Origin of the sequence: Mesorhizobium loti (assembly GCA_014189435.1) — a bacterium.
GTDB classification, from domain to species: domain Bacteria; phylum Pseudomonadota; class Alphaproteobacteria; order Rhizobiales; family Rhizobiaceae; genus Mesorhizobium; species Mesorhizobium loti_G.
In genome coordinates this window covers 1154104-1209529 of the sequence record CP050293.1, presented here as the reverse complement: position 1 = coordinate 1209529, position 55426 = coordinate 1154104, and the positions used below count along the sequence as shown (strand labels likewise).

General features: G+C 63.2%; 59 protein-coding genes and 2 pseudogenes (1 of these 61 cut by a window edge). 29 read left to right on the top strand and 32 right to left on the bottom strand.

What is annotated here, in order from left to right; all coding sequences use genetic code 11:
- Window positions 1-48 precede the first annotated feature (48 nt).
- On the top strand, window positions 49-702 hold the full coding sequence (locus HB777_05905) for a glutathione S-transferase family protein (protein QND63485.1): 654 nt from the start codon (window positions 49-51) through the stop codon (window positions 700-702).
- A 63-nt stretch (window positions 703-765) separates the two neighbouring features.
- Here HB777_05905 and HB777_05900 read toward each other — a convergent pair whose 3' ends face one another.
- A complete protein-coding gene (locus HB777_05900; GenBank protein QND63484.1) occupies window positions 766-1119 on the bottom strand; it encodes a hypothetical protein in 354 nt (117 codons plus the stop codon).
- 87 nt (window positions 1120-1206) lie between these two features.
- The gene (locus HB777_05895) at window positions 1207-2829 is read right to left on the bottom strand and encodes an ABC-F family ATP-binding cassette domain-containing protein (GenBank protein QND63483.1); all 1623 of its coding nucleotides are present in this window, start codon (window positions 2827-2829) and stop codon (window positions 1207-1209) included.
- A 372-nt stretch (window positions 2830-3201) separates the two neighbouring features.
- Here HB777_05895 and HB777_05890 point away from each other — a divergent pair, with 372 nt between their 5' ends.
- Both HB777_05890 and HB777_05885 read left to right on the top strand, forming a co-directional pair.
- Complete coding sequence (locus tag HB777_05890) at window positions 3202-3513, top strand: hypothetical protein (GenBank protein QND68675.1); 312 nt, start codon at window positions 3202-3204, stop codon at window positions 3511-3513.
- Window positions 3514-3778: 265 nt separating this feature from the next.
- Window positions 3779-4408: a glutathione S-transferase family protein gene (locus tag HB777_05885; GenBank protein ID QND63482.1), complete on the top strand. Its 630-nt coding sequence runs from the start codon at window positions 3779-3781 to the stop codon at window positions 4406-4408.
- Between the two features lie 5 nt (window positions 4409-4413).
- On the opposite strand, the gene HB777_05880 is transcribed toward HB777_05885, so the two are convergent.
- The gene (locus tag HB777_05880) at window positions 4414-5007 is read right to left on the bottom strand and encodes a hypothetical protein (GenBank protein ID QND68674.1); all 594 of its coding nucleotides are present in this window, start codon (window positions 5005-5007) and stop codon (window positions 4414-4416) included.
- Window positions 5008-5279: 272 nt separating this feature from the next.
- Here HB777_05880 and HB777_05875 point away from each other — a divergent pair, with 272 nt between their 5' ends.
- Complete coding sequence (locus HB777_05875; protein ID QND63481.1) at window positions 5280-5891, top strand: hypothetical protein; 612 nt, start codon at window positions 5280-5282, stop codon at window positions 5889-5891.
- A 21-nt stretch (window positions 5892-5912) separates the two neighbouring features.
- On the opposite strand, the gene HB777_05870 is transcribed toward HB777_05875, so the two are convergent.
- The gene (locus HB777_05870; GenBank protein ID QND63480.1) at window positions 5913-6386 is read right to left on the bottom strand and encodes a cupin domain-containing protein; all 474 of its coding nucleotides are present in this window, start codon (window positions 6384-6386) and stop codon (window positions 5913-5915) included.
- 65 nt (window positions 6387-6451) lie between these two features.
- Here HB777_05870 and HB777_05865 point away from each other — a divergent pair, with 65 nt between their 5' ends.
- On the top strand, window positions 6452-6913 hold the full coding sequence (locus HB777_05865; protein ID QND63479.1) for a winged helix-turn-helix transcriptional regulator: 462 nt from the start codon (window positions 6452-6454) through the stop codon (window positions 6911-6913).
- Between the two features lie 13 nt (window positions 6914-6926).
- Here the strand turns inward: HB777_05865 and HB777_05860 are convergent, their stop codons facing one another.
- Window positions 6927-7832 (bottom strand): serine protease, encoded by a 906-nt coding sequence (locus HB777_05860; GenBank protein QND63478.1) that lies wholly within the window; start codon window positions 7830-7832, stop codon window positions 6927-6929.
- A 229-nt stretch (window positions 7833-8061) separates the two neighbouring features.
- Here HB777_05860 and yghU point away from each other — a divergent pair, with 229 nt between their 5' ends.
- Window positions 8062-8928: a glutathione-dependent disulfide-bond oxidoreductase gene (yghU, locus tag HB777_05855; protein QND63477.1), complete on the top strand. Its 867-nt coding sequence runs from the start codon at window positions 8062-8064 to the stop codon at window positions 8926-8928.
- A gap of 153 nt (window positions 8929-9081) precedes the next feature.
- On the opposite strand, the gene HB777_05850 is transcribed toward yghU, so the two are convergent.
- The 3 genes from HB777_05850 to HB777_05840 form a co-directional block, all read right to left on the bottom strand.
- Window positions 9082-9876, bottom strand: a complete 795-nt coding sequence (locus HB777_05850; protein QND63476.1) for a hypothetical protein — start codon at window positions 9874-9876, stop codon at window positions 9082-9084.
- A 286-nt stretch (window positions 9877-10162) separates the two neighbouring features.
- Entirely contained in the window at window positions 10163-10465 is a 303-nt protein-coding gene (locus tag HB777_05845) for a DUF1236 domain-containing protein (GenBank protein ID QND63475.1), read from the bottom strand.
- 650 nt (window positions 10466-11115) lie between these two features.
- Window positions 11116-11361 (bottom strand): hypothetical protein, encoded by a 246-nt coding sequence (locus HB777_05840; GenBank protein ID QND63474.1) that lies wholly within the window; start codon window positions 11359-11361, stop codon window positions 11116-11118.
- A gap of 212 nt (window positions 11362-11573) precedes the next feature.
- Between HB777_05840 and HB777_05835 the strand changes: the two genes are divergently transcribed.
- The 3 genes from HB777_05835 to HB777_05825 all read left to right on the top strand — a co-directional run bounded on the left by HB777_05835 (window position 11574) and on the right by HB777_05825 (window position 14106).
- Window positions 11574-12314 carry a hypothetical protein gene (locus HB777_05835; protein ID QND63473.1) on the top strand — a complete coding sequence of 247 codons (741 nt, stop codon included), beginning with the start codon at window positions 11574-11576 and terminating at the stop codon, window positions 12312-12314.
- A 344-nt stretch (window positions 12315-12658) separates the two neighbouring features.
- Window positions 12659-13588, top strand: a complete 930-nt coding sequence (locus tag HB777_05830) for a DUF535 domain-containing protein (GenBank protein ID QND63472.1) — start codon at window positions 12659-12661, stop codon at window positions 13586-13588.
- Window positions 13589-13899: 311 nt separating this feature from the next.
- On the top strand, window positions 13900-14106 hold the full coding sequence (locus HB777_05825; protein QND63471.1) for a hypothetical protein: 207 nt from the start codon (window positions 13900-13902) through the stop codon (window positions 14104-14106).
- A gap of 205 nt (window positions 14107-14311) precedes the next feature.
- On the opposite strand, the gene HB777_05820 is transcribed toward HB777_05825, so the two are convergent.
- The 10 genes from HB777_05820 to HB777_05775 form a co-directional block, all read right to left on the bottom strand.
- Entirely contained in the window at window positions 14312-15547 is a 1236-nt protein-coding gene (locus HB777_05820; GenBank protein QND63470.1) for an amidohydrolase family protein, read from the bottom strand.
- Window positions 15548-15945: 398 nt separating this feature from the next.
- Window positions 15946-16497, bottom strand: a complete 552-nt coding sequence (locus HB777_05815; GenBank protein ID QND63469.1) for an isochorismatase family protein — start codon at window positions 16495-16497, stop codon at window positions 15946-15948.
- A 42-nt stretch (window positions 16498-16539) separates the two neighbouring features.
- Complete coding sequence (locus HB777_05810; GenBank protein QND63468.1) at window positions 16540-18126, bottom strand: WD40 repeat domain-containing protein; 1587 nt, start codon at window positions 18124-18126, stop codon at window positions 16540-16542.
- A 239-nt stretch (window positions 18127-18365) separates the two neighbouring features.
- The gene (locus tag HB777_05805) at window positions 18366-18530 is read right to left on the bottom strand and encodes a hypothetical protein (protein QND63467.1); all 165 of its coding nucleotides are present in this window, start codon (window positions 18528-18530) and stop codon (window positions 18366-18368) included.
- A 64-nt stretch (window positions 18531-18594) separates the two neighbouring features.
- Window positions 18595-19365: an exodeoxyribonuclease III gene (gene xth, locus HB777_05800; GenBank protein QND63466.1), complete on the bottom strand. Its 771-nt coding sequence runs from the start codon at window positions 19363-19365 to the stop codon at window positions 18595-18597.
- A gap of 7 nt (window positions 19366-19372) precedes the next feature.
- Window positions 19373-20017: an alpha/beta fold hydrolase gene (locus HB777_05795; protein ID QND63465.1), complete on the bottom strand. Its 645-nt coding sequence runs from the start codon at window positions 20015-20017 to the stop codon at window positions 19373-19375.
- A gap of 115 nt (window positions 20018-20132) precedes the next feature.
- A complete protein-coding gene (locus tag HB777_05790; protein ID QND63464.1) occupies window positions 20133-21254 on the bottom strand; it encodes a tetratricopeptide repeat protein in 1122 nt (373 codons plus the stop codon).
- The gene (locus HB777_05785) at window positions 21251-22156 is read right to left on the bottom strand and encodes a Ku protein (protein QND63463.1); all 906 of its coding nucleotides are present in this window, start codon (window positions 22154-22156) and stop codon (window positions 21251-21253) included. The genes HB777_05790 and HB777_05785 overlap by 4 nt, the downstream gene beginning before the upstream one ends.
- Window positions 22157-22532: 376 nt before the next feature.
- A complete protein-coding gene (gene ligD / locus HB777_05780) occupies window positions 22533-25034 on the bottom strand; it encodes a DNA ligase D (protein QND63462.1) in 2502 nt (833 codons plus the stop codon).
- Between the two features lie 256 nt (window positions 25035-25290).
- Window positions 25291-25515 carry a hypothetical protein gene (locus HB777_05775; protein QND68673.1) on the bottom strand — a complete coding sequence of 75 codons (225 nt, stop codon included), beginning with the start codon at window positions 25513-25515 and terminating at the stop codon, window positions 25291-25293.
- Window positions 25516-25767: 252 nt separating this feature from the next.
- Here HB777_05775 and HB777_05770 point away from each other — a divergent pair, with 252 nt between their 5' ends.
- On the top strand, window positions 25768-26082 hold the full coding sequence (locus tag HB777_05770; protein QND63461.1) for an EthD family reductase: 315 nt from the start codon (window positions 25768-25770) through the stop codon (window positions 26080-26082).
- Window positions 26083-26091: 9 nt separating this feature from the next.
- Window positions 26092-26298, top strand: a complete 207-nt coding sequence (locus tag HB777_05765; protein ID QND63460.1) for a hypothetical protein — start codon at window positions 26092-26094, stop codon at window positions 26296-26298.
- Window positions 26299-26421: 123 nt separating this feature from the next.
- Here the strand turns inward: HB777_05765 and HB777_05760 are convergent, their stop codons facing one another.
- The 4 genes from HB777_05760 to HB777_05745 are packed head-to-tail and all read right to left on the bottom strand — an operon-like array spanning window position 26422 to window position 31376.
- The gene (locus HB777_05760) at window positions 26422-27630 is read right to left on the bottom strand and encodes a GNAT family N-acetyltransferase (protein ID QND68672.1); all 1209 of its coding nucleotides are present in this window, start codon (window positions 27628-27630) and stop codon (window positions 26422-26424) included.
- Window positions 27566-28888: a GNAT family N-acetyltransferase gene (locus HB777_05755; protein ID QND63459.1), complete on the bottom strand. Its 1323-nt coding sequence runs from the start codon at window positions 28886-28888 to the stop codon at window positions 27566-27568. Before HB777_05755 ends, HB777_05760 begins: the two co-directional genes overlap by 65 nt.
- A gap of 14 nt (window positions 28889-28902) precedes the next feature.
- Window positions 28903-30165, bottom strand: a complete 1263-nt coding sequence (locus HB777_05750) for a hypothetical protein (protein QND68671.1) — start codon at window positions 30163-30165, stop codon at window positions 28903-28905.
- 41 nt (window positions 30166-30206) lie between these two features.
- Complete coding sequence (locus tag HB777_05745; protein ID QND63458.1) at window positions 30207-31376, bottom strand: glycosyltransferase family 4 protein; 1170 nt, start codon at window positions 31374-31376, stop codon at window positions 30207-30209.
- A 393-nt stretch (window positions 31377-31769) separates the two neighbouring features.
- Between HB777_05745 and HB777_05740 the strand changes: the two genes are divergently transcribed.
- Window positions 31770-32939, top strand: a complete 1170-nt coding sequence (locus tag HB777_05740; protein ID QND63457.1) for a glycosyltransferase family 1 protein — start codon at window positions 31770-31772, stop codon at window positions 32937-32939.
- The gene (locus HB777_05735; GenBank protein QND63456.1) at window positions 32936-34192 is read left to right on the top strand and encodes a glycoside hydrolase family 5 protein; all 1257 of its coding nucleotides are present in this window, start codon (window positions 32936-32938) and stop codon (window positions 34190-34192) included. Before HB777_05740 ends, HB777_05735 begins: the two co-directional genes overlap by 4 nt.
- A gap of 28 nt (window positions 34193-34220) precedes the next feature.
- Here HB777_05735 and HB777_05730 read toward each other — a convergent pair whose 3' ends face one another.
- Complete coding sequence (locus tag HB777_05730; GenBank protein ID QND63455.1) at window positions 34221-35549, bottom strand: hypothetical protein; 1329 nt, start codon at window positions 35547-35549, stop codon at window positions 34221-34223.
- 1 nt (window position 35550) lies between these two features.
- Window positions 35551-37647 (bottom strand): lipopolysaccharide biosynthesis protein, encoded by a 2097-nt coding sequence (locus tag HB777_05725; protein QND63454.1) that lies wholly within the window; start codon window positions 37645-37647, stop codon window positions 35551-35553.
- 240 nt (window positions 37648-37887) lie between these two features.
- Here HB777_05725 and HB777_05720 point away from each other — a divergent pair, with 240 nt between their 5' ends.
- Both HB777_05720 and HB777_05715 read left to right on the top strand, forming a co-directional pair.
- On the top strand, window positions 37888-39387 hold the full coding sequence (locus HB777_05720) for a formyl transferase (GenBank protein QND63453.1): 1500 nt from the start codon (window positions 37888-37890) through the stop codon (window positions 39385-39387).
- A gap of 94 nt (window positions 39388-39481) precedes the next feature.
- A complete protein-coding gene (locus HB777_05715; protein QND68670.1) occupies window positions 39482-40690 on the top strand; it encodes an FAD-dependent monooxygenase in 1209 nt (402 codons plus the stop codon).
- A gap of 33 nt (window positions 40691-40723) precedes the next feature.
- On the opposite strand, the gene HB777_05710 is transcribed toward HB777_05715, so the two are convergent.
- Together HB777_05710 and HB777_05705 are read right to left on the bottom strand one after the other, a co-directional pair.
- A complete protein-coding gene (locus tag HB777_05710) occupies window positions 40724-41578 on the bottom strand; it encodes a sugar phosphate isomerase/epimerase (protein ID QND63452.1) in 855 nt (284 codons plus the stop codon).
- A 106-nt stretch (window positions 41579-41684) separates the two neighbouring features.
- Window positions 41685-42764 (bottom strand): LacI family transcriptional regulator, encoded by a 1080-nt coding sequence (locus tag HB777_05705; protein ID QND63451.1) that lies wholly within the window; start codon window positions 42762-42764, stop codon window positions 41685-41687.
- Window positions 42765-42909: 145 nt separating this feature from the next.
- Between HB777_05705 and HB777_05700 the strand changes: the two are divergent.
- From HB777_05700 to HB777_05675, 6 genes and pseudogenes are all read left to right on the top strand, one after another.
- Window positions 42910-43940: pseudogene (locus HB777_05700) on the top strand (hydroxyacid dehydrogenase).
- A gap of 111 nt (window positions 43941-44051) precedes the next feature.
- Window positions 44052-44156 (top strand): putative RiPP precursor, encoded by a 105-nt coding sequence (locus HB777_05695; protein QND63450.1) that lies wholly within the window; start codon window positions 44052-44054, stop codon window positions 44154-44156.
- Window positions 44157-44630: 474 nt separating this feature from the next.
- The gene (locus tag HB777_05690) at window positions 44631-45221 is read left to right on the top strand and encodes a GNAT family N-acetyltransferase (protein ID QND63449.1); all 591 of its coding nucleotides are present in this window, start codon (window positions 44631-44633) and stop codon (window positions 45219-45221) included.
- 50 nt (window positions 45222-45271) lie between these two features.
- On the top strand, window positions 45272-45859 hold the full coding sequence (locus HB777_05685) for an NAD(P)H-dependent oxidoreductase (protein QND63448.1): 588 nt from the start codon (window positions 45272-45274) through the stop codon (window positions 45857-45859).
- Window positions 45860-46129: 270 nt separating this feature from the next.
- Window positions 46130-46345 carry a CsbD family protein gene (locus HB777_05680; protein ID QND63447.1) on the top strand — a complete coding sequence of 72 codons (216 nt, stop codon included), beginning with the start codon at window positions 46130-46132 and terminating at the stop codon, window positions 46343-46345.
- 165 nt (window positions 46346-46510) lie between these two features.
- Complete coding sequence (locus HB777_05675; protein ID QND63446.1) at window positions 46511-48619, top strand: catalase; 2109 nt, start codon at window positions 46511-46513, stop codon at window positions 48617-48619.
- 61 nt (window positions 48620-48680) lie between these two features.
- On the opposite strand, the gene HB777_05670 is transcribed toward HB777_05675, so the two are convergent.
- Window positions 48681-48890, bottom strand: a complete 210-nt coding sequence (locus tag HB777_05670) for a hypothetical protein (GenBank protein QND63445.1) — start codon at window positions 48888-48890, stop codon at window positions 48681-48683.
- Between the two features lie 330 nt (window positions 48891-49220).
- On the opposite strand from HB777_05670, the pseudogene HB777_05665 reads away from it, so the two are divergent.
- From HB777_05665 to HB777_05645, 5 genes and pseudogenes are all read left to right on the top strand, one after another.
- A pseudogene (locus HB777_05665) lies at window positions 49221-49406 on the top strand (hypothetical protein).
- 429 nt (window positions 49407-49835) lie between these two features.
- The gene (locus tag HB777_05660; protein ID QND68669.1) at window positions 49836-50582 is read left to right on the top strand and encodes a Crp/Fnr family transcriptional regulator; all 747 of its coding nucleotides are present in this window, start codon (window positions 49836-49838) and stop codon (window positions 50580-50582) included.
- Window positions 50583-50775: 193 nt separating this feature from the next.
- Entirely contained in the window at window positions 50776-51036 is a 261-nt protein-coding gene (locus tag HB777_05655) for a DUF982 domain-containing protein (protein QND63444.1), read from the top strand.
- A gap of 8 nt (window positions 51037-51044) precedes the next feature.
- Window positions 51045-51518 (top strand): hypothetical protein, encoded by a 474-nt coding sequence (locus tag HB777_05650; GenBank protein ID QND63443.1) that lies wholly within the window; start codon window positions 51045-51047, stop codon window positions 51516-51518.
- Window positions 51519-51833: 315 nt separating this feature from the next.
- Window positions 51834-52025 (top strand): hypothetical protein, encoded by a 192-nt coding sequence (locus HB777_05645; GenBank protein QND63442.1) that lies wholly within the window; start codon window positions 51834-51836, stop codon window positions 52023-52025.
- A gap of 76 nt (window positions 52026-52101) precedes the next feature.
- Here HB777_05645 and HB777_05640 read toward each other — a convergent pair whose 3' ends face one another.
- Both HB777_05640 and HB777_05635 read right to left on the bottom strand, forming a co-directional pair.
- A complete protein-coding gene (locus tag HB777_05640) occupies window positions 52102-52272 on the bottom strand; it encodes a hypothetical protein (protein ID QND63441.1) in 171 nt (56 codons plus the stop codon).
- Window positions 52269-52460: a hypothetical protein gene (locus HB777_05635; protein QND63440.1), complete on the bottom strand. Its 192-nt coding sequence runs from the start codon at window positions 52458-52460 to the stop codon at window positions 52269-52271. The genes HB777_05640 and HB777_05635 overlap by 4 nt, the downstream gene beginning before the upstream one ends.
- Window positions 52461-52676: 216 nt before the next feature.
- On the opposite strand from HB777_05635, the gene HB777_05630 reads away from it, so the two are divergent.
- Window positions 52677-52892, top strand: coding sequence for a hypothetical protein (locus HB777_05630; protein QND63439.1), 216 nt, complete (start codon window positions 52677-52679; stop codon window positions 52890-52892).
- A 37-nt stretch (window positions 52893-52929) separates the two neighbouring features.
- On the opposite strand, the gene HB777_05625 is transcribed toward HB777_05630, so the two are convergent.
- Together HB777_05625 and HB777_05620 are read right to left on the bottom strand one after the other, a co-directional pair.
- Complete coding sequence (locus tag HB777_05625; protein ID QND63438.1) at window positions 52930-53121, bottom strand: hypothetical protein; 192 nt, start codon at window positions 53119-53121, stop codon at window positions 52930-52932.
- 153 nt (window positions 53122-53274) lie between these two features.
- Window positions 53275-53445: a hypothetical protein gene (locus tag HB777_05620; GenBank protein ID QND63437.1), complete on the bottom strand. Its 171-nt coding sequence runs from the start codon at window positions 53443-53445 to the stop codon at window positions 53275-53277.
- Window positions 53446-53615: 170 nt separating this feature from the next.
- On the opposite strand from HB777_05620, the gene HB777_05615 reads away from it, so the two are divergent.
- Together HB777_05615 and HB777_05610 are read left to right on the top strand one after the other, a co-directional pair.
- Complete coding sequence (locus HB777_05615) at window positions 53616-53846, top strand: hypothetical protein (GenBank protein ID QND63436.1); 231 nt, start codon at window positions 53616-53618, stop codon at window positions 53844-53846.
- A 510-nt stretch (window positions 53847-54356) separates the two neighbouring features.
- Window positions 54357-55082 carry a Crp/Fnr family transcriptional regulator gene (locus HB777_05610; protein QND68668.1) on the top strand — a complete coding sequence of 242 codons (726 nt, stop codon included), beginning with the start codon at window positions 54357-54359 and terminating at the stop codon, window positions 55080-55082.
- Between the two features lie 4 nt (window positions 55083-55086).
- Here the strand turns inward: HB777_05610 and HB777_05605 are convergent, their stop codons facing one another.
- On the bottom strand, window positions 55087-55426 hold the 3' portion of the coding sequence (locus HB777_05605) for a hypothetical protein (protein QND63435.1). It continues 101 nt past the right edge of the window; 340 of the gene's 441 nt are visible here — the last part of the coding sequence; the start codon falls outside the window, past its right edge; the stop codon is at window positions 55087-55089.

Genomic DNA, 55426 nt, shown 5'->3' with positions numbered 1-55426 from the left:
GAGGCAAGAGCGCAAGAACTGGACACCTGACAACCCCGGAGCCTTCCAATGACCCCGACAATCACAGCCTTTGAACAGTCGCCCGATGGCGGCAAGGGACTGGCGCGTGATACGCGGGTTCGCTGGGCGCTGGAAGAAGTGGGCCAACCCTACGAGGTTCGTCTCGTGTCGTTCAGGGCGATGAAGGAACCCGCACATCTGGCGCTTCATCCTTTCGGGCAGATTCCGACCTACGAAGAAGGCGATCTCGGCTTGTTCGAGTCAGGCGCCATCGTGTTCCATATCGCGGAGCGCCATGCGGGCCTGTTGCCGGACGATGCGAATGCAAGGACGCGCGCGATCACATGGATGTTCGCCGCGCTCAGCACGGTGGAGCCGCCGATCCTTGACCTCGCAATCGCCAGGATCCATGAGGGCGACAAGCCCTGGTCCGCGCAACGCATGCCTCTCGTCGAGGATCGCGTCCGCAACCGGCTGGGCCAATTTTCCCATCGCCTTGGCGATGCCGACTGGCTCGATGGCGCGTTCAGCGCCGGCGACCTGATGATGGTGTCGGTGCTGCTCAGGTTGAAAGCGTCGGGTATTCTGGGCGACTATCCGACCCTCTCCGCCTATGTCGCCCGCGGCGAAGCGCGGCCCGCCTACAAGCGTGCCTTTGATGCGCAATTGGCGGTCAACACCGGCGAGCAACCGATCGGCTGATGCGGGCCTTTCTCAGAGCCCTTCGCGGTCGCCTCCGCTTCGTCGCGAAGGGGGCAGTCGTGACTATGGATATTTCTGATTTGCGCTCGCAGGGCTTAAATCGCCCTGTAGCTCCTTCGGCAGTGGAAGGCTCGAGCATTGCAAGTGCACCTCGCGGGCAACCAACTTTCGTTGCTTCTGCTCGTGCTCCTTCACCGCCGCCAGGATCCCCAACCCGTACGGGCCAAGCGCGACGAATGCCCAACCCGGGTGCTGCTTCTCGCGAGCGTCGTAGGCCGAAGCCGCCGCCCTGGCTTGCTGGCATTGCGGCGACGCCCATTTCTGGTCCTGCTGCGAAAGCGACGCCCCATAATCGACCGGAGAGGTCGCGCATCCGGCAACTGTCGCGGCCAATGCGACGGACATGGCAATTCTCATCCCGAAGCCTTTCCTAACCACGGTGGGAGAGTACACAGAACTCTTCTCCCGACAAGCAGATCGCCGCGATGCTTGGACACCGTGTCCCTAGCTCCTCAACCCCGGCGCTTCCTGCCCGGTGCGCTCGACATATTCCGTATAGCCGCCACCATAGGTGTGGATGCCTTCGGGCGTCAGTTCCAGCACGCGGTTGGAAAGGGCCGCCAGAAAATGCCGGTCGTGCGAGACGAACAGCATGGTGCCTTCATACTGCGACAGCGCCGTGATCAGCATCTCCTTGGTGGCGATGTCGAGATGGTTGGTCGGCTCGTCCAGCACCAGCAGATTGGGCGGGTCGAACAGCATCAGCGCCATTACCAGCCGCGCCTTCTCGCCGCCTGACAGCACGCGGCACTTCTTCTCGATCTCGTCGCCGGAAAAGCCGAAGCAGCCGGCAAGTGCCCTGAGCGGCGCCTGACCGGCCTGCGGGAATGCATCCTCCAGCGTCTGGAACACGGTGCGCTCGCCTTCCAGCACTTCCATGGCGTGCTGGGCGAAATAGCCCATCTTCACGCTAGGCCCCCGCGCCACCGTGCCGGTGTCTGGGTCGGAAGCGCCGGCGACCAGCTTCAAAAGCGTCGACTTGCCGGCGCCATTGACACCCATGATGCACCAGCGCTCGCGGCGGCGGACCTGGAAGTCGAGCCCCTCATAGATGGAGCGGCTGCCATAACCCTTGTGGACATTCTTCAGCGTCACCACGTCCTCGCCGCAGCGCGGCGCCGGCTGGAAGTCGAAGGAAACGGTCTGGCGGCGCTTGGGCGGCTCGACGCGGTCGATCTTGTCCAGCTTCTTCACCCGGCTCTGCACCTGGGCGGCATGCGAGGCGCGCGCCTTGAAGCGCTCGATGAAGGCGATCTCCTTGGCCAGCATCGCCTGCTGGCGCTCGAACTGCGCCTGCTGCTGCTTGTCGGCGATCGCCCGCTGCTGCTGGTAGAATTCGTAGTTGCCGGAATAAGCGGTCAGCGAACCGCCATCGATCTCGACCACCTTGTTGACGATGCGGTTCATGAACTCGCGGTCATGCGAGGTCATCAAGAGCGCGCCGTCATAATTCTTCAGGAAGGATTCCAGCCAGATCAGGCTTTCCAGGTCGAGATGGTTCGACGGCTCGTCGAGCAGCATCGCATCCGGGCGCATGAGAAGAATGCGGGCCAGCGCCACGCGCATCTTCCAACCGCCGGAGAGTTTTCCGACATCGCCGTCCATCATCTCCTGGCTGAAACCCAGGCCATCGAGCACCTCACGGGCACGGCCATCGAGCGCATAGCCGTCGAGCTCCTCGAAACGGTGCTGTGCCTCGCCATATTTCTCGATGATCTCGTCCATCTGGTCGGCCTGGTCGGGATCGGCCATGGCCGCCTCGAGCGCAGCCATCTCGGCCGCCACGTCGCTGACCGGCCCGGCGCCGTTCATCACTTCGGCGACAGCGCTGTGGCCCTCCATGTCGCCGACATCCTGGCTGAAATAGCCGATGGTGACGCCGCGATCGACCTGCACCTGACCCTCGTCGGGCTGCTCCTGGCCGGTGATCATGCGAAACAGCGTCGTCTTGCCGGCGCCGTTCGGCCCGACAAGACCAACCTTCTCGCCCTTCTGCAGGGACGCCGACGCTTCGATGAAGACAAGCTGACGGCCGTTTTGCTTGCTGATGCTTTCAAGTCTGATCATGGGGAGTCCGGGGCTACGCCTGCGATGAAAGGATTTGCCCGGCGCCATACGCGAAGGACGGCCGCAAAGGAAGAGGCGCAAGCGCCGCAGCGCTTCACCCTCCCCCTTGTGGGGAGGGTCGGCGCACCGGCGTTGCGAAGCAAGGTCGGTGGGACGGGGTGGGGGCGCGGCGCTGCAAAAGACCCCCACCCCGCTCCGCTGCGCGGAGCGACCCTCCCCACAAGGGGGAGGGTGAAGGAAGACGCCCCCCAGACACACTCCAGAAACAAGATTCAACACTCCGGAAAAACTAGCGAAAACATCGCCTGTCATAAGCATCCTCGCAGCGGCCGAAGCGGGCCGCGGCACAACGCAAAGAAATGGTCCGCAAACATGCAACGACGTTCGACCGGATGGATGGCTGCCCTGACAGGCATTTCGCTCGCCATGCTTGCGGTCGCGCAGCCGGGTGCGCAAGCGGCGGTTACCCGAAGCGAATATTGCAGCCGGCTCGGTCTTCAGCTCGACGGGGCCATTCAAACGAAAGCCGAACCCGGGGCCAATGCAAGTCAGATCGCCGAGGCAACCGCGCTCCAGGACAAGGCGAACCGGTTTTGTGCCGAGCGCAAGCAGGCACAAGGCATCAGGACCTACGCCAACGCCCTGAAGCTTCTTGGAGTGACGCCCGTCGACCTGAACCAGTGAACAACAGCCGTCAACCGTTTGACTCCTGATATCCTCCCGGGAAAAGGCCGCCACTCGCGAAAGCGAGGGCGGCTTTTTTCTTGGCCATGCAGTTCCAGGACGTGCATTGCGGAATTGCATCCGGAGTTGCGTGAAAACAAACACTTACAGCAGTTCGAAGATTCAAGACTTGCGGCCGGCTTCGGTCTTCGCACCGACGCAGGAATCGGGTGTCGGTTGCCGGTATGACATGCGATGGCTGACTTGCCACAGCAGAGGGACGTCCATGCTCACGCTCCACGACTATTTGCCATCGCAAAATGGCTGGAAGGTCCGCGTCCTCCTCGGGCTGCTCGACATCGCCTATGACAGTCGCCTTGTCTCGATTTTCGAGGGCGAGAGCCGCACCAATGTCTTCCTTGCTCTCAATCCGGCCGGTGCGGTTCCCGTGCTTCAGCTCGAAGACGGCAGCGCCATCGCCGAATCCAATGCGATCCTCACCTACCTCGCCGAAGGGACGCCCTTTCTGCCGTCGGACCGCTATCAGTGCGCCAAAATCATGCAGTGGCTGTTCTTCGAACAATACAATGTCGAGCCAGTCATCGGCTCGCTGCGCTTCTGGACCTTGACCGGAAGGCTCGAGCGCAACCAGGGCATGGTTGCGGGCAAGCGCGAAGCCGGAGCCCGCACACTCGCCGCACTCAACCGCAGCCTTGGCGATGTCCCATTTCTCGTCGGAAACGACGTCACGATCGCTGATATCGCCGTCTTTGCCTACGCCCATCGCGCTGAGGATTGCGGCTTCTCGCTGACGGATTACCCGGCTTTCGCCGCGTGGACTGGCCGCGTGCGCGATGCCATCGGTCCCGGCTATCCCGTGCACCCTTACAGCATCGATCCGCACTCCGGCGCCTGAGCGGCTTACTTCTTGCTCTGCGGATGGATCGTCTCGCCGCGCTTGAGCATCGCCACGAAAGTCTCGATCTTCTTCTTGCGCCCAGCCTCGGTCTTCATGTTGTGGGTGCGGAAGGCGAGCGCGAAGCGGTTCTGCGCGCCGAGCTTTGCCAGCATCTCTTTCGCCTGCGGCTCGGCATCGATGGCAGCTTGCAAGTCATCGGGGATTTTCATGTCACTGGCATAGGCGCGTGCCCAGCGACCGTCGGCCTTGGCCGCCTCGACCTGCTTCAGCCCATTCTCGGTCATGCGGCCCTCCTCGACCAGCCGCGCGACATTGTCGATGTTGATCTGGCTCCAGGTGCTCTTCCTGCCGCGCGGCGTGTAGCGCTGCAGGAAACTCTTCTCGTCCAGTCCCTTGCGCACCGCATCGATCCACCCGAAGCACAGCACCACGTCGATGGCTTCCTTGGGCGTGATCGACTTCAGTCCCGAAGCCACCTTGTGCACCTTGATCCAGACTTCGGTCTCCGTGGCGTGGTGCTTGCCGAGCCAGGCGTAGAAGCTGGCAGGATCCGGAAACTCGTGGACCTTGTCGGGATCGACCTTGACCGGCGCCATCAGCCGGCCTGCCCGTTCGGTGCTGTTGTCGCTCGCGACACCACATCCCCTGCCTTCATTGTCTTGCCTCCGCATCGTTCCCATCGTCACTGCTCAGCATCGTGGCACAGATCGTTGTCAGTTTCCGTCAGCAAACTTGTCGGGCGCGTACAGCGTTCCTTCGCGCGCCCTTCTGTCCTGAGCATTTTTCTCCCGGCCCCGCTGTGGAAAATCTCGGAATACCTGCCATGCTCGTGCTTGGGCACGCCATCTCGCTTCCGGGGGAATACACCATGAAATCTCTGCTCCTCGCCCTCGCCTTGTTGCTGCCGACCCCGGCCCTCGCCGAGCCGATCGAAACCCCGAAGATCATCACGGCGGTGACCGGCGACTTCAACGGCGATGGCGCCGTCGACCTTGCCATGGTGGTCGAGACCGAGCCAGGCCACCCTATGGACGTTCACTTCTTCCTCCGGGACAAGGAGCACAATTACCTCAAGCCCGTCGAGATCGTGCACGGGCAGATCCTCGGCGAATGGAACAACTACGACCACCCGGGCAACGAGAACTCCGACACCGAGCCGGAACTGACGATGCTGCCCAACGGCTCGATCAAATTCTACCTGCCGGCGATGCCAGTCGGCAGCAAACGGACCGACATGACCCTGACCATCGCCTGGCGCAACGGTGCCTTCATCGTCGCCGGCTTTGCCTATGACCATTGTGACTATATGGAGGAGAATGCCGAAAGCGCCTGCGAGTACAATGTGCTGACCGGCAAAGGCACCAGCAGCGAAAAGCAGCCGGACGGCAGCACGAAGCACAACACCGTCTCGGTCGAAGGCCAGACCATCGCCTTCAAGGACTGGAACCCGGGCACCACCTTCACCGCTTGCGGCGACTGACCGGCGCCTCTTCGACCGACTTCAGCTTGGTGGCGGCGCTGCCGGCGTCAGCCCGTGGCGGCGCATGATGTCCATCATCCTCGCCTTGTCCGGCGGACCGCCGGCGGCGGCGTTGAGCAAGCCGAAAGCCTCGCGGAAATAGTCCGGGCCGATCGCCGCCGGCGAAATGACGCACAGCGCCTTCGCATCCATGCTGCCATTGTTGTCGAAGCGGTGGACCGCGCCGCGTGGAATGCACAGTGCCTCCCCGGGTCCGACCTCGATCGGCTTGCCGTTGACGGTCCAGGTCAGCACGCCGTCAATGCCATAGATCGTCTCTTCATAGTGGTCGTGGCTGTGCGCCGGCGCCGGTAGCCGCTGCGCGCCGGGCACCATCAGCTCGAAGGCGGCAACGCTGCCGTTCGAATTGTCGCCCGTCACCAGGAAGCGAACTGACAGACCCGTGGTGCCGATGATTTCATTGGCTGGATTGACCTGAAGATTCATGACTGACATTGCGCGAACCCCTCCAGTAAATTACATTTACTAGCTATCAGTAAACTCAATTTACCGGATCGTCAATGGCCACCTCAGCGGAAGTTCTGCAGACCAAGACCGAGAACCTGTTGATCGGCGCCCTGCTGCGCGTGCCGGCACAAGCGATCCAGCGGCGGCTGATCAAGGAGCTCAACGCCGCCGGTTTCGACGAATTGCGCCTGCCGCATATGGCGGTGCTGCAGTTTCCCGGACCGGACGGCGCGCGGCCCGGCACCATCGCCGAGCGTGCCGGCATGAGCAAGCAGGCCATCAACCAACTGCTCAGCAGTCTCGAAGGGTACGGCTATCTCGTCCGCTCCGACATTCCCGGCGAGGGCAGTGCACGCGTGGTGCGGTCCACAGAACGCGGCCATGCCGCCTTCTGGAAAATGGTCGATATCCTGCGCGACATAGAGGAGGAGTGGCGCATCGAGCTTGGACCGGAGCGCTTTGCCCAGCTGAAAGCTTTGCTGTTTGTCGTCTGGGAAAGTCCGCTGGTGCGCTGAGCCCGATGAAGCGCTACTGCAGCTGCGGCTTCTTCAGGAAACTGCCGCGATCGGCGGACTTGACGCGCAGCCAGGTTTCGCGGCCGTCGCGCAACACGCGCATCGGGATCTCTGCACCGGCCGAACCGCTCTCCCACAGCTTGCGATAGAAATCTGCCAGCCCGTCGACCGCGCCGTCGCGGATGTCGGAGATGATGTCGCCCTGGCGCAGGCCGGCCTTGGCTGCCGGGCCGCCTTCGGTCACGCTCATCACCACCACCTTGCCGTCGCTTTCGGCCGACAGGGCGCCGAGCCACGGGCGCGGCGGCTTGGCCACCTGGCCACGTGTCAGGAGATCGTCGAGAATGGGCGGCAACAGGTCGATCGGCACCACCATGTTGATATCGGCGACTTCGCCGTTGCGGCTCATCTGCAGGCGCAGCGAACCGATGCCGAGCAGCGAGCCGTCGGCGCCAAACAGTCCGGCGCCGCCCCAGGACGGGTGCGCCGGCGCAATGAAGATCGCCTCGTCGAGCAGATACTCCCAATAACCCGCGAATTCCTGCTTGGTGACGATCCTGGCCTGTACCGACTGTCCGATACCATCGGCCAGCACGACGGCGTCGCCGATCCTGGCCTTGCCGGCATCGCCCAGCGCCACCGCCGGCAGGCCGAGCGGCGCCAGTGACTGCACCAGCCCAAAACCCGATTCCTGGTCATAGGCCAGCGCGTGCGCGGGGATGACGCGGCCGTCATGGCTGGTCAGCCAGACTTCTTCCGCCTCGGTGATGAGATAGCCGATGGTCAGCACCAGTCCATCATTGCGAATGACGACGCCACTGCCTTCCCTGAGCGTGCCGAGTGCCCCGGCCGTAAAGGCATCTTCGGGGACGGTGGCCCGCACGGCAACGACCGAGCGCGAATTGGGGTTGATGGTCATGCTTTTGTCCTGCGATGCAATGCTCTGGCGGCTCCTCTTATAGGTATGCCTCGGAGGCGATGGTGCAAGGGGTGGAGTTCTTCCTTCTCCTGTCGTGGGAGAAGGCAGGAACTTCACCGACATCGACAATAGTTCAACGCAAGTTGAACTTCCGCGTTTGCCGCCCTAATTGTAGGAGGATAAGCCCACCCGTTCCCGCCCATCCTTCCCCCGAACACGAGGCCCCGAGATGACCGAATACACCCCGCCGAAAGTATGGACCTGGAACAAGCCGAGTGGCGGCACTTTTGCCAGCATCAACCGGCCGATCGCCGGCCCCACGCATGACAAAGAACTGCCCATCGGCAAGCACCCGCTGCAGCTCTATTCGCTGGCGACGCCGAATGGCGTCAAGGTGACGGTCATGCTGGAAGAGCTTCTGGCACGCGGCCACAAGGGCGCCGAATACGATGCCTGGCTGATCAGGATCAACGATGGCGACCAGTTCGGCAGCGGCTTCGTCGAGGTCAACCCCAACTCCAAGATCCCCGCTCTGATGGACCGCAGCGGCGCCACGCCGGTGCGCATCTTCGAATCCGGCTCGATCCTGGTCTATCTCGCCGAAAAATTCGGCGAATTCCTGCCTACCGAACAGCCGGCGCGCGCCGAAGTGCTGTCCTGGCTGTTCTGGCAGATGGGCTCGGCGCCATATCTGGGCGGCGGCTTCGGCCATTTCTACGCCTATGCGCCGGAAAAGTTCGAATATGCCATCGACCGCTTCTCGATGGAGGTGAAGCGCCAGATGGACGTGCTCGACCGTCGGCTGGCCGAGAGTGAATATCTCGGCGGCAAGGACTACTCCATCGCCGACATGGCGGTGTGGCCCTGGTATGGCGGCCTGGCACTCGGCCGCATGTACAATGATTCCGGCGAGTTCCTGTCGGTGCAAGAATACAAGCATGTGCAGCGTTGGGCGAAAGCGATCGACGCCCGCCCGGCGGTCAAGCGCGGCCGCATGGTCAACCGCGCCTTCGGCGAGCCTGCCCTGCAACTGCACGAGCGCCACGACGCCAGCGACTTCGACACGAACACGCAGGACAAGCTTGCGGCCGAGTGAACTGAACGGCTAGAGCAATTCCAGGAAAAGTGTGAAACGGTTTTCCGTCCGGAATTGCGTCAAAACAATGAGCTGCAGCGGTTCGCTGTTTCCGTGAAACGGCGAACCGCTGTAGCGCGCAACCTCCCTCTCCTGTGAGGGAGGTTGGCAGCTTCAACCCGCCCGCCTCGTGTCGACGGCCGACATCCACAGCCCGTCGATGTCGGCAAGAAATGTCTCGTCGATCTCGTCGAGATGGTTCCAGTACATGCCGTCCTCGTAGAAATAGCCGAGGTCCCTCTCGATCTCCTCGGCCTTTTCGGCCTTGTCGAGCCGGATGCTGCCAAGAATGTCCGCCTTCATGGCGGCAATCCGCGTAAGCGAAAGACCGCCAAGCTCGTCGAAGGCAAGCCTGGGAAACATCAGCCGGCTGCGCGGCAGGTCGGACAGATTGATGCACAGGCAGCCATGCTTCAACGCCTGGATAAGCAGGCGCGCGGACTTGGCCTCGAGGTTGCGCAGGGTGACGTCGTCGCGCAGCGGATCGGGATGGCCGATGCCATAGAAATGCGTCTTGTCCGGCCGGTCGTAGATCATGTCGCAGCCCAGGAATGCCAGCACATCGGGCTTCTGGCTGTGAATGGTCCAATATGCGGCGGTCAGCGCCATCGTGGCGCCGGCATAGACGAAGCCACCGAAGGCGTTCTGCGCCGGAACATACTGCGTGGCGCTGAATATCTGGGCCTGGCGCAAGGTCGCGTCGTGCGGCAGCCGGTCCGACGGGAAATCGCCGGCATGGACGAGGAAATCCCAGTCGGGCCGCACCCGCCAGGCATTGTTGATGGCGACGATCCGGCTGAACGCCTGCTTCGGCCAGGGCTCGCAACGCACCGCGTCGGGCGCGCTGCCAAGCAGAAGCAGGATGCGGGGTGCGTCATCGCTAGCAGTTTCGATGGGCGGGGTGGTCATCGAAGGGCTTTCAGGTCTCGGCCGAAAGGCCGGCTGCACATCGACATATGCCGGCTCGCGAACGTTCGCACGGCTGCAACCCTGCACCCTGGTGGACGACTTTGCCAGCCCGATGCATGCCGCGACGCCAGCGATTTCCAGACGAAGACGCAAGGACGGGCTGGCCGCTGGATAGGCCACGGCAAAGTCGGCCTCAAAACTAAAGCCCGCCACCGACGCGGTGTCGGGGCGGGCTTTTCCCAAGGCAAGCCTGGCGTGGCGCGGGCACCCCCGCGTCAAATATCGATCAGTTCAGGACTTCGACGATCTGATGGGTCTCGGGATCGACCAGGACAGTCTGGTCGTTGATGACGGCGACGCGGTACTTGACGTTGGGCACTTCGCGCAGTTGGACCGTATCCGGCACTGGCGAGCCGAGCTTGAGCTCGACGCCCAGAAGGTTCACCGACGCCAGTGGCTCCTTCTTGATGTACTCGCGAACGATAGTGTTCTGTTCCGGCTGGACGACGATGACATCTTCCGCCAGCGCCGCACCAATGCCGCTCATCAAGACAACCACGGCCGCCGCACTCATAAGATAAAGTTTCATGACAATCTCCTTAAGGGCTCTGAAAATCCGCCCTGCATGAAAACTCCATGATTGCCTTGAGGTTCCATCTCGATTTTACGAATACACGAATAAATAGAATTGGCTGAACGCCGACGCATATTATTGTCTCACTTCGGCGACAAGCCAAAGATATTTCCTAATTTTCCGACGAGGTACAGATAAATTGTGAATCCGGGTGATTTTTGGATCTATAGCCTGGATCCGACGGGGCTATGCCCCGAATGGAAAGCCACCTCGGTGCGAGACAATGATCGCAAAACGCGGCACATCGGCTTCACCCGCAATCTCAATTGAGGGCGGCGGTCGATTTTTGCTGCAACATCTTAGGATTGGCTAACGTAGAGAGCGCAATGTCGTTCCCGCCGCTTTTCCGGCGCCACGAAAAAGGCTCGCTCTGCCGGGAGCAGAGCGAGCCTTGAACGGCGCCGGCGGAGGTGGCAGCCTTCACCGGTCACGCCAGGAAAACGCGAAGCGTCGGAACTGGTTCCGACCTTTGGCGGCCTCTGCGCCGACGCAGCCTCCAAGCCTGTCGCGGATGCAACCATGTCGCCGCGATGACGTTGTGGCGAAAATCTCCAAAGCGCCATTCCTGATCGATCCCGGGTTTCAGCCAACCCGAGTGCCCGGCCTCAAAACCAGACACCGTCGCGATGCAGCGGCGAGACAGCGTCGCCTGGATCCTGGCTGGTCGCGGCATGGTGCGCGCGCCCGAAGATCAGCCTCACGACGAGCACGAAGTAGCCGACCTGCACAACAAGCAGTGTCACGATCGTCCAGGCAAATGCCTCCCAGAAAGAACCGGTGGCCATATAGGTCCAGACCGCGACAATGACGGCCGTGGCTGACATCCCCACAAGAAACTGTCCAAAATACATCGTTCCACAATCGTTGAACCGCCCCGGTTCCAACGACTCCCTGCCAAATTCCCGTTACCCGCGGACAATTTTCCATTATTTTAGCAACTTCGCAAGTATGTGATCGCCGCCCGGTACGCGCTTACGAAATTTGTTGCGCGCCGGCCTGGTCGGGAGCAATTTGATGCTCACGGACTGGGGTAACGGAGAAAACAAGTCCGGGGGATGGGGAAATGACGCTCAAACTGATCGGGGCCGGTTTCGGCCGCACTGGCACGTGGTCGACCTTTGCCGCGCTGAACAGGCTCGGCCTGCCGTCCTACCACATGCAGGAAGTGATCATGAACAAGGCCAACAAGGGCCATCTCGATTTCTGGCGCAAGGTGGCCAACAGCCCGGCGGGCAGCCAGCACGACTGGAACCGTGTGTTCGCCAACTATACGGCCACCGTCGACAATCCCGGCTGTTGCGTGTGGAAGGAACTGATGGCCGCCTACCCCGACGCCAAGGTGTTGCTGACGCTCCATCCGCGCGGCGCCGAAGCCTGGTATGAGAGCACGATCGACACGATCTACTTCACCAAGAACGTCTGGCAGTTCAAGATCCTCGAATGGCTGACGCCGTTCGGCCGGAAATTCGGGGACATGTCGAGCAAGCTGGTGTGGGGCCGCACCCTGGAAGGCGTGATGGACGACCGCACCAGGGCGGTGGCGCGCTACAACGCCTATATCGAAGAGGTGAAGGCAGCGGTGCCGCCGCAAAAGCTGCTGGTCTACAAGGTGACCGAAGGCTGGGCTCCACTTTGCGAGTTCCTCGGCGTGGCCCTGCCCAACGAGCCCTTCCCCAACCTCAACGACCGCGAGACGATCAAGAAGATCATCCGCGACATCATCAAGGGCTCCTACATCATGCTGGGGCTGGCGATCGCGGCGATAGTGGCCGTGGTTGCGGCGCTGTGGTGGTGGCTGGGCTAGAGCAATTCCAGGAAAAGTGCGAAGCGGTTTTCCCGGAAAAGCGCATAGCGCTTTCCCTTGGGAATTGCGTCAAAACAACGAGATAGAGCGGTTCAGCGCTTCCGTGAAACGATGAACCGCTCTGACCTCCAAGCCGTCGGCAAATCCAGAACCAGTCCTTGCCCGGCGGGCACGGAACAAACGCCGTGAGCCGAGGCACCAGGACGTGGGAGGGAAGGAGATAGGCGACACTCAGCCACTGCGATGTCCTGCGCCATAAAGCGCCTTCACGCATCTCCGTAATGCCGACGTAATACCCCGGAGCTACCCCCACCGGCGAACGATCCAGCCGTGTGGGATGCATCTTGACCATCGAAACGAGCAGGCGTGCCTGGCTGCACGACACCGTCGGCGTTGTCAGCCAGATCCTGGGCCTCTGCAGGCGCCTGGGTGTCGGACAAGCGCGGGTTTTCCTGACCCGGTTCGCGTTGAAGCCGGTGAGCTTCTTCAAATGGTTCCGCTTCCTGTCCGGCTTCCGGCGGCGGCATAGGCTCGGCTGCCCCAATGACGATCTGCTGCGCAAGAAGCCCTACAAGTTCTTTGCCCTTGGTCTGTCAGGTCATCGCGGCTTCGATCTTCTGGCCGACCATTTCAATCTGGCGGCAGCAGGCCTGCCGCGAGGGCTGCTAGAGGCGGCATGGCGCGGGCGGCCGATGGACATCGGCATGGTAAGCGGGCGGCGCGATGCCTATGGCTTGAGCATGCTTCTCTCCGTCCATTCCGGCAGCAGCCACGAAGGCGCCTTCTCGATCAAGCTGACGCGGCAGAGCGACCGGCTCGATCTGGTCACGCTGAGCTTCATCCTCTACCGGCTGGGTGACAGCCGCTACACGGTCGCCATCGGCGGGATCCAGGGCAGCCGGGAGTCCCGGCGCGCCGTCATCGACGCCACGCGCGACCTGTGCGGCCTGCGGCCGAAGGATGCCACGCTGCTCGTTGTCGAAGGCATCGCGATCGGCGGCGGCGCCGGACATTTTCTCGGCGTCTCCGACGTCAGGCACACCATCAATTTCCGCACGCCGAAAAAACGGCTCGGCAAACATGCGGACATGGATAAATACTGGCTCGACCGTGGTGGATGCCAAGGCGGTGAATTCGGCTTCACGATGCCGGTGCGGAACCATGATATCTCGCCACCGCTCGGCCGGCGCGAGTCCTGCAAGTTCGAATTCCTGGCTATCGGCAGGACCCTGTTCGCATCGCGGCCCGCACCGCGCCGAGATGTGACGGCGTGACTTCGAAACTTGCCAAAACCACATTTTCTATGCCCGGATTGTTGGCGAAGGCGATTGGCCAGCTAAGGTTTTTGCCCGGGCATTATATCAGTTTTGACTAAAATATCGGAACGTCCAATGGACATTGCCGGAACCGAACAAGGCCCCTCGGACCTTTGTCTCTGGCAGCTAAGACCTTGGTCCTACAGGAAAAAGCAAAAGCCCGATGTGACCGATTGAAGCCCTGACAAGGGAACATCGGGCCTCGCTTGTCGTTTGTCGCCAAGGCTCCGGCATGACAACAGCCGGCGCCCAATTCGGAGAACAGCGCGATGCCCCATCGATCCACCATCATCAAAACAGGCCACGGCCCGGGCACGGCGATCGCCGTGCTCATGGTTGGATTGATGGCTGTGGGCGCCGTGTTCATCGTTCTGGGCAGCTCGCTCTACTTCGGCGAGCAGCCGTCGGATCAACGCGCGCTGTCCTCCCCACCCGCCCGATCGATCCAGGCGGCGGATGGCAGAGCGGCAAACTGATCGAGTCTGCACCACGCTCGACAACCTTTTATCCACCGAAGCGGTTTGACGGCGCTTGCAATAATATTAGAGGAAGCGAATATAGGAAGTCGGCCGGCGACCGCCAGAAGTCGGCCGGGCCCGGCGTGCCTCCCTTTGCACCTGGCCGCCGGGCCATTTTTCTCCCTTGCCGTTTTGCCCTCACGCGCCAGCGGTGCGGCGCGCGTCAGCGCACCACCATCTTGCCGTCCCTGGCCACCGCCTTGCCCCGGCGATAGACCGTGCGGTCCTTGGGCACCGCCACCACCGCCTCGGGCACATGCTGCGCCGGCAGGGTGACGAAGTCGGCGCTGGCGCCGACCGCAAGGCCGTAGCTCGCCAGCCCAAGCGCTTTCGCCCCGGCATGGGTCACCATTTCGAAGGCGGCGGCCAGTTCGTGGTCCTCGTAGAAGCCGGAGCGGTAGCCGATCATGTTGGCGCGGCTCAGCATGTCGCCATCGCCATAGGGCCACCAGGAATCGCGGATGTTGTCGGAGCCGCCGAACACGGTGACGCCGGCCTGCCTGAGCGCCGCCACCGGCGGGAAAGCGTGGTTGCCCGGCGCATTGGTCATGATCGCGACATCGGAGGCAGCAAGCATCTCGCCGGCCTTCAGCAAAGCGTCGGCTGGAATATCGCCCAGCCCATAGGCATGGCTGACGGCGACGTTGCCCTGCATGCCCAGCGCCCTTGTCCGCGCGGCGATCTCCTCGACCTGGAACAGGCCGAGCGTGCCGCCATCATGCAGATGGATGTCGACGCCGGCGCCGTGTTTTTGCGCCAGGCCGAACACGACGTCGAGATGGCCGCTGACGTCGCGATCGAAGCTGGCGGGGTCGAGCCCGCCGATCAGGTCGCAGCCGAGCTTCAGCGCCTCGTCGAGAAGCTCCGGCGTGCCCGGCGAGGCGAGGATGCCGCTCTGAGGGAAGGCGACGAGCTGGATGTCGATGAGGTCGCGATAGTGTTCGCGCACTGTCAGGATCGTTTCCAGATGTGTCAGGCCGACCGAGCCGTCGACCATCACATGGCTGCGCATGGCGAGACTGCCATGGCCGATGCAGAGCTCGAGCTGGTTCTTCGCCCGCTCCGCCATCGGGGCGGCGGCGGCCAGATTCCTGGCCTGGAAGGCGACACGCTCGCGCACGTCGAAACCATTGTTACAAGGGATGTGCGGACGCCAGGCATCGCCATAAAAGGACGTGTCGAGATGGATATGGCCCTCGACGAAGGCGGGCACGACAAGCTGCCCCCCAAGATCGACAATGGCAAGGTCGACAATGCCAAGGCCGATGCCGGCGAGATCGGCCGTCTTCTGGGCCGGCACGATTGCGCTGAAGCGCCCGTCGGTCACTGTGAGGTCGACCAGCGAGCCGTCGGCCAGCCTGGCGTTGAGGAAAATCGTCTGTTCTTTCAAGGGCGCCATCCATCGGTTGCAGCGCCAGTCGTCGCTGCTCGCCGGCTGGCGGTCAATGCGGCAGGAAAGAGAAACTGTTTCTAATGCATGTCGCCCAAAAGCGATCTCGGTTTTGGGAACTTAAAGCGCGTCGCCGGAATCCGTTCAAACGCGACGCGCTTTAGGCACGCCGAAATCCCGGGGGCCGAATCCGCACTTTGGCCTCGGCCTATTCCGCTTTCGCGGAAGTTTCGACCGGCACGCAATATGCAATGCTGCTAATGCGGCGGTACGAGCCGCCCTGGTTGACGCGGGCGCCCGAGCCATCCCAACAATGCGCCCCCCCGTCCGCGTCGACCACGGCAGCCGCTTGGCGCGCCATTATGCGATCCGCGAAGCGACAGCCTGCCGTGACCTTCGTTGCGGCTTCAGCCGCCGACCAGCGCCTTCGTCGTCACCAGATTGACGCCGGCTTCAGCGAATTCGCCATTGTGCCTGATGATGACCTGCTCGGCGCTCTCGCTGGCATTGTCCAGCGTGCTGTGGGCATCGGAAACCACGGTCACGCCGAGCCCTCTGGCGATCGCGCCCTTGACGGTCGCCGCCACGCAAAAATCGGTCTGTGCGCCCAGCAGCACGACGGCACCCGCGCCCTGCCCGTCAACCCAGTCGCCAAAGGCCGGATTGCTGAACGCATCGCGCACGGATTTGGCAAAGGTCGGCTCGTCGGCGGCCTGGCCAAGTGCCGGCCATACCGGCCAGCCCGGCTCGCCCGGCGCCAGCGGATCGCCTTCGGGTCCATCGTGCCTGATAAAAGCAACTCGGCGGCCGCCGCGCCGCGCCCAGTCGATCACCGCCCTGGTGCGCTCGACAATGCCTGGCGCATCATGGATCGGCGGCTCGTGCACGCCGTCGAACATGCCGGTCTGGAGATCAATGACAATGAGCGGCGCATTGTCCGCAAGGCTGGGAGCTGACATGGTTTTTACATAGCACGGCGGGCAAGGTGATCAAGGATTTGCTCACTCCGGCGCGCCGGCAAACAGCACCACGCCGTCGCCGCCGGTGGCCGGCCAATCCCTGATGGTGCGGTCGTTGCCGCCGGTCAGCACCGTACCGTCAGCGGCGAAGGCCACCGCATAGATCGGGCCGGTCCGGCTGTCGAACATCGCGATCTGGTTGCCGCTGTCCATGTCCCACAGCCGCGCCGTGCCATCGAGCGAGCCGGAGACCAGGCGCTTGCCGTCGGACGACAGGGCCAGTGCGTAAACGGTGCCCTCATGGCCTTCGAAGCGACGCACTTCGCGGCCGCTGTCGAGATCCCATAGCTTGATCGTGTAATCGCCGCTGCCGGTGACCAGATGGTGGCCGTCGGCGGTGAACACCGCACCATAGGTGCCTTGCTCGTGCCCGTGCCAGCTGCGCAGCTGCTTGCCGCTCTCGATATCCCAGAGTTTCAGCGTGCCATCGATGCTGCCGCTGAGGGCCTGCTTGCCATCGGGCGAGACGGCCACCGCGCTGACGGACCAGTCGTGCCGGCTCATGACGTGCAGCACAGTGCCCTTCTCGAGGTCCCAGACGATAACATTGCCCGTATCGTGCCCGCTGACGGCGCGTTTGCCGTCGAGGCTGATCGCCAGCTTGTTGACGCCGCCATTGCCGCCCGACGAGAAGACATGCAGCACCGCGCCATCGGAGAGTTTGCGCTGCACGATCTCGCCATCGTCACCGGCCGTCAGCGCGCTGACGCCATCGGGCATGAACAGCGCTGTGCGGGCCATGTCCTTGTGCACGCCGAGATCGCGGATCAGGTGCTTGCCGGCGATGTCCCAGAGCTTGATCGTGTGGTCGGTGCTGGCGCTCATGATCGAGTGCCCGTCGGGCGCCACCGCCAGCCAGACGACGGCGTCGCGGTGGCCCTCGGGCTGCGTCGGCAGCGGTGGCGGAGCCGGCGGCAGCGGCGCCACGGTGGGCGGCGGCATGACCGCGACCTCCGGTGGTGGCGGAGCGACGGGTGGCGGCACCAGGGCAGGCAAGGTCGGTGGCACGGGTGCCGCAGGCGGATTGGCGGCCTCTGGCGGCGAAGCAGCTGGGGGCGGTGTTGGCGGGGCTGCAGGCTCCAGGGCCGGCGGCGCGCTGACGACATCATTGCCCTTGGGTTCGTTGGTCTTCGGTCCCGGGATTTTTGGTTCGCTGGCCTTGGGTTGGTTTGGCGAAGCCACCTCGCCGCCCGAGCCGTACGCGCCCCACGGGAATTGATCGGCCAGCAACACCAGCACGGCAATCACCGGCAAAACAAGGAAGGCGCGCCGCAAGTTCGGCCGGCCCTTGGGCTCGGTCTCGGCGTCGCGGCCAAAAAGCGGCGCCCCACTGGGCTGGCGCGGCCGGCCGGGCAGCAGCCCGGCCCAAAACAATAAAGCGCCAAGCAGACAAAGCGCACCCACCGCCAGGAACACCACCGCCCACGGCGTGGCCGGACCATGCAGCATCCGCGCCATGGCGCTCCAAGTGAAATTCCTGCCGCCCAAGAGCAGATATGTGCGAACCAGGCAAGCCATGGCCGCCGCCAGCAGGGGAAGCGCAAACAGCCTGTCGGCCAACCTGTCCATCGGATGTCTTCCCCCAGGCCGTTCATTGGTGGCCCTGGCAACTTGACGTCGCCCGCGTGGTGCAATGGTCGAGACTACCAGCGGCGCGCTCCTATCGCCAAGAGCCCGCCACCCGACAGTTCATGCCAGGGGCACGCGCTCTTGCCGACGCTCGCATGCCTTCACCCGGCTTGGTTGACACATGTCGCGCATCTGCGCTCATCGCAAAGGGATTCAGGAGAGACCACGATGAAGAAGACTTACGCGAAGCCGACCTTCGTCAGGAAGGGCAGGCTTTCAGCCGTCACGGCAAACGGCCCGAGCAGCCCCACAATATAATCCCGGCGCATTCTGGCCGGATCGCGCCGGCGCTGGGGCAATTCCAGGATGGAATTGCCCGCAACAAAGAATTGGTGAGCGAGCACTTGTCGCTCATCATTGGACTTTTTGCGGATTTATTGCCTTCAGCCCGCGTTGAAAGCAAACGCCCTACTTCAACTCCACCCACACCGGCGCATGGTCGCTGGCGCCGTCCTCACCGCGCACGTCGCGATCAATGCCTGCGGCGGTCAGGCGCCGCGCCAGTTTCTTCGACAGCAGGATGTGGTCGAGCCTCAAGCCAGCATCGCGCGGCCAGCGGTTACGGCGATAGTCCCAGAAGGTGTAGAGCGTCTCCTTCGGGTGTTTCTTGCGCAGGCCGTCCGCCCAGCCCTGCTCGAGCAAGGCGGCGAAGGAAGCCCGGCTTTCCGGCTGCACCAGCGCGTTGTCGTCATAGGATCGGGTGGCGTAGATGTCGCGCGGCTCGGGCACGATGTTGTAGTCGCCGGCCAGCACCACCGGCAGGCCGGTGTCGAGCAGTTGTTCGGCATGCGCCTCCAGCCGCGCGTGCCAGGCGAGCTTGTATTGGAATTTCGGACCGGGCTGCGGGTTGCCGTTCGGCGCATAAAGGCAAGCGATGACAGTGCCGCTCACCGCCGCCTCGATGTAGCGGCTCTGCTTGTCGGCATCGTCGCCGGGCAAGGCATCGCGGGTCAGCACCGGTTCCGAACCCCGCGCCAGGATGGCAACGCCGTTCCAGGTCGGCTCGCCCTTCCACACAGCGCCATAGCCCGCCGCCGCAAGGGCCGAGCGCGGAAACTGCATGTCGCGCGCCTTCAGCTCCTGCAGGCAGACGACATCGGGCCTTGCGACGGCCAGCCATGCCAGCAGGTTTTCCAGCCGACTGTTGATGTTGTTGATGTTGAAGGAGGCGATTTTCATTGGCGGGTCAGGAGGCGATCCGACCCGACCACGCCTTCACCGTCTCCGCCAACGTCTTCAGATGATCAGCGGTCGAAAATCCCGAAACGCTCTTGCGTGGCTTGAGGTCATGGTCGCCGTCCTCTAGCCAAATCACCTCGATCGCATTGGAAAGGCCATAACCCGCAACCTCGTCCCTGGTGCCGAACTCGTCACGTGTGCCCTGGAAGATCAGCGTTGGCGTCTTCAATCCGGCCAGATGTTTTGTCCGCAATTGCTCGGGCTTGGCCGGCGGGTGAAAGGGATAGCCAAGGCACAGCAGGCCTGAAATCTCGCCCTTGGCAAACATCTCGTCGGCGACCATGGAGGCGACGCGCCCACCCATCGACTTGCCGCCGATGATAAGCGGACCGGTCACACCGTTGGCCCTCAGATCGGCGATCGCCTTGACATATTCCGGGTTCACCGTCTCGGCCCGCGGCGGCGGCTTGCGGTGGCCATAGCGGCGGGCGGCCATATAGTGAAACTCGAAGCGCGCGACCTGGAAACCGGCGGCGGCGAGCGCCTTGGCGGTGGCGGTCATCGAGGGAGAATCCATCGACGCACCGGCGCCGTGCGCGAGCAGGATGGTGATGGGGGCGGTGTCGGGACCGTCGAAGAGGAAGGTGGTCATGGTGTGATGTCTTGCGCGACGACGACGCGGCGGGACAGCGCCCCCCTCTGTCCTGCCGGACATCTCCCCCACAAGGGGGGAGATTGGCTGTCATCGCGGCCTTCACCAATCATGCTCACCCCGCTGTCCGCGCCAGCTGCAAATCCACGAACTGCACGCCCTTGGCCGCCACTCGCGCCCATTCCGAATCCGCGTCGAGCTCCAGATAGCGCACCCACAGTCGGCGTGCCTCCAGCAGATTGCCGGCGTCGAATTCCAGCCGGGCAAGGTTGAACACCGGATCGGCATAGCTCTTGTCGAGTGCGATCGCCTTCTGCAGGTGCCTCCGCGCCGAGGCCTCGCGGCCTTGCTCGCTCATCAGCCCGGCCAGGTTGAACCAGGCCTCGACGAAAGCCGGATCGAGCTTTATCGCGCTGATATAGTCATGCGCGGCGTCCGCAGCGTGGCCGCCGGCGCGCAGGCAGTTGGCGCGGTTGAAGGCGGCGATGGCATCGCTCGGGTCGATGGCCAGGCAGCGCTGGTAGAGCGCGGCGGCCCCATCATGGTCGCCGCCCTCCTCCGCCGCTTCGGCCTCGGCGAAGAGTTCTTCCAGCGTGTCGTCGCCCTCTGCCCCGGCGGTGCCGAGATCGAACAGCAACTGCCCGTCGAGTTCGCTCTGGCCGCCTTCGAGATAGATCGCGTCGGCGCGCCCATGCTGCGAACCGACATTGAGCGACTTGGCGGTCAGCGACGCCACCGGGCCGGAGCGGTGGACGGAGCGTGCGATCGCCCCCCACGTCGCACCGCCGGCGATGAGCCCGGCATATTTGCGCGCCAGGATCAGGTCACGGAAGGAATAGGGTTCTGCGTCATGCTCGAACGCATCGAACAGGCTGAGCAGGTCGAGATCGGCGCCCGATAGCCGCGACTGCTCGATCAGCGATTGCCGCGACAGCGAGGATGCCTCCGGCGCCTTCATCAGCCCGAGCAGGCGCAGGAAACCGTTCTCGCTGAGGAGCTTGTGCCCGGCCCCGCGCTCGGCGGCGACACGGCGCTCGATCTCGGCGTCACCGTTCTTGGAGAGCCCGGCCTTGGCCAACAGTGTCCGGCCGAACACGACATGCGTGGTCCGCCTGGTGACGCCGCGCCGCAGCTGGCCGTGCCGGCGCTCGACCTCGCGCGCCGCCAGCCTGAGCGGAAACGCCGCCAGTGCGCCGATGGTGCCGAAGACGGCCCCCAGGACGGCCGGTGCCGTCATTTCTTGCTCTTGCCGACCGCCTTCAGCAGATTGGCCTTCAGCGGATTTTCAGCCGCACCACCTGCGGCCGCCTTCTTCACGGCTGGCTTCGCCACTTCGTCGGCCTTGCTCTTCGACTTGGCCGGCGGCTTCGATTGCGACAGGCTCGCCTTCAACGCATCCATCAGATTGATGACATTGCCACGCTCGGGTGCCGCCGCGATGATCGGCTTGTGGCCCTTCAGCTTCTCGCGGATCATCGTCATGAGTGCTGCCTCGTAGCGGTCCTCATAGTTCTTCGGATCGAAGGTGGTTTCCTTCTGCTTGATCAGCGCTTCGGCGAGCTGCAGCATTTCGGCGTCGGGTTTTCCGGCCGGGATGTTGCCGAAATATTCAGCCGTGCCGCGCACTTCATTCGGGTTCCTCAAGGTACACACGAACATGCCGTTCTCGCGCGCGCCGATCGTCACCACGCGTTCCCGGCTGGACAGCACCAGGCGGGCGATCGCCAGCTTGCCGGATTTGCGCATCGCTTCGCGCAGCACGGCGAAGGTTTCTTCCGCCATCGCACCGTCGGGCGCCAGATAATATGGCGCATCCTGATAGATGACGTCGACCTCGCCCTCGTCGACGAAAGCCTCGATGTTCATCGTGTGGTTGGATTCGATGCGCACCGCGTCGAGGTCGGCATCATCGATGATGATGTACTGCTTGTCCTCATACTCGTAGCCCTTGACCAGATCCGAACGCTCGACCAGCCCGAGTTCCGGGTCGACCGGCTTCATGTTGATGCGGTTGTGGGTCTTCTTGTGCAGCTGGTTGAAGCTGATGCGTTCACTCGTGCTGCTCGCCGGATAGAGCCGGACCGGACAGCTGACGAGGCTGAGTTTGAGGTAACCTTTCCAACTTGCCCTGGGCGCCATGAAACTCTCCTACGCGGCCACGCACTGACGTTTGCTGCAGCGCTTTCGTCCGAAGGACGATTGGCGCTGCGCAAATCCTACACCGACCCCGAAAGATACAGGCAAATCCTGACGAAATCTTCCGCCATGCATTTGAGGTCGTGGACGGAGAATAATTCAAATTGTCGGAAGCGTCGATGGAGGGGGAACGCCGGCGGGACAGCCCCCTCTGTCCTGCCGGACATCTCCCCCACGAGGGGGGAGATTGGCGGCTTTGGCGCCGGCTCTCCCCTTGCAACATTGGAGATTGGCGAAGCCGAAGTGACATCCGATCTCCCCACCCGTGGGGGGAGATGTCCGGCAGGACAGAGGGGGGCGCGACGGATCGCGGCGGTCCTCACCGCGCGACCGCTCCCGCAACCACCGGCAGATCCCGCGCGAACTCATCGATATCCGCCCACGGATCGCCCGACGTCGCCAGCAGCCCCGGCAGCGACGAATAGTTCAGATCCTGCGGCGCATCGATGCTCTCAAGATCCGCCCAGCTCACCGGTGTCGAGGCCGGCAGATTGGTGCGGGCGCGCAGCGAGTAAGGTGCTGCCGAGGTGTGGCCGCGCGCATTGCGGTGGTAGTCGATGAAAATGCGCTTCTTGCGATTGTCCTTGCCCATGGTGGTGGTGAAGGTATCGGGCGCCGTCGCCGTCAGATGCGTGGCGATGGCGCTGGTTGCCTGGTGCAGCTTCTTCCAGTTCTGCTTGCCGGTTACCGGCACCGTGATGTGGATGCCGCTGCCGCCGGAGGTCTTGGCAAAGGGCACCAGCCCCAGCCCTTCCAGCTCACCCTTGATATGCACCGCCGCCTCGACCACCTCGCGCCAGGAAATCCCTTCGCCTGGATCGAGGTCGAAGACGATCTGGTCGGGTCTGTCGAGGTTGGTTCGATGCGTGCCCCAGGTGTGGAACTCGACGACGCCGAACTGCGCCAGTGCCAGATAGCCTTTGGCGCCTTCGACCGAGAGGTAGGATTTGGTTTCGCCCTCGGAATTGGTCGCCTCGAACGTCACCACCGAGGGCGGCATGCCGGTGAAGGCATGGCGCTGGAAGAAGCAATCCTTCGGCAGGCCGGTCGGGCAGCGCACCAGCGACACCGGCCGGCCGAGGATGTGCGGCAGCATGAAGTCCCCGACCAGCGCGTAATAGACGGCGATGTCGAGCTTGGTCGGGCCGGTCTTGCCGAACAGCCGCCGCGTCGGATTGGTCACCCAGATGGTGGCGAGATCGGCCTCGGCGATCAGCCGCTTGCGCTTGGCCGAGACGGGCGTCGACAGGCCGACATCCCTGAGACCGCGAAACACGCCATGGCGCAACGAATTGTCCGCCGTGCGGTTGGCATAATGGATACGCGCTGAAAACAACGGCTTCACCCAGTGCATCTCGCGCATGATTTCGCGCGGAACGCCTTCGGGCGCGGTGGCGCCTTCCCGCAGCGGCTGCAGCCTGGCGAGCAACTCACTGGCGGTGGCAGCGTCGAAGCCGGTGCCTACCTTGCCGCGATAGTGCAATTCACCGTCCTCCCACTCGGCCATGCCGAGTGCTGCCAGCCCCTCCGCCGCGTCCGATGTGGTGTAGCCGGCGATGACAAAATCGTCCTTCTGAAGCGCCTTGCACTTGGTCCAGCTCTTGGTGCGGCCGCTCTGGTAGGTCGCGGTGGCGTGCTTGGAGACGACGCCCTCCAGCCCGAGTTCCGACGCCTGGTCGTAGAGCCCCTGCCCCGAGCCCTCGACATGGTCGGAGAACTGGATGGCGGAATTGGCGCCGAGGCCGGACAGCATTTGCGCCAGCAGCGCCTTGCGCCGGATGAGTGGCACCTTGGTCAGGTCCCAGCCGTCGAGATGGAGAAGATCGAAGGCGTAGAAGTGCAACTTGTTGCCGGCGCCCTCGGCCAGCGCATCCTGCAGCAGCGCGAAGCGGCTGATGCCCTTGGCGTCGAGCACGACGATCTCGCCGTCGATGATGGCATCACGGCAGGGCAGCTTCGCGAAGGCATGCGGCAGGTCGCCATAGCGCTTCGTCCAGTCGATGCCGCCACGGGTGATCAGTCTGACCACGCCGTCAATGAGATGCGCCATGGTGCGGTAGCCGTCGAATTTGATCTCGTGCAGCCAGACCTCGCCCGTACCGCTCTTGGTGTCCTCGCCATCGGGCGGTTTTGGCACCTGCGTCGCCAGCTGCGGCTCGATGCGGCTGAGTGCCGGGGCCTTGAAGGCGCCCGGCAGCGTGCCTGGCTTCAGCGACCCCGGCTTGGGCTTGGCCGCCGGTTTCGCCGGCGCCACCAACTCCTCGATGCGTTTCCCGGATTTGACGCTTTCCGGCCGCGCCGTGAGGATGTCGAGCGCGGTGTCGGCGGCAAGGTCGCGCTCCTTGAACAGCAGCCAGTTTTTCTTGTTCTCGTCCTCGCCGGGTTTCGGTTTCAGCCTGGTCAGCATCCAGCCGCCATTGAGCTTGTCGCCGGCCAGCCGGAACTTGAAGGCGCCGGTCTTGAAACTCTTTTCGACGTCGTCCATCGGCGCCCAGGTGCCGGTATCCCAGACGATCATCGGCCCACCGCCATACTCGCCCTCGGGAATGACGCCCTCGAAGTCGATATATTCGAGCGGATGGTCCTCGGTCTGGACCGCCAGCCTTTTGTCGGCCGGATTGAGCGAAGGCCCACGCGGCACCGCCCAGCTCTTCAAGACATCGCCGACCTGCAGGCGCAGATCATAGTGGTCCGCGGTGGCGTGGTGCTTGTGGACGACGAAGCGGTTGCCGTCGCCGGCAATGAGCCCGCCAGCCGGTTCCGGCGTTTTGGTGAATTCGCGCTTGGCGCGATAGGGTTGGAGCTTTGGTGGAGTTGTCATGATCAAAGACCGAAGCGCGCGACAGGTGGAAACAACAACCGCCTCGTTCCTTCGCGCCCCCCTCTGTCCTGCCGGACATCTCCCCCACGAGGGGGAGATTGGCAGCCCGGGCGCCGGCTCTCCCCTCAAAACTTTGGAGATCGGCGAAGGACGTCGCGACATCCGATCTCCCCCCTTGTGGGGGAGATGTCCGGCAGGACAGAGGGGGGCGCCGTAGAGCGCTACGTTTGCACCACTCGCGATTGTTCACTTGGTCTCAATCGTCGGTGGCCGGCGTCAACTCAAGCTCCGCCGGCGACAGTCCTTGCTGCAGCTGGCTCAACCGGAATTCATCGACCCAATAAGCCTCGCCGTCGACCAGAACGCGGGCCTGGTAGGTGCCGGCCGAAAAACTCTGCGCGGTGATGTAGACCTTGTGGCGGTCGAGCGCCTTGCGCACCGCGGCGCGCTTGGAATTCTGGCCAATGACGGGACTGAACATGACGCTGCCCTCGGTCGCTCTGACACGCAACGCGACCGCTCTCCGCAGCCTGGCGACTGGGCTCAAGGATGACGGAGACGCGCCGTCCTGTCAATTTCAGTGCAAACAGCTTGATATCATGCGCGGTGGCGCGGTGCCGTCGGTCTTGCGAAAAATCCGCCCCCTTTGTCGAAATCCGCTCCTCGCGAACGACACTGGTGCGGCGCCAACGAACATCGCAGCGCCGATCATGCGACACAAAGGGAGCACACCGTGGCCAAAATGCTTGTCATCTACAAAACACCGGCCGATCCGGCCGCCTTCGACCGGCACTATTTCGACATCCATCTGCCGCTCGCAAAGCAGCTTCCCGGTCTGCGGCGCTATGATGTCAGCAAGCGGCCGATCGTGAACCTGTCGCCGGGCGAGACGCCCTACCTCGTCGCGACCCTCTACTTCGACAGCCTGGACGCCATTCGTGCGGCATTTGCCAGCGAGATCGGCAAGGCCTGCGCCGTCGACCGGCGCAAATACGCGCCTGAAGACGACGATGCGATGATGCTGCTTTTCGAGTCGGAAGCGATGTGAAGCGTTGGTTTGCTGGGCAAGGCCACAGGAACGGATCGATATGCGGTGTTCCCGAAGCTGTTTCTAGCTCATACGCTCTGTACCGGGATCAGAGGACAAAAAACCCGCCACCTTGCGGCGGCGGGTTTGATGGTCGCGATCGTCGAACGGCTGTTTGCCTGTCAGGTTGGTGGCGCCGACCCGACGTACACCGCTGTGACGCGCGAGAGCTGCTGACGCTTGTTGAGCGTCGGCTTTTCGTAAGTCTTTTTCATTGAAATCCCCAAAGCCCAAATGGCTGGCGGCACGTGGGGGCCTGACCAGGGCTTTGTCAAGCCAGGCGATGTCGGATAGCTGCCTTCAGTCCTTCAATCGCCGCAAGCGGCTCGTCAGGTTCCGGACGGCCTTGAGCAGCCGCGGATTGGACCGCACGTAACGCTCGGTCCGGCTGCGCAGCAAAATGGCGGCGTTCGCAGCCCTGCCCCGCACCGTCATCGGTTCGCAAATCTCGGCCAGAACCGAGCTCGCGGCACCGATATGTTCCTTGTAGCCCTGGCTGCCGACCGACAGGTCGAAATAGTCGAACTCATGTTGGCGCGCCCACATCATCAGCTTGCCCATCATCGTCAGGCCGGGTGAGACATTGGCGACCGCGTTCTGGTCGATGCCGAGCAAGAGGGTGTGAAGCGTGCCTTTTCTGGCCAGCACATAGATGGAGGCGAGCCAGGCTTCACCGGCGCGCAGCCCGAACAGCCGCACCGATCGGTCGGACAGGCCTTGCAGCGCCGCGTGGCGGTAGAAGTCGACGACCGGGGCCTGCGTCAGGAGGTCGAAACGCCCAAGCTCGCGAAAGCGCCTCAGCCGCAATTCCAGCAGCGTGTCGAAAAGCTCCTCGGTCAGATCAGGCGTGTCGGCCTCTACCAGAGCGAGGCCGCCACGCCGTTCGAAGGCGCGGCACTGCTTGTGGAAAGTCTTGGCGAAGGACGGCTTGCAGATGCGCTTGATGAGCGTCTCCGGTTCGCCATGCAGGACGAGGCCTGAGGTGATCTGGATGGAACCGCGCGCCACCGAAAGCAGCGCCAGCGGATTGGCCACACCGTGGATCTGCTGCGGGATTCCCGCGATGTGGATGCGATCGGCCGGCGGCAGCACGGCGCGGACCGCCGCCCAGGCGGCGTCGGCATCTTGTACGGTCCATGGTCTCGCATCCGCCAGCAGCGGCGCCGAATAATCGCACACTCCGCGGCTCAACCATTCGATCACATGGTGGCGCAGAGCGCGGCGCCGCATCAGCGGCAGCAGCATGACAGGCGCGCCGGTGACGGCGTCGCTGACTTCGATGACGAGCAGGTCCGCATCTTGGGGCATCAGCTGTTTGGCGATCCCTTCCACCCAGGCAAGGCCCTGGTGGCCGGTACACAGGCCATGCGCCTCAAGGAGCAGCCATAGCAGCCTTACGGTGTCGAAACTGGTGTGCAGCCGGGCCGTGAACTGTGCGGCTGCATCAGCGCTGGCGACAGTCGGGGAAAACGGCCCATCGGGCAAATCCGTGGTCGGAATAATTCGCATCGCGTAGCTTGCCACATGCTTCTCCCGTCATTCCGGTCCCCCCACGCAAACGCCGCAAACCTCGCATCAGTCGCTGGATCGTCTTGAGCAGCCGAGGTTTGGAGCGCACGAACACCTCGGTCCGGTTGCGGACCTCGAGGGCAGTGCTCACGGCATTGCCCCGCACCGTAACCCCGTGGCAAAGCTCGCGCAGGACCGAACCCGTGGCACCCATATGCTCCTTGTAGCTCTGGTTACCTACCGACAGGTCGAAATAGTCGAAACCCTTCTCGCGCGCCCAGCTCATCAACTTGCCCATGATCAGAAGCCCCGGTGAAACATTGGGCACCGCGCCCTGGTCGATTGATATCAGCAGAGCATGAACAGTAACTTGATGGATCAGCAAATATTGGACCGCGATCAGCGCTTCACCAACGCGCAGCCCGAAGAGCCGCACCGATCCATCCGACAGCCCCTCGAGAGCGGCGTTCCGGTAGAAGTCGACAGCCGTCGCCTGCGTCAGCAGGTCGAAACGGCCCAATTCGCGAAAGCGGCTGAGCCGCATCCGCACCAGGCTGCCGAAGATGAGCTCCACCAGAGCCGGTGTGTTGGCCTCGACCAGTTCCACGCTGCCGAGCCGTTCGATCCGGCGCCAGTCCTTGTTGAAGGCCTTGACGAAGGATGGCCTGCATAGACGCTTGAGAACGGTTTCCGGGTCGCCCTCGATAGCGAGGCCGAAGCTGGTATGAAGGGAATCGCGCGTGGCCGCGAGCAAGGCCAGCGGGTTGGCGACGCCGCTGATCGATTGCGGGATTCCCGTGATGTTGATGCGGTCCGCCGGCGGCAGCACGGAACGCACCGCGGCCCACGCGGCCTGTGCGGATTGCCTCGTCCACGGGCTCGCATCGGCCAGCAGCGGTGCCGAATAGTCGCAAACGCCACAGCTCAGCCATTCGATCACCCGATGGTGGAAAGCCGGTCGCCGCATCAGCGGCACCAGCATCCGGGGCGCGCCAGTTGCGGCGTCGTTCACCTCCACGATAAGCACGTCCGCACCTTTCGGCATCAGTCGTGCGACGATTCCCTCGGCCCACGCATAATGCTGGTGGGCGGTGCACACACCGTCCGCCTCGTAGCGCAGCCAGAGCGGCCTGGCTGCTTCCAGGCTGGTGTGCAATCGCGCCGTATAGGCGTCGTTCGCGGCCGCGGTTACGGGATCGAGGGCCTGCCCTTCGGGCAAGCCGGTCGCCGCAGCACTTTGCACTGCCTGGCCTGCCATGTCGTCATCTTCTCCTATCGTTTTGCCGTTGCGAACGTGACCGCCCGCCGCCATGAACCCAACCGGCTGTCGCTAGCCTCATCCGGATGCTCGAGATTCCACATGCGGTGATGCGCGAAATACCATGATGCCGCGAGCACGAAGATCTCGGACATGGCGGAACCCACCAGCGCCCACGGCGGAGACGCAATCGCCAGCAGGATCGCGATCAGCACCAGCCCGACGACCGCGCCGCCCAGCGTGGTGAACGCGACGATCCGGAAATCGCCGAGTATCTCAAGCACGATGCGGGGCATGATATAGAGCATGATCGGGACAAAATTCGCGATCACGAAAATTCCGATGAACCAGATCGAAGCGTCCTGCAGGGCCTGGGATTTTATCATCGGCAGGACGAACATGATGGCGCATCCATAGACCAGGCCGCCGAGCCCCATGACGAGCGCCCAGATCTTCGCCTGCGCCCAGACGCGGCCCGTTTCGTTGTTCCGCATCAGCCTGGCAAGATCCGGCTGCGTCATGTTGACGAAAGCAAGACTGATGATGCGCAGCGGGGCAAACAGCACCAGGACCGCCGCCAGCGGCGCGTAGGCGGCAGGCCCGGCAATGCCCGCGACCAGCAGCGCCAGACATTGACCCTGGATGTTGGTGGTGGTCGCGCTGAATGCCGACCAGCGCAGTTGGGGCCAGAGCCCGATATAGCGTCGCCGCGTCGGCATGCGGAAGCTGATGCGAAGTGTGCGCCGGGCCAGCCGGACCAGGACGAAAATGCCGAACACATTTGCCGCGGCAAGAGCATAGAACACGGTCTGCAGCGGATCCTGGACCTTCCAGATCGTCAGTCCTGTCAGGACGGTGCCGGCGATTGTAAAAGCGCCGTCGCTGATGGAAACGACCACTTGCTGGCGACGTGCGAAGAAAGCCGTGCGCATATGGCTGCGCAGCGACCAAGCGCCGACGAAGCAGCCGGCGGCAATTCCGCTTGGATCGCCAAGCAGATGCATCAGAACAGCCGTGCCGACGGCCATCAGCAACGCCACGATCAGCGCTGCCGTTCCAAACGCCACGTCATAGGCATCCACGCCGGCGCTGTTGGTGCTTTTGCTCATCCAGATGCTGGCGGGAACAGCGGTGAGCGACCTGATGTAGGACAAGCCGACGCCGCCCATCACCATGCCGATGGCGAAGAGGCCATAGCCTTGCGCCGACAATAGGTGCAACAGCATGATGTTGAGGGCGAAGTGAAAGCCGCTCTGCATCGCCTCGCCGCCGATCATCAGCACGAGGCGTCGAACCAGATGGCTCGGGAACGCAAACTTCACGGCCGTGTCTCCGCTTGGCGGGCGGCGCCCGCCCGCCCCGGCCGCGCCATGGTCGTCTTGAGCTTGTCGGCGGCGATCGCCGCGATCGCGGCGGCCGCGACAGGCTCGGAAAAGATTGCCTCGTAGCGCGCGCGCCCGGCAGCGACAAAACCGCGCCAGGCCTCAGGGGCGAGGATGATCTCCTGCAATTTCGCGGCAAGAGCCGCTGCGTCGCCGGGTGGAACATGCCAGCCGGTCTCGCCGTCGCTGACCACTTCCACCAGCCCGCCGATCGCCGACACCAGCGGCGGCCGGCCATAGGCCATCGCCTCGATGGCGACGCGCCCGAGCGATTCGGGACGCCGCGACGGCACGGTGACGATATCGGCCCAGCGGTAGTGCTCCGAAGGGTCAGGCACGAAGGGCAAGACGCTGACGCGCCCGGTGAGCCCCATCGTCTCGACCAGTTCGGCCAAAGCGCGCTCGCGCTCGGTGCTTTCGAAGGCGCCGCCGACCAGCCGCACCTCGATCCTCGACTGGAGTTCTGCCGGCATCGCGGCGATTGCCTCCAGCAGGATCTCCTGCCCCTTGATCCGGTTGATGCGGCCGAGCAGCAGCACCCGCAACGGGCGCTTGCCGTCATAGGTGGTCGGTTCGACCGCCGCCGGCCCGGCAACGCCGTTGTAGACGACATGCGTGCGCGCGGTCTTGGGATCGCCGAAGGCGGCGCGCGTCGCGCGCGAGTTGAAGATCAGATCCGCATGGCTCCAGTGCATCAGGCCGACGAGTATCCTGCGCATGGCGCCTTCGGGGATTTCGTGGATGTGCAGGACAGCCTTGTGAGGCAGCAAGCGCGCGGCCAGCGCATAGTCGGCCACGATCGAAGTGTTGACATAGACGAGGTCGCATTCCTTGAGGCGCCGCCACGCCCTGAACACGGCAACCGGCAATCGCGCCATCTCGACCGTCGCCAGCCGCGCGATCGCCTGGCGCCTCAGCACCCACAGCGGTTCGAAGACAATCCGGCTGGCATGGGCTTCCAGGATCTGCACGATCGGTCCGCTGCGCGGCAAGACCACCTCGATGTCGGCCGACGGAAACGCGGCGCGCAACGCAGCAACGCTCTCCGCGAAGCTGCGGTCGGAACCATAGAGTTCATAGCCCTGATGAACGCAGGCAATCCGCATCTTTGTATCCCGCCAGGTGCTGCAACCTTCGCGCTCGACGAGGGTATCCAGAATCGTTGTCGCAAGAATCATGCCTGGTTCGACATGCCCGGCTATCGGTTCGATATGCCCGGCTATCGCTTCGATATGCCCGGCTATCGGTCTGTATGTCCGACTACCGGCCGCACGACCCTGGCCACGACCCTGGCAATGCCTCGTTTCGATACAGCTACGCACAGAAGGGTTGACCGAGAATGAAACAACCACCGGGTTCAACACCGTTTTTTTACAACCCCGCGCGATGATCACCCGCCAGAAGGCCGAAAATCGACGAATGGCACGGAAGTTGCCACCCGCTTCCTAAAAATTAAGCAACAGCTAATATATAGAACGCATCTGAAAGTGCCACCAGCCATGAAACCAGAGACGCCCGCCATTCTGATCCTGGGGACCCGCGGCATACCCGCGGCCCATGGCGGCTTCGAAACCTTCGCCGAAAGACTGGCGTTGTTTCTTGTCGGGCGAGGCTGGAAGGTGGCCGTCTATTGCCAGGATGAGGTCGAGCGGATCGATCAGCGGGTGCGCAGCGAAACCTGGCGCGGCATCGAGCTCATCCACATCCAGGTTGCCTCCGAGGGGCCGCGCGCGACCCTGGAATTCGACTGGCAATGCGTCCGCGACGCCGCCAGGCGGCCCGGCGTCTGCCTGGTGCTCGGCTACAATGGCGCGGTCTTCCTGACCTGGCTCCGGCTGAAGCGGCGCAAGATCTTCACCAACATGGACGGCATCGAGTGGCGCCGCCCCAAATGGGGCATGGCGGCGCGCACCTGGTTCTGGCTCAACGAATGGATCGGCGCCTGGGCCTCGCATCGATTGGTCGCCGATCATCCCGCCATCGCCGATCACCTGGCGACGCGCCGGCCGCGCAGCGCCATCGCCACCATCGCCTATGGCGCCGATCCGGTGACGTCGGCGCCGGAGGCGCCGGTCCGGGCGCTCGGCCTCGAGCCCGGGCGCTATCTGATCTCGATCGCGCGCATAGAACCCGACAACAACATCCTGCCGATCGTCGAAGCGTTTTGCTCCGCCAAGCGCGACATGAAGCTGGTGGTGCTGGGAACGTTGTCCGACGACATCCCCTATCATGCCGCCATCCGCAAGGCAGCGAACGACTCGGTGGTCCTGCCCGGCGCCATTTACGACCAGGCAACGGTGAAGGCACTGCGCTTCCACGCCCGCGCCTATCTGCATGGCCACACGGTGGGCGGGACCAACCCGTCGCTGGTCGAGGCGCTGGCGGCCGGCAACATGGTGATCGCGCACGACAATCCCTACAACAGGTGGACCGCGGGAGCGGCGGCGATCTACTTCACCGACAAGGACAGTTGCGCCGAGCGGATGCAGCAGGCGCTGGACGATGATGATTTGGTCAGGACCTGCGGCGTTGCCGCCAGGGCGCGCGCCCGCGAGGCCTTCCGCTGGGACGATGTCCTGCTTGCCTATGAAAATGAAGCCTACCGCCTGCTCGGCGTGACCGCCGCGGAAGCCATTGCAACCAATCGCGCCTCTGCCGGCACCGCATGACAGGCTGGTCGCGCCGGCGGGTGCTGCGCACGGCGTTGTCCACGGCGGCAGCCCTTGGCTCGCTGCCGATCGCGCCAACCGCCCGCGCCGCCGGTCCGCGGTTTCGGCGCGGCGTCAACGCCTGGCCGTGGTTCTCGCTGACGCGCGAATTTCCGGCACCCCGCACCGACTATGACTGGCCACCCTTCCAGTCGCAACGGCCGGTGCCGACCCCAGACGACCTGCGTCGGCTGCGTGAGACCGGGCTCGATTTCATCCGTCTGCCCGTCGATCCCGGGCCTTTCCTGGCCGCCGACGCCAAGACGCGCGGCAAGTTGCTGGATATGCTGGACGCAGCCGTCACCGCCACGCTCGACGCCGATCTCGGTATCATCGTCAACGTGCAGGCCAATGGCGCCACCCACTACTGGAACCCCGACCGCATGGTCTCCAGTACCGCCGCACCCGCTTTCGATCTCTATCGCGGGCTGGTCGGCGAGCTTGCCGGCAGGCTGGAGCGCTTCCAGCCCGGCAAGATAGCGCTCGAGCCGGTCAACGAGCCGGCACAGTCCTGCGCATCGAATGTCTGGTCGCAGATCCAGCTTTCACTTCTGACCGCGGCAAGGGCGTCGGCCGCGACCTTGCCGCTGGTCGTCACCGGCGGCTGCGGTTCGATGGTGAGCGGACTGACCGCGCTCGACCCGGCGCCGCTGGCGCCGTTCGAGCCGATCCTGTTCACCTTCCATTTCTACGAGCCCTATCTGTTCAGCCATCAGGGCGCACCGTGGATGCGCGAGCCGGTCTACCGGTCGCTCAACAACGTGCCGTGGCCGGCATCCGCCGGCTCGTTGGAACAGACGCTGGCGTCGGTCAGGGCGCGTATGGCGCAGGACACCGAAACCCCAGAAGACGCCAAGCAGGCCGCCTATGCCGAAACCGAGCGCGTGCTGAAAGTCTATTTCGACGCCCGGCCCGACCGCTGGTTTGTCGACAAATATCTTGCCGAGGTTCGCGCCTGGGCCGATGGCCACGACATTGCGCCGGAACGCATCGTCATGGGCGAGTTCGGCGCGCTGCGCACCGACGCCCGCTATGTCGCCGCGCCCAACCCGGATCGCGCGCGCTACATCGCCGATGTCAGGCAAAGCGCCGAGGCGTTCGGCTTCCCCTGGGCGTTCTGGGATCTGTTCGACGGCATGGGCATGATGGACGACACCACGCGGGCGCTGGACCCGGCGATGGTTGAGGCGCTTGGCCTGACCATGCCGAAATAGGCACCATCCCGGCATCTGCCGTGGAGCGTTACGTTTGCGCCGGCTGCATCCTTTGCCGCACCACCGCCCGCGCCGGCCGGTAAAGCACCAGAACCAGCACCACGAATTTGGTCAGCAGCGTCGTCTTCGACGCGACGCTTTCCGAGGTGTTGATCAGGATGATCCAGCCCAGCATCGGCAGCCAGATGCCGGCATGGCAGCGGCGCGCCACCTCAAACAGGAACAGCACGAAGCCAAACGTCAGCAAGAGGGTGAAGAAGGCGCCCTGATAGACGATGGTGCGGATGATCGGGTTCTCGATACCCTGTTCGAGACCGTTGATGCGGCGCAGGCTGTCGACCAGGTCGACATCCGGCCCCACGATCAGATCGCGCCATTCCAGATACTTGAAGAGCTCGAACATCTCGACGCGGGCATTGGCGCTGCCGCTGTCCGACACGAAGCGCTCCAGCAGCGCGTCGAAAAAGCCCAGGTATGCCGCCACGATGATGACGACCGGCAGCAGCGCGGCAAGCATGAAGCCGAGTGCCGCACCCAGCAGGTTGACGCGGCCGCGGCGCAATTTGGTGATGCCCTGAAAAAGCAGATAGCAGCCGCCGAGCACCACCGTCGTCACCATCGCCGTGCGGCCGCCGAAGGCGACGAGTGCCGCGCATTGCAGGCCGATCAGCCCTATCCGCGCAGGCATCGACAGGGATCTGGCACCCGAGAGCAGCGCAAGCACATAGATCGACGTCACCATGGCATTGGCAAGCGGATGCCCCTGCAGCGCGCTCGAGCGCAGATCGGTGGTAAACGCCACGCCGTCGAGGCGATAGGGGAAAATCAGCGTCTTGGTGGCGAACTCGAAAAGGGCAAGCAAGGCATTGGCCGTCATGACCACGTGAATGACGCTCTGCAGCCCGGCGAATGTCCGTTCGTCGTCCTCGCTGAGCATCAGCACCACAAGCGCCGCGGCCACGAACGTATCGATCATGCCGGCCATGCCGGGACGTTGCCGGACGATGACGACGAACAGCAGCACGATCGAGATGGCGGCCATCAGCGCGCTGGCCGGCCGCCTGTCGGCGATATGGACGAGATAGCCGACCGGATTGCCGAAGGTGCAGGAGCGCCAGGCAAGCAGCAGCACGATGAGATAGGTTGACGGGTGGATCTTGGTCGCCGGGTTGCCGAACAGACCGTCGTAATTGTAGCCCACCAGCCACAGCATGCCGCCCGAGATGCTGAACAGCACCGCCACCGCCGCGATCAGTCCGAAGCGCGTCAGCGCATCGACCGACGTGCCGGCGCGGGGCACGGCAGCACCATGGTTCGAAGCGCTTGCGCTCCAACTGGCGGCCCCAGGGGCGGCCATGTCAGGCCGCCTCGTCGACCAGCATGGCGCCTGTCGGCAGCCGCCCCATGACGGAGACGGCCTGCGAGGTCGCGGTGACGTCGCGCATCGGCGTGGCGTTCAGCGTGGCGACGAGCACGATCTCGTCGACCATGGCAACCAGCGGCGAGGCATTGAGATTGTCGGCCAGCGCGCCGCCGTCGATGACGACGAGCTCGAAGCTCCGGCTGGCCTGGGCCAGCATGTGCTGCGCGAAGTAGATGCCATGCGCTTCCTGGAAGACGGCCTTTGAGCGGCCCCTGCCCAGCAGCGCGACGTTGCTGCCGGCCGCGTAGTGGCTGACGGCCTCGAATGCGTATTCGCCACGCAGCACGTCGAGAATTCCCGGCTGCGGATCCTTCAGGCCGCCACCGCTGGCGTTGGCATCGATGAACAGCACACGGCTGCCCCTGGACGCCGCGGTATTGGCCAGCAACCGCGCTACCCGGCTGCGTTGCGCGCCCTCGCCCGGCGACGATGTCACCAGGATGGATGGCACCAGCGGCCAGTCTGGCGGCCGCTGGCCCGAACTGAACATGCGCCGCAGCGCAAGGCCGACGACGGCGTCGGTCTTCTGGCTGGCCGCGGCGGCGCGCGCTCCGCCAAACCAGCGCCGTCCAGTGTCTGACTTTGCCGGCACCACGCCCAGCACCGGCGCCTCGATGGCCGATTGCATCTGGGCGCTGGAAAGCACCGTCGGCGAGGCATATTCGGCGATCAGCGCAAGGCCGGTGCCGAGCCCCAGCCCGCCAAAGATCGCGCCGACAAGCAGCAGCGACAAAGGCGGCCAGCTCTTCTTCAGGGCCGGCATGGCGTTGGAGATGATGCGCGCATTGGTGCTGTCGACATTGATCTGCTCGCGCGTCTCCTGGGCGCGCTGGAGATAGTTCGCATAGACGGAGCGCAGCGCCTCGAGGTCGCGCTGCAGTTCGCGCAGCCGCACGGAGGCCTGGTCGGTGTCGAGCGACTTGCTCTTCATGCCCGCGACCTTGGCTTCCAGCGCCTGCTGGTTGGCGAGCGCCCGTTCGTAGTCGGTCTCGGTGGCGGTGGCGATGCGGCCGAGTTCGCGCGCGATGAGCTGGCGCGTGTCGCGCAGCTGTTGCTGGGCGGCGATCAGCGAGGGGTGACGCGGCCCCAGCTCCGTGCCGAGTTGTGAGACCTGGTCGACCAGCGTCGCCTCTTGTGCCCGCAGGCTCGAGACTACCGCCGAGCGCATCGCTTCCGAGGTTGCGTCCGCCGTGCCGCTCTTCCGGCGCATCTGGTCGACCTGCGCCTTCAGCGCCGCGGTGCGGCTCTGCGCCGCTGAAAGCTGCGTGTTGAGCTCGGTCAGTTCCTGGTCGCTGACCAGATTGCCTGCCGCCATCACCATGTTGTTGGCGGACTTGTAGGCCTCGACGGCATTCTCGGCTTGCTGGACGCGTTTGCGCTGCTCGTCCAGCCGCGCGGTGATGGACTCCGAAGCGTCCTTGGCCATTTGCGCGCGCGCGCTTGCCTGGTCGACCAGATAGGCCTGGGCGATCGCATTGGCCAGAAGGGCGGCCTTGTCGGCGCTCTTGGCGGTGACGATGACGTCGAGGACCAGGACCTTGTCGGCCCGCTTCACCGCCAGGCGTCGGCGCAGCGCATCGAGCGTCTGCGACGACCTGTCGCCTTCGGCCGATGCCGAACCGAGCAGGCGCGACAGCAAGCCCTGCCCGTTGAATTCCGGATCCTGCGTCAGGTTGGTCGCCGCGATCGCGCGCATCAGAACGCCGGTCGACTGAACCACGCTGACCTGGCTCTCGACCTGCGTAATGCCGCCATCGGGTGAGATACGGCTGGGATTGACGTCGTTGGTGACGACCTGCAGGTCCTGCGGATCGATGAGGATTTCCGCCGCCGAGCTGTAGAGCGCGGGCGTGAAAAGACCATAGAGCAAAGTGGCCAGCGTCAGCAGCGCGACGGTGCCGAAAATCCAGAACCGGCGGCGCACCAGGATGCGCTTCAGATCGCCCAGTTCGACAGTGGAAGCCGCGTATGATCCCGCCTGTCCCGCATCCGGAGCATGTTGCTGAGGAACCATGGGCAGGGATGATTGCATGGCTGCCTCCGACAATACTCCATATGCCGGCAAGATCAGATTGCGGCGATAACCTAGCTATTCCTCCAACTGTTAAAAGATTGTTAATTATGTTGAGAGGTCACGTGAATTTTGGCACGCGGTTTGCTTAAAAATATACATACCGAGGTAGTGGGTGGACAGCGAGCGGAGACGTATGCGGATGGGGCTACAATTTGACCGGACCGGCAAGGCCGGATACCGCCTTTTCGGATCTCCGACATGCGGATAAGCCTGCGCCTGGACGGCGACTGCGTGCGCGCCTTCCATGTCGCGCTGCTGGAGCGCCTTGCCGCACTTGGCGATGTCGAGCTGTCCGTCGATATCAGGCCCACCGGCGGCGGCATCCCGCGCAGCGCCGCGGCCCTGTTTCAGCTCGAAACGGCGATACACGGCCTGTCCCATGATGGGCTGGCGAAGCGCGTGCCGCTTTCGACGCTCGCGCCCTACAAGACACAGTCCCCCGCTGCGCCTGACCTGGTGATCGACCTCTGCGGCGATGTCAGCCTGGAGGGCACGCGGGTCTGGCGGGTCACCTATGATGGCACCAGCGGCGAAGCGGCCTTGCTGGCCTTGATCCTCGCCGGCCGCACACCGCTTGCCCGCATCGAGGAGAACGGTGTTGCGATTGCCGCCGGGCGCCTGGGAACCGAATATGGCGGCATCGCGCTCGCGTCCTTCCAGGACATGCTGGCGCGCACGGCAAGCCTGATCATAGCTGCCCTGTCAGGCGCGGCAAAATCGGTGCCTGATCTACCCGAGCCGGCGCAGGCAGGTGCCCCGCCGCCAATGCCCTCGGCCGGCAAGCTTGGCGTCAGAGCCGGCAAGGCGCTGGCGCGGCGGATCGTCCAGAAAATCTACCATCTTTGCTACAACGCGCCGCACTGGAAGGTCGGCTGGCGGCAGACCAGGGGCCGCGATCTGCTCGACCTGCGCGCGCATCCGGCATCGGGCTGGCAAGAGCTGCCGGATGATGGCAGCCGCTTCTACGCCGACCCGTTCCCGATCGTTTACCAGGGCCAGCTAACCCTGTTCGTCGAGGACTATATCCACCGGCTGGGCCGGGCCATCATCTCCGCCGTGCCCTTCGGCCCTGCAGGCCCGCTCGGCCGCCCTGAGCCGGTGCTGGACCTGCCCTACCATCTTTCCTACCCCTTCGTCTTCGAGCGCGACGGCCAGGTCTGGATGGTGCCGGAAAGCTGCGCCAACGGCACGGTCGATCTCTACCGGGCCACCGCCTTTCCCGGCGGATGGGTCAAGGAGGCGACGCTACTGTCCGGCGTCATCGCCAGCGACGCCACCCTGGTCGAGCACGGCGGCGCCTGGTGGCTGTTCGCTACCGTTCGGGATGGCGGCGGCGCCTTCTCCGACGCGCTGCATCTGTGGTCGGCGCCGGACTTTCGCGGTCCCTGGACGCCGCATCCGAACAATCCCGTGCTGATCGACATCGCCTCGGCGCGGCCGGCGGGCCGCATGGTCAAGCGCGGCAACGACCTGCTGCGCCCGGTTCAGGACTGCCGCAGGAGCTATGGCGCGGCACTCGGCATTGCACGCATTTCTCACCTTGATTTGATCGGCATGGAGCAAGTCGTTGAAACCATCTTAAATCCGGGTGCGCTATGGAATGGGCGCAAACTTCACACACTCAACGAGGCAGGCGGTTTTGAGTTCATCGATGGCTCGGCAATCGCACCGCGCTGGAAACGACGGGTCCGCGATTAACCTAAACATTGGTTACTACCGGATACGCGTTCCGGTTGCTTGAGGTTGATTTGGGTCCGAGGGATATTTTCTACCGCGGATTGTATCCTGGGAAATTGCTACCAAAAAGGGCAGCGAAATGAGTACCGCAGAGGCTGGCCAAACCGAAGTCGAAGTGGCGATCATCGGCGCGGGAATGGCCGGCACCACCTTGGCAATGGTGTTGGGACAAGCCGGGCGCAAGGTGGCGCTGATCGATCCGCACCGCGTCCATCACGAGGAGTTCCGGGCCGAGAAGATCGGCATGGATCAGATGCTGCTGTTCGAAAAGCTCGGCCTCGATGCGACGGTGAAGCGTCTCGTCACCTCGACAACCGACACCCATGTCTTCCGCCTCGGCCAGTTCTTCGCGCATGAGAAGAAGTCGGAATTCACATTTTCCTATGGCGCGCTGATCAATGGCCTGCGCGACGCCCTGCCGCCGCAAGTGCCACTGACGGTCGGCAAGGTAGCCGAGGTCTCGACCGGGCCGGATCGGCAGCGGCTTGTGCTGGCCGACGGCACCGTCATCAATGCCCGCCTGCTGGTGGTGGCCACCGGCTCCAGCGAAGCGCTGCGGCGCGCCGTCGGGGTCGAGCGCATCGAGCAATCGAAGGCGCACTCGCTCTCGATGGGATTCGACCTCGCCATCTCTCCGCGTGAATTCGGCTATGAGTCCCTCACCTGCTACGGCAAGCGGGCCGCGGACCGTATCGCCTACATCAGCATCTTTCCCCTCGGCAACAAGATGCGGGCCAACATGTTCCTCTACCGGCAAGTGGCCGAGCCGTGGACGCGGGCGTTTCGCCAGGATCCCCAAAAGATGCTTTGCGAGCTGATGCCGGAGATATCAGCGCAATGCGGCAACTTCGCAGTCGCAAGTCCAGTCGAGGTCAGGCAGATCAGCCTGAGCACGACGCAAGGCCACCGCCGCGATGGAGTCGTCTTCATCGGCGACGCTTTCTGCACGACGTGTCCGACGCCGGGCGTCGGCATCGGGCGGGTGATGACCGATGTCGACCAGCTCCATTCGATTCACATTCCGCGCTGGCTGGAAACACCAGGCATGGCAGCCGACAAGATCAACGCCTTCTATGACGACCCGGTCAAGGTGGCTTGCGATGAGGACGGCATGCGTGTGAGCTACTATGCCAAGTCGATCACCGCCGAAACCGGGCTGGAGTGGCGCATCCGCCGCCTGCGCAACAACACGGCGCGCCGGCTGATGATCATCGGCCGCAAGATGCGGCATCTGGGACAGCGGCGGGCGCCCGGCATGGCGTGAGGGTCCTCCCACCCTTTCCAGCCATGGAGGGCCTCACCCCAGCGTCAGCCCCGCCTTCCGCGCCGCCTCGCGCAGGAACGGCAGGCCGACGCCAATGACGTCGTCCGGATTGTCGGCCACCGGCCGCCACACGGCGAGCCCGCCGGCGATATCGACATCGACATGGTTCATGCTTTCCAGCGTGATGGCGCCGCTGTAGCCGATATCCGCGATTGCCTGCATGCAGGCCGCCCAGTTGAGCATCCCACGTCCCGGCACGCCGCGATTGGCTTCGGAGACATGGACGTAGCCGAGATAGGGTGCGGCGGCGCGGAAGCCGGCTTCGAAACTCTCCTCCTCGATATGCATGTGGTAGGTGTCGAGATGGATGAAGATATTGTCGGCGCCGACGCGCTCGATGATCCTTGCCGCATCGATGCCGCGATTGATCAGATGCGTCTCGTAGCGGTTGCAGGGCTCGATGCCGAGCTTCAGCCCATGCGCCTTGGCGGCCTTGGCCGCGCGGACCAGGAACCTGCACATGCCGTCGATTTCCTCCGCCGTCGGCGCACGTCCGGAAGTCTTGCCGATCGTGCCGTAGGTGACGCCACCCAGCGCCGCACTGCCCACCGCTTCACACACGGCAAAGGCCGGCTCAAGAAAGGCCAGCGCCTCGTCGGGGCGTGCCACCACGTCGAGTGAAGCAGGCAGGCCAAGCGACGGAATAAGCTCGACATTCCAGCGTTCGGCGAAGGCGCGTGTGCGCAGAGTGTCGATCTCCTCGGGGCGCAGCAGCGGAATCTCCAGCAGGCCGATGCCCAGCCCCTTCAGCCGCTCCATCTGCGGCTCGATGAGGTCGAGATTCCAGATCGGGGCAATGGCGAAGGTGTGCAATCCAAAAGTGTTCATCGGGTCTAGCCTCTCCACGCCGAGAACGCCGGCGCGAAGCCCAAAGCCAAAGTAAATCGATTTATCTTTAGGAGGAACGGTGTCATTTCATTTTCCTGCGTTGATATCACGTGCCTCGAATCCCCCCGGAATGCGGGCCGTTGCCTGGCGAGCCAACGGATTCCCGCATCAAAACCTTGCAAGGCTCAAGCCGCGCGACCGGCGGCCCCTCCCCGCCTTCGATCCTGGCAAACAAGGCCTCCATCGCGTGGCCGGCGATCTGGCGCACCGGCTGCACCACGGCGGCGATGGCCGGCCATGTCACCTGCATCCATTCGGCATCGTCGAAGCCGACCAGCGAAATGTCGTTGGGGCAGTGCCAGCCGCGCCGGCGGAATTCGGACAGCGCCACCAGCGTGCCCTTGAGGAACAGGGAATAGACGGCCGTCGGGCGTTCGCCCCCGCCGTTCCTTTCACCCTTGTCAAAATAGTCGCGCAGCTGCGCCCTGAGCGGCTCGACATCGCTTTCGGCAAGCACGACATCGATGCGGACATCCGGCGCCAGCTTGAGCGCGGTGCTGCGGAAGCCGTCGAGGCGGGCCCGCACGGTCGCCGCCTGTTCGCCAAGACCGACGACCAGTATGTGGCGGTGGCCCTTGCCGAGCAGTTCACGCGCCACTTCGGCACTGGCCGCCGCGCTGTCGGCCGACACCGTGTCGAAGGCATCGTCGGACAGCACGCGGTCGATCAGCACGCCGGTCATGCCGTTGGCCCTCATGAACGCGGCCGCCGGGCCGTGCTCGTTGCGCACCGGCGCCAGCACCACGCCGGCGACCCGCCAGTCATGCATGCGGGCCAGGATTTCGGTTTCGCGCGCTTCGGATTCTCGGCTCGACGCCGCCACCAGCGTATAGCCGCGCTGCTCGGCCAGGCTCTCGAGCTGGGTGACCATCTGGCCGAAGAACTCGCTTTCGAACTCCGGCATGATGGCGCCGATGATGCGGCGCTTGGCCCTGCGCATGTCGGAGGCCAGCGGATCGACGCGGTAGCCCAAGAGCTCGACGGCATCGAAGACACGCTGCGCGTTCTCGGGCTTCACCGTGGTGACGCCGGCCATGACCTTGGAGACGGTGGCGGCGGACACGCCGGCGCGGCTTGCCACGTCGTGGATCGACGGACGCCGCTGCTGGGCCTGCCTATGCGCCATTGGTCCTCCTCCCGAGGCGCGGACGTCAGCACTTCTCGTCCGCCGGAGAAATGAGTAAATCGATTTTTCCTGGTTGTAAATCGTTTAATCGGAGGTAATTTATCCCCAACAAAACGAGATCCGGATCGTACCGGGAGGAATCATCATGTCAAACAAGGATTTGCCGCTGGTCATCAGCGCGCCGGAGCCACGCACGCTCGATCTGATCTTCACGCCACCGCAGCTGGCGCACCTCAAGGCGAAATACCGCATCGTCGAGACCTCTGCCGACGGCGTGGCGAAGCTGCCGGCCGATGTGCTGGGTGAAGCCCGCTACATTGTCGGCCAGCCGCCGATATCGCCGCAAACGCTGGAGACGATGAAGGCGCTGCGCTGCGTCTTCAATGTCGAGACCAACCTCATCAACAACATGCCCTACGAGACGCTGTTTGCGCGCGGCATCCATGTCGTCACCACCGGCCTGGTGTTTGCGGAGCCGGTGGCCGAGCTTGGCCTTGCCATGGCGCTCAACCTCGCCCGCAACATCGTCGATGCCGACCTCGCCTTCCGCCAAGGCCAGGAATTGTGGGGCGGCGACGGCAACCAGACGGCGCGGCTTCTGTCCGGCGCCGATGTCGGCATCATCGGCTTCGGCGATCTCGGCCGCGCGCTGAACCGGCTGCTGTCGGGCTTCCGCACCCGCACCAAGGTGTTCGACCCCTGGCTGCCGCCATCGATCCTCATCGACAATGGCGTCGAGCCGGCCTCTCTCGATGCGGTGCTGTCGACCAGCGACTTCGTCTTCGTCGTCGCCTCGGTGACCTCTGAGAACCAGGGATTTCTCGGCGCCGAGGCCTTTGCCAGCATGCGCAAGGGCGCCGCCTTCATCCTGCTCAGCCGCGCCGGCGTGGTGGACTTCCCGGCGCTGATGGCGGCGGTGAAAAGCGGCCACATCGTCGCCGCCAGCGACGTCTTCCCGGAGGAGCCGCTGGCGTCGGACCACCCGGTGCGCGCCCTGCCCGGCTTCCTGCGCTCGGCCCACCGCGCCGGCGCCCTCGACGTCGCCTTCAAGCGCATGGGCGACATGGTGCTGGAGGACATGGACCTGATCGACCGCGGCTTGCCGCCGCTGCGCTCAAGCGCGCCGAGCGCGAGACGGTTTCGCGCATGCGCTCGAAGCCCGCCGACAGGAACTGAAAGGGCAGCCGGTTAGTCGCTTCCCGGTTGGTCGGCCTTTGACCGCTTCGGCTTGACAAGAGCGTGGCCGGCGACGACGCTGCCGCAATCAAACTCTACGGAGGGCAAGCCATGAAGAAGGCCTATGAAAAGCCGGTGCTGGTCAAACGGCAGAAGCTGCCGGTGGTGACGGCGCAGACAATCCCATCATCGGGTCCGATAGGCCCGGCAGGCTGACGCTGCAACAGGGCATTCCTGCTCATACTTCAGCACCAGAACCGCTCTGGAACCTTTGCGCGGCCTTTGCGTTCTTCCCCCGGATCGTCTCCCATTCGATCCGCTCCAATCAAATGCCCCGTCAGGCTCCGGCCGGCGGGGTTTTTTTCATCAGGAGACGCGCCGAACCCGCCAGGCGCCAGTGCTATGCATGATTGCCTTGCGGCCACATAGGGACTTCGGTCTTATTTGCGTGATTGCTAATGTATATATAGATTTCTCGACGCGGGGGCACGATCCATAACCCAAGCCCAAACCCGCAATGGCCGGTGTGGCCCCCATTACTTAGCCCGGCTGCACCGGCCATTCATTCCTCCGACCGCATTCCTGGGACGCAACATGGCTCGGCAAGAAAGATGGAAGGAGCTGTCGAAAGCAGCCGGCAGTGCCAGCCTACCTCGGCCGATAAATTTGACCGGAAGCCATATAAGCCTCGTGCCGCTCTGCAGTGAGGATGCCGACGATATCTTCCGGCTAACCCATGCCGGCGAACGCGATGAGATCTGGGCGGAGATGAAGGTGGGCCCCTTCGATGCGGTTGAGTCCTTTCGCGCGCATGTCCGCGACCTGCTCAGCGACCAATCGCGCACATTCCTGACGCTACGCACGGCCGCAGGGCCTGTCGGCTGGCTCTGTCTGATGGAGGCGAGGCCGGCGCACCGGGTGATTGAACTGGGCTATGTCCTTTTCGCGCCCGCTCTGCAGAGGACTATCGCGGCCAGCGAGTCGCTCTTCCTCATCATGCGGCACGTCTTCGACGAACTAGGCTACCGTCGCCTGGAATGGACCTGCACCACAGCCAACACGAAATCCAGGCGGGCGGCCGATCGGCTGGGCTTCGTCTTCGAAGGCATACTGCGTGAGGGCCTCACCCTGAAAGGGCGCCCCTGCGACATCTGCATGTATTCCCTCCTGGCGCGAGAATGGGTCGCCGCCGGCGGCGCCTTCCTGACTTGGCTATCTCCCGACAATTTTGCCGATGGACGCCAAGTGCGGTCCCTGGAGCAAGTCAGAGCGTCCCTATGAAAGGCTGGGGCGGTCCAACAGCCTTCGGGCAGCTCCAAGGCTCCAGATAGATGAAAGTCAATGTAATCTACGCGCATCCGCTAACCGACAGCTACCATGCGTCGCTTCACAAGCGTGTCGTCCGGACCCTCAGGGCCAGGGGCGACGAAGTTATCGATTTCGATCTCCATCAGATGAACTTCAATCCCGTGATGCAGGCAGAGGAAAGACGCGGCCATTTTGATCCGTCTCTGGTGCCCGCTGAATTGCAGATCTATATCGACGCGCTGAGGTGGGCCGAGGCTTGCGTCCTCTGCTTCCCCACGTGGTGGTCAGGCATGCCGGCAATTCTGAAGGGCTATTTCGATCGGGTCTGGCGGCTAGGCGTGGCGTACGATTTGCCGGCAGACGGCGGCACGATCAAGCCAGCGCTTTTGAACATCCGCCGCATGGGGGTGGTCACCACATGCGGTTCGCCGTGGTATACAGAAATCTACATGCAGAACCCGAGCAAGAAGGTGCTGCTGCGCGGCCTGAAGACGATGTGCGGCCGCAGTATCAAGCACCTCTACCTGACGGGATATTCGATCGAGGGCATTTCCAGTGAACGCAGGGAGATGTTCGCGCGTCATGTGGAACGCAAGTTCGAGAAATTCTAGGACGACGGCCACGCATCGCTGCGTCAGACACTGTGTGGGAACATTGTGCGGCTCCTTCGCCCGGTTTTCTTGTTGTGGCGGAACAATCGTCCCGCCGTGAAGTTTTGAAAGCAGCCGGGCGGTGGGACGCCCGGTGTACTCCGGAAGGCCCGTCACGATTCGCGTCGGTGGCGGGCCTTTTCGTTTTGGCCCCTGCCCGCGACGGGCGGAACTTTCCAAACAAAGCGACGTTGGTCCTCGCCGGGCAACAATCCGCGAAAGGAAAATTCCATGGGAAGCACCAGCGACAAGGCTTCTGGCCTCGCCAATCAGGCCGTAGGCAAAGCCAAGGAAGGCGTCGGCAAGGCCGTCGGCAATGACCGTCTGCGCGCCGAAGGCGCCGCGCAGGAAGCCAAGGGCAAGGTCCAGAAAGCTGTTGGCGACGCAAAGTCCGCCGTCAAGGACGCGACCAATAAGACGGCCGCCGCGATCAACAAGAACCTCTGAGGGCTACCAGCTCTTTGAACGCAACAAGGCCGTCCGTGCGAACGGGCGGCCTTCGCCATTCCAGGATCGAACCCGGCCGGATTTGAAACCGGCAAGGGAACGCATCGCCATCCGGGAGATTGAGGAGCCAGCGCAGCCCGCGCATTCACCTCAAGGATTAACGGCATGGCGAAGCAAGCATCCAAAGCGGCGGGAACGGCCGCCACCATCCACGATCAGAAACTGCAGCGCGGCGCAGGCGGCGAACTGCACCAGACAGCAACCGGCTCGACGCCGGTGTTGACGACCGCACAGGGCGGACCGGTTTCCGACGACCAGAACTCGCTCAAGATCGGCGCCCGCGGCCCTACCGTCCTGGAAGACTTTCACTTCCGCGAAAAGATCTTCCATTTCGACCACGAGCGCATCCCCGAGCGCGTTGTCCATGCGCGCGGCTATGGCGCGCACGGCTATTTCGAAACCTATGAATCGCTGGCCAGATACACGCGTGCCGACATTTTCCAGCGCGCCGGCGAAAAGACACCGGCTTTCGTGCGCTTTTCCACCGTTGCCGGCAACAAGGGCTCCGCCGACCTTGCGCGCGATGTGCGCGGCTTCGCCGTCAAGCTGTATACGCAGGAAGGCAACTGGGACATTGTCGGCAACAACATACCGGTGTTCTTCATCCAGGATGCGATCAAATTTCCAGACCTGATCCACGCCGCCAAGGCCGAGCCCAACAGCGATTTCCCGCAGGCGCAGACCGCGCATGACAATTTCTGGGACTTCATTTCGCTGACGCCCGAGAGCATGCACATGATCATGTGGGCGATGTCCGACCGGGCCATCCCGCGCTCCTTGCGCTTCATGGAAGGGTTTGGCGTTCATACGTTCCGGCTACTCAACGCCAACGATGAATCGACCTTCGTGAAATTCCTCTGGAAGCCGAAGCTCGGTCTCCAGTCGGTGGCCTGGAACGAAGCGGTCAAGATCAACGGCGCCGACCCCGACTTCCATCGCCGCGACCTCTGGGACGCGATCCATGCAGGCAATTTCCCGGAATGGGAACTGCAGCTGCAGCTCTTCGATCAGGCCTTCGCCGACAGCTTCGACTTCGACATCCTCGATCCCACCAAGCTGATCCCCGAGGAGGTGCTGCCGCCGATCGCGGTCGGCCGCCTGGTGCTCGATCGCATGCCCGACAATTTCTTCGCCGAAACCGAACAGGTCGCGTTCATGACGCAGAACGTGCCGCCCGGCGTCGACTTCTCCAACGATCCACTGCTGCAGGGCCGGAATTTTTCCTATCTCGACACGCAGATCAAACGGCTGGGTAGCACCAACTTCACCCACCTTCCGATCAACGCGCCGAAATGTCCCTTCCATAACTTCCAGCAGGATGGGCACATGGCGATGCGCAACCCGGTCGGCCGGGCGAACTACCAGCCGAATTCATGGGACGAAGGTCCGCGTGAATCGCCGGCCAAGGGGTTCCGGTCGTTTGCCGAAGTCGAAACCGGGCCAAAGGCCCGGTTGCGCTCGGAAACCTTTGCCGACCATTACAGCCAGGCGCGCCAGTTCTACATCAGCCAGCAGCCCGTGGAGCAGGCACACATCGCCTCGGCACTGACTTTCGAGCTGAGCAAGGTGCAAACCCCCGTCATTCGCGAGCGCATCGTCTCCCATCTTCTGAACATCGATGACGGGCTGGCCGGCAAGGTGGCGGATTCGCTCGGTTTGAAAACCATGCCGAAGCCCGCCGATGCGGCGGTGCCGACGCGTCGGGATCTTCCCGCGTCGGACGCGCTCAGCATCCTCAAGAACGGCCCCGGTCGTTTCGAGGGCCGCAAGCTTGGAATTCTGGTGACAGACGGGACCGATGCCGCCTTGCTGAATGCCCTGAAGCAGTCGCTGACAAAGGCCGGCGCAAGCTTCGAGATCATCGCGCCGAAGGTCGGCGGCGCCAAGGCCAGCGACGGCAGCTGGATCGACGCCCGGCAGATGATATCAGGCGCACCCTCGGTTCTCTATGACGCCGTGGCACTCCTGCCGGCAAAGCCTGCAATGGCGGAGTTGCTGAAGGAATCGACCGCCCGCGACTTCGTTGCGGATGCCTTCGCCCATTGCAAGTTCATCGGCTTCGTTGAAGCTGCCGCAGCTTTGTTGTCCAAGGCCGGAGTTGCAGAGGACGAGGCGGTTATCCCGCTTGCGTCAGTCAAGGACATTGCTGGCTTTGTGACCAGGCTCGGCGAACTGCGTTGGTGGGCACGCGAGCCGAAAGTGAAGCTGGGGTGAATTCGGCTAACCCGCGCGGGGTGACGGAGGTCCCGCCGGGCCATGCAGGGGCGGTTGCGCCTTACGCGTCCGAAGGGTCGCTCTTCGCGGCGTCGACATGCCGGCCGGTTCGAAAGATCCGCCTGAGGATGTCGCGCGCGATCTCGGCCCGGTGCTTGTCCTGGCCGCGCAACTCGACGCCGCCGAGCCTTGCCGGAACGCCGCCTGTGTGGTCCCAGACCATCCAGCTGCCAGGCGTTTCCTGCAGGCACTCAAATCTGTCTTTTGGCATCAGGCGATTTGATCTCTCGGCATCAAGCGTCCCGTTCGCATGGCCCGTCAATCGAGGCACCTCTATCGATGGCCGACGCGGGGGTTAGGTTGGGCGGGGGGCCGGGTCGCGCGTCGGCCAAGGCGGCTCCTGAGATCCGCCGCGTCGCGAAGCTAGCGAGTTGCCGCCGGCCGAACAATTACGCGAGTTGCTTGGTACGATTTCGGACAGTTCACGGGACTCGCTAACCAATTGTCGGAAGCGTACAGTCCGTTTGTCGCTGGCCGTTGAATGGGCGCCGGCGCTTGAAAGGGCAGATCGCGCTTTCGCCCCAACAATGGGAGAAGCGCGATGATCTTCAACGGGTCAGCGGATTCAGATCACCTTTCGAGCTTGGCCAAAGTGCTCGATGACTATTGCCGTCAGGCCGGCATTGGCGCGGGCCACCCGGCCAGGGAACGTCTCGGGTGCCGTGTCATGGAGCTTTTTCAAGGCGGCATGGACAAGCCCGCGGAACTGCTTGCCGCTATGAGCTCTAGCTACGACGAATGGCTCGGCGAGGTCGATCCCCCAACCTCATCGGTACAGAGGCCTGCCTTGTGGGCGGTCGAGGCTGCACTCACGGAACCAACCCCTGCCGAGGCAGTTGGTTCGGGTGGCGGCGGAGCATCGCGCTTCCCTCAAGCGAATGCGGTGGAGCACTCCGCCAATTCGTCGCCACACCCCTCCAGGGAAAAGATTCAGAATAAGCAACCCGGCCCGGAATGACTCGCTATCGGATTGTCGGAAGCGTACACTTCTCCAGTCGCTAGCCACTGAACGGGCGCTGGCGCTTGAGAGTGTCGATCGTACTCCCGCCCCTGCGGGAGCTGCACATTGAACTACGAAATCCCAAAATCGACTGTCACCGGCCAGGCACTGGCTCTCGACTCCTCTTCCCAGTTCCAAAATGGACTGTTGCGGAAGATGACCGACGACGACCTTGCGCTGCTCGAACCGGGTTTGCACCGAGTAGCCCTGCCGCTGAGAATGCCCCTTGTGACGCCCGACGTGCCGATTGAATGCGTTTATTTCATCGAGCGCGGAATTGCGTCGGTCGTCGCGCGCACGTCCAGTGGACACCAGGCGGAGATCGGCTTCATCGGCTATGAGGGGATGGCCGGATATTCGCTGGTGATGGGCGACGACCGCGCACCGCAAGCCTGCTTCGTACAACTCGAAGGCGAAGCGATGCGCATTGACGCAGGCAGCTTCAATGCGGCTCTAGCCACCAGTCCCACATTGCGATTGTTCCTGTTGCGCTTCGTCAATTCTCTGCAGATTCAGACCGGGTGTACCGCGCTTGTCAACGCGCGGTTGAAATTGGCGAACCGCCTGGCCCGGTGGTTGCTGATGTGCGACGACCGCGTGGTGGGCGCGCGGTTTTCCATTACCCACGAGTTCCTCGCCACGATGCTGGGCGTAAGACGGCCAGGCGTTACCATCGCCCTCCAGGAGTTGGAAGGTCTCGCTCTGATCCGGTCGCGCCGGGGTGAGGTCATCATACTGGACCGCCCTGGACTGATCGCACTGGCCAGCGGCGGGTATGGGGAGCCGGAAGCTGAATATAGCAGGCTTTTTGGGAGAGATCGGTTCGGGGGAGTGATGACCAGGCACGGCGCCTGTTGCCTCCGGCCGGTTCAACATTGTCGGTTTTGTACAAATACTCGATGAAGAAACGTCGGAATCGTACTGATATCGTCAAGTAAATTACAAAGTTATAATAATTGAATATTTCTCACCCAATGCGTCATAGTTAATAGACGGCACCTTGTTTAGGTGGTTAAGTAAATCTGTCATCAGCTATGGCACGGGCGCTGGTGCTTGAGAGAGATTACCGTTCTCCCGCCCCAGTGGGAGCTATGCGATGACAGTCAACCAGCCAAATATGTTTTCCGGCATTCCCATCGAAAGAAGTGACGGCACCATCTCCGTCCTTTGCACACTTCCTCAAATGGCCGACGCTTTGGCGAACGGCTGGCCATCCGATGGCCCCATGTTTCTGGCTGCGCTTGCCGCCCTGGTGGGGGAAAGGGTGGGATGTTGCAGCACAAGGGACGTCCATCGAGCCTTCATCGCGGCAGCGGTTGAAGCCGATTGTCTCCCCGACAGCTACATGAAGACGTGAGCGCGAAAATGCCCCTCACCTTGCGGACGACACTTTGCGAAACGAGAGATGCGTTGCATGTACTGCGAAGGGCTTTGTTTGTTCGCGGCCATATCGATGCGATGGAAGAGATCGATTCCCTCATAGGCGTCGCGGAAGAAAAGGCAGTCCACGCGATCGGCGACATTGACCGGGCCGAGTTTCGAAAACCCATTCTCGTGGCGGTGGCGAACTTCGCAATGCCCGAAGACATCCAGGTTCCTGTCGCGCTGCCCACCAGGCTCGGTGAGCTTCGTGAACTAGGCATGGGCCTCAGTGCATATTGCGGCAATGCACGCTGCGGTCATTTGCGTTCGCTGGATCTCGATGGCCTGATCGAGATCTACGGCACCCACTACGATTTCATCACCGAAAGGCGGCTGGCATCGAAGCTGGTATGCAAACGGTGCCAAAATGTTGGAGGGAGGCTGGTCGTGGTCTCCGATAAACGGCCCCGGTATTGAACACCGGATCGCCGGAACGAACCTCTCTCGTACTTTTTCGTGCGCAGACGGAACCTCTTGCACAACAGCCCGTTCCTGGAGGCGCCTCGGAAGCCCCCCGGCCGACACGGCGCTGGAAAGTTGGTCAAACAGCTTTCATTGAGCCCGCCACTGACCCCTCGGTGGTGGGCTCACGTTTGTTGGTACCTCACGTTTGTTGGTACCAAGACTCGCTATCCGATTGTCGGAAGCGTACAGTGTTGTTGTCGCTGGCCACTGAACGGGCGCTGGCGCTTGAGAGTGTACATCGTACTCCCGCCCTGTGGGAGCCAGACGATGAACGACGATGCCGGCAGCTCGGTCTCCGCACACGATTTCGACACCCTTCGCAGCGCATTCAAAAGTTTGGTCGCCGAAGGCTTGCTGCCTGAATCCATGTGGGTCGACCATGCCGAGGAAATGGTCAGAGAGCTGACGGGATCGAGGGTTGTCGACCCTGAAATTATCCTGCGCATCATTCGCAAGTGACGTGACGACGCGTCGGCCGGCTACGAGAGCAGCCATTGCTTGATTTGACAGATCAAGCGGCGCGGTCCACCCATCCCTATGGCTTGATGACATCCACAGGAGCGTCAAAGGTTAAAGCCTCGACCAGCAATTCGACGGGAGCCGCCAGGCCCTTGAGGGTCGCGTGCAAGCTCAATGTCACCGCTGCCAGGTGATCTTCCGGCGTGCTGTTGTCGTTCGTCTGTTCAGCGGCGACCGGTGGCTTCATTTGCGAACGATCCACTCGATGACGCCGGCATCGACCTGAACATCGTCCGTGAGTTCGCGCATCATCGCCGTGGCGTGTACTACCCATTTCGTTTCGGGTAGCTGCAATTCGGCGATCGACGCCTTGAAGACATTCCGCGAAATATGGATATCGAGAGTGGATATGACGGCGCTTTGGCTTTCTTCCATTGGAAGTCTCCCGGCAGGGCGGGAGTACAAGACACTCTCAACCACCAGCGCCCGTTTCTTGGCCGGTGACCCCTCGCACATAGCGGCTTTGCGCACGCGCTCAACAACAAATGAGATCCGAACGGGATGATGTTTTTTCCGTACGGAGCGGCTTGTCGTCGGAACGTTTTCTCCCGGCCCGCATTTTGAGTGCCATCGAAAGACAGGAGACTTTCCTTGACCAGACTGCCTCAGGACAAAGACCGGATTGAACGTGCCACCCGCGAGGCTCAATCCATCATCGCCACCGAACGTCAGGCGCGTGAGGCAAAGACGGCCCGGCTTCGAGAGCAGCGGCTTTCGGCGAAAGCATCGATTCCAACCGAGACCGCCGCGTCAAAGCGCAAATCCCCTGCCCGAAAAGCGTCGCAAAAAACCAACGGCGTCAACTGAGGCTGAACAACTGGCCGTATGCGAAGCCGGCAAAGGGCTATGTGCGCACGATCCAGTCGACAATATCCGGGTCGATCTCATCAAGCTCGGTCAACTCGCGCGCCAGAAGCGTTGCGTGCATGCGCCATTCCCGTTGAGCGATGCGTCGTTCGACCACCGATTTGCGGAAGGCGCTGCGAAGAATATCGCCCTCGAAAGCCGTTATCCCGCCTGCTGAACAATCTGCCATGCCAGTCTCCCGCGTAGAGGCGGGAGCACCTGAGTTGGCTTCCAAGCGTCCGTGTGCCGTGGAAGGCGGACGACTTAATAAATGTACGCTTTCGTACAGAGAAAGCGAGTCAATTCGCGGTTGGGTAATGTGTCGGCTTGAAATTAATATATGTCAGCGTTTCCCAGCCAGAATGCGCGCTTCCCGCAAGAGCGATGACCAACCTTGCGGCCCAAGAAAGCCTATAAGCTCGCGGGCTTGCGCATCGGTGATGCCGGTTTCATTGACCAAACGTCGAACGAGACCGTCCGTCGCAGTCGGTGGCCTTATTTGCTCGTCAGTCATCAGAACAATCCCCTTGGCCACCGTAACTCAACTTACTGTTGCGGGGTTCCGTAGGGAATGACTCGCCAACCGATTGTCGGAAGCGTACAGTCCCTTTGTCGCTCGGTCTTTAACGGCAACGAGCGCTTGAAAGAGTCGATCACGCTTTCGCCCGCTAGGGAGTACGCGCGATGACCTTACGCGGCACAGCAGACGAGATACAACTGGCGACACTCACCAGGATTCTGGATGACTATTGCGAGCAAGCCGGGATTGAAGGCTCCCACCCGGCGCGGGAGCATTTGGCGCGCCGCCTGATCGCTCTATTCAGCGGCGGCATTGACAGTCCAGACCATATCAAGATGGCTCTGGACGGCGTTGCGAAGGACTGGAACCCCAATCCCATCTCGAGAAACAGCTAATCGCCGAGCTTTTTTGTAAAGCGGCTTCTCGGCTGCATTCGCTAAGCGCAACGATGTTCCGCGATTTCCCAAGGCTCGCCGGTATCGCCGGGGTCATGAGGCTCGCCATCCTCGAACGGGGCGCTGGCCTGTCGAGGAGATAGCCGCGAGCCATTTTCGAGCAGCAATGACGCGGCTGGCCGAACACGCTTCAGGCCGTCCGCGGGCCAAGCCCTGCACGCAACCGCCTTGTCGTTAGCCGGCGGATTTTTGTCGGCGGTCACCGGAACGCGGCGCCTCGACAGATATGTCGGTTTCGTACCAAGCACCACTTGGTACGTTTCCAACACTAACGCTCAGATCGATCTTTTCGTATGCGAACGGCAGTGGGGGACGCCGTGCATCGCATTTCATACCGTATTCCTAGCTCTATTCATTCAAAGACCCTATATGAAGGCGATCGTCGGCACGTTGATACGGGCGCGGACGGCTGGGAGATCGGATGGCTCTTGCCCTGCATTGGGCCGCGCCATGACTGATCCCGATAAAAACATTCAATACCGAAATCAATTGCTGCGGCGCATGCCCGCGGATGATCTGGCACTGCTCAAGCCGCACATGCAGCGCTGCGAATTGCCGCTGCGGATGATGCTGGTGACCCCCGGCACCCCGATCGAGGCGGTCTACTTCATCGAACAGGGCATTGGTTCGGTGGTCGCCCGCACGACGAGCGGCCACGAGGCCGAAGTCGGCTTCATCGGCTTCGAAGGCATGACCGGATCTTCCCTGGTGATGGGTGACGACCGCGGGGTGCATGCGTGTTTCGTGCAGCTCGAAGGCGAAGCCATCCGCATCGAAGCGGGCGCTTTCAATGCGGCACTCGTGGCCAGCGCGACCTTGCGCATGTTCCTGCTGCGCTTCGTCAACGCCCTGCAGACCCAGACCGGCTGCACCGCCCTCGTCAATGCACGGCTGAAGCTCGAGGAGCGGCTCGCGCGCTGGCTGCTCATGTGCGACGATCGTGTGTCCGGCGAACGCCTCGCCATCACCCACGAATTCCTGGCCATCATGCTTGGTGTCAGGCGGCCGGGCGTCACCGTCGCCCTCCAACTGCTCGAAGGCCGCGCACTGATCCGGGCGCGCCGGGGCGAGATCGTCATTCGCGACCGCGTCGGTCTGCTGGAACTCGCCAATGGCGGCTACGGCGAAGCAGAGGCCGAATATGTCAGGCTGATCGGCGAAGTAAGCGCAGGCTGACGCATCAGGCTTCGTTGTCGGGCCTTGGCGCCCGAAGCCCCTCGTCAGGCGCCGCGCCGCTCGCGCCGCGTTCGATGTCAGCCATGTTCTGGATGACAAGCTGCACCGCTGGTGAATAGGGTGGCATGCTGATGTGGTGCCATAATCCATCGAATTCTTCGATCGTGCCCGGATGCTCGAAGAATGGCGTTCGGCGATCAAGTGGAGTCATGTCGAAGCGCTGGCCCGTCTGGATGTTCTCGACAATGAAATGCTTGTCGAGAATACCGCCCGGAGACATCAGCCAGCCGCGAACCACGCGGTAGCCGGGGCGTTCCGCGACAAGCTCCTCGGCATTCTCACGC

Excerpts from the sequence above, each read along its gene's own strand:
- HB777_05905 (QND63485.1), top strand. The coding sequence starts at position 49 with ATGACCCCGACAATCACAGCCTTTGAACAGTCGCCCGATGGCGGCAAG.
- HB777_05900 (QND63484.1), bottom strand. The coding sequence starts at position 1,119 with ATGAGAATTGCCATGTCCGTCGCATTGGCCGCGACAGTTGCCGGATGC.
- HB777_05895 (QND63483.1), bottom strand. The coding sequence starts at position 2,829 with ATGATCAGACTTGAAAGCATCAGCAAGCAAAACGGCCGTCAGCTTGTC.
- HB777_05890 (QND68675.1), top strand. The coding sequence starts at position 3,202 with ATGCAACGACGTTCGACCGGATGGATGGCTGCCCTGACAGGCATTTCG.
- HB777_05885 (QND63482.1), top strand. The coding sequence starts at position 3,779 with ATGCTCACGCTCCACGACTATTTGCCATCGCAAAATGGCTGGAAGGTC.
- HB777_05880 (QND68674.1), bottom strand. The coding sequence starts at position 5,007 with ATGGCGCCGGTCAAGGTCGATCCCGACAAGGTCCACGAGTTTCCGGAT.
- HB777_05875 (QND63481.1), top strand. The coding sequence starts at position 5,280 with ATGAAATCTCTGCTCCTCGCCCTCGCCTTGTTGCTGCCGACCCCGGCC.
- HB777_05870 (QND63480.1), bottom strand. The coding sequence starts at position 6,386 with ATGTCAGTCATGAATCTTCAGGTCAATCCAGCCAATGAAATCATCGGC.
- HB777_05865 (QND63479.1), top strand. The coding sequence starts at position 6,452 with ATGGCCACCTCAGCGGAAGTTCTGCAGACCAAGACCGAGAACCTGTTG.
- HB777_05860 (QND63478.1), bottom strand. The coding sequence starts at position 7,832 with ATGACCATCAACCCCAATTCGCGCTCGGTCGTTGCCGTGCGGGCCACC.
- yghU (QND63477.1), top strand. The coding sequence starts at position 8,062 with ATGACCGAATACACCCCGCCGAAAGTATGGACCTGGAACAAGCCGAGT.
- HB777_05850 (QND63476.1), bottom strand. The coding sequence starts at position 9,876 with ATGACCACCCCGCCCATCGAAACTGCTAGCGATGACGCACCCCGCATC.
- HB777_05845 (QND63475.1), bottom strand. The coding sequence starts at position 10,465 with ATGAAACTTTATCTTATGAGTGCGGCGGCCGTGGTTGTCTTGATGAGC.
- HB777_05840 (QND63474.1), bottom strand. The coding sequence starts at position 11,361 with ATGTATTTTGGACAGTTTCTTGTGGGGATGTCAGCCACGGCCGTCATT.
- HB777_05835 (QND63473.1), top strand. The coding sequence starts at position 11,574 with ATGACGCTCAAACTGATCGGGGCCGGTTTCGGCCGCACTGGCACGTGG.
- HB777_05825 (QND63471.1), top strand. The coding sequence starts at position 13,900 with ATGCCCCATCGATCCACCATCATCAAAACAGGCCACGGCCCGGGCACG.
- HB777_05820 (QND63470.1), bottom strand. The coding sequence starts at position 15,547 with ATGGCGCCCTTGAAAGAACAGACGATTTTCCTCAACGCCAGGCTGGCC.
- HB777_05815 (QND63469.1), bottom strand. The coding sequence starts at position 16,497 with ATGTCAGCTCCCAGCCTTGCGGACAATGCGCCGCTCATTGTCATTGAT.
- HB777_05810 (QND63468.1), bottom strand. The coding sequence starts at position 18,126 with ATGGACAGGTTGGCCGACAGGCTGTTTGCGCTTCCCCTGCTGGCGGCG.
- xth (QND63466.1), bottom strand. The coding sequence starts at position 19,365 with ATGAAAATCGCCTCCTTCAACATCAACAACATCAACAGTCGGCTGGAA.
- HB777_05795 (QND63465.1), bottom strand. The coding sequence starts at position 20,017 with ATGACCACCTTCCTCTTCGACGGTCCCGACACCGCCCCCATCACCATC.
- HB777_05790 (QND63464.1), bottom strand. The coding sequence starts at position 21,254 with ATGACGGCACCGGCCGTCCTGGGGGCCGTCTTCGGCACCATCGGCGCA.
- HB777_05785 (QND63463.1), bottom strand. The coding sequence starts at position 22,156 with ATGGCGCCCAGGGCAAGTTGGAAAGGTTACCTCAAACTCAGCCTCGTC.
- ligD (QND63462.1), bottom strand. The coding sequence starts at position 25,034 with ATGACAACTCCACCAAAGCTCCAACCCTATCGCGCCAAGCGCGAATTC.
- HB777_05775 (QND68673.1), bottom strand. The coding sequence starts at position 25,515 with ATGTTCAGTCCCGTCATTGGCCAGAATTCCAAGCGCGCCGCGGTGCGC.
- HB777_05760 (QND68672.1), bottom strand. The coding sequence starts at position 27,630 with ATGCGAATTATTCCGACCACGGATTTGCCCGATGGGCCGTTTTCCCCG.
- HB777_05755 (QND63459.1), bottom strand. The coding sequence starts at position 28,888 with ATGGCAGGCCAGGCAGTGCAAAGTGCTGCGGCGACCGGCTTGCCCGAA.
- HB777_05750 (QND68671.1), bottom strand. The coding sequence starts at position 30,165 with ATGATCGGCGGCGAGGCGATGCAGAGCGGCTTTCACTTCGCCCTCAAC.
- HB777_05745 (QND63458.1), bottom strand. The coding sequence starts at position 31,376 with ATGCGGATTGCCTGCGTTCATCAGGGCTATGAACTCTATGGTTCCGAC.
- HB777_05740 (QND63457.1), top strand. The coding sequence starts at position 31,770 with ATGAAACCAGAGACGCCCGCCATTCTGATCCTGGGGACCCGCGGCATA.
- HB777_05735 (QND63456.1), top strand. The coding sequence starts at position 32,936 with ATGACAGGCTGGTCGCGCCGGCGGGTGCTGCGCACGGCGTTGTCCACG.
- HB777_05730 (QND63455.1), bottom strand. The coding sequence starts at position 35,549 with ATGGCCGCCCCTGGGGCCGCCAGTTGGAGCGCAAGCGCTTCGAACCAT.
- HB777_05725 (QND63454.1), bottom strand. The coding sequence starts at position 37,647 with ATGCAATCATCCCTGCCCATGGTTCCTCAGCAACATGCTCCGGATGCG.
- HB777_05720 (QND63453.1), top strand. The coding sequence starts at position 37,888 with ATGCGGATAAGCCTGCGCCTGGACGGCGACTGCGTGCGCGCCTTCCAT.
- HB777_05710 (QND63452.1), bottom strand. The coding sequence starts at position 41,578 with ATGAACACTTTTGGATTGCACACCTTCGCCATTGCCCCGATCTGGAAT.
- HB777_05705 (QND63451.1), bottom strand. The coding sequence starts at position 42,764 with ATGGCGCATAGGCAGGCCCAGCAGCGGCGTCCGTCGATCCACGACGTG.
- HB777_05695 (QND63450.1), top strand. The coding sequence starts at position 44,052 with ATGAAGAAGGCCTATGAAAAGCCGGTGCTGGTCAAACGGCAGAAGCTG.
- HB777_05685 (QND63448.1), top strand. The coding sequence starts at position 45,272 with ATGAAAGTCAATGTAATCTACGCGCATCCGCTAACCGACAGCTACCAT.
- HB777_05680 (QND63447.1), top strand. The coding sequence starts at position 46,130 with ATGGGAAGCACCAGCGACAAGGCTTCTGGCCTCGCCAATCAGGCCGTA.
- HB777_05675 (QND63446.1), top strand. The coding sequence starts at position 46,511 with ATGGCGAAGCAAGCATCCAAAGCGGCGGGAACGGCCGCCACCATCCAC.
- HB777_05670 (QND63445.1), bottom strand. The coding sequence starts at position 48,890 with ATGCCAAAAGACAGATTTGAGTGCCTGCAGGAAACGCCTGGCAGCTGG.
- HB777_05660 (QND68669.1), top strand. The coding sequence starts at position 49,836 with ATGACCGACGACGACCTTGCGCTGCTCGAACCGGGTTTGCACCGAGTA.
- HB777_05655 (QND63444.1), top strand. The coding sequence starts at position 50,776 with ATGACAGTCAACCAGCCAAATATGTTTTCCGGCATTCCCATCGAAAGA.
- HB777_05650 (QND63443.1), top strand. The coding sequence starts at position 51,045 with ATGCCCCTCACCTTGCGGACGACACTTTGCGAAACGAGAGATGCGTTG.
- HB777_05645 (QND63442.1), top strand. The coding sequence starts at position 51,834 with ATGAACGACGATGCCGGCAGCTCGGTCTCCGCACACGATTTCGACACC.
- HB777_05640 (QND63441.1), bottom strand. The coding sequence starts at position 52,272 with ATGAAGCCACCGGTCGCCGCTGAACAGACGAACGACAACAGCACGCCG.
- HB777_05635 (QND63440.1), bottom strand. The coding sequence starts at position 52,460 with ATGGAAGAAAGCCAAAGCGCCGTCATATCCACTCTCGATATCCATATT.
- HB777_05625 (QND63438.1), bottom strand. The coding sequence starts at position 53,121 with ATGGCAGATTGTTCAGCAGGCGGGATAACGGCTTTCGAGGGCGATATT.
- HB777_05620 (QND63437.1), bottom strand. The coding sequence starts at position 53,445 with ATGACTGACGAGCAAATAAGGCCACCGACTGCGACGGACGGTCTCGTT.
- HB777_05615 (QND63436.1), top strand. The coding sequence starts at position 53,616 with ATGACCTTACGCGGCACAGCAGACGAGATACAACTGGCGACACTCACC.
- HB777_05610 (QND68668.1), top strand. The coding sequence starts at position 54,357 with ATGACTGATCCCGATAAAAACATTCAATACCGAAATCAATTGCTGCGG.